This window comes from Bordetella muralis, from assembly GCF_054781015.1.
The window spans coordinates 742,657-800,327 of record NZ_BAAGVF010000008.1 but is presented as its reverse complement, the minus strand read 5'-3'; the positions used below and the strand labels follow the sequence as shown (position 1 = coordinate 800,327).

50 protein-coding genes (2 of these 50 only partly in view) are annotated in these 57,671 nt (G+C 59.1%); 30 read left to right on the top strand and 20 right to left on the bottom strand.

All coding sequences use genetic code 11. The annotated features are described in order from the left end of the window. The 3 genes in view from mreD to rodA are tightly spaced (at most 24 nt apart) and all read left to right on the top strand, a layout consistent with a single transcriptional unit that may run on beyond the window. Window positions 1-389, top strand: partial view of a rod shape-determining protein MreD gene (gene mreD, locus ACYVIT_RS21400; RefSeq protein ID WP_415804494.1) — the 3' portion only. 178 nt of this gene lie to the left of the window's left edge; only the last 389 of its 567 coding nucleotides appear in the window; its start codon lies beyond the left edge, outside the window; it ends in the stop codon at window positions 387-389. Window positions 390-413: 24 nt separating this feature from the next. Then, a complete protein-coding gene (mrdA, locus tag ACYVIT_RS21395; protein ID WP_415804493.1) occupies window positions 414-2,621 on the top strand; it encodes a penicillin-binding protein 2 in 2,208 nt (735 codons plus the stop codon). After that, window positions 2,618-3,754, top strand: a complete 1,137-nt coding sequence (gene rodA, locus ACYVIT_RS21390) for a rod shape-determining protein RodA (protein ID WP_415804492.1) — start codon at window positions 2,618-2,620, stop codon at window positions 3,752-3,754. The genes mrdA and rodA overlap by 4 nt, the downstream gene beginning before the upstream one ends. Before the next feature lie 8 nt (window positions 3,755-3,762). Here the strand turns inward: rodA and ACYVIT_RS21385 are convergent, their stop codons facing one another. The 7 genes from ACYVIT_RS21385 to ACYVIT_RS21355 all read right to left on the bottom strand — a co-directional run bounded on the left by ACYVIT_RS21385 (window position 3,763) and on the right by ACYVIT_RS21355 (window position 11,872). Further along, a complete protein-coding gene (locus ACYVIT_RS21385; RefSeq protein ID WP_415804491.1) occupies window positions 3,763-4,551 on the bottom strand; it encodes a heme ABC transporter ATP-binding protein in 789 nt (262 codons plus the stop codon). Continuing rightward, a complete protein-coding gene (locus tag ACYVIT_RS21380) occupies window positions 4,551-5,489 on the bottom strand; it encodes a FecCD family ABC transporter permease (RefSeq protein WP_415804827.1) in 939 nt (312 codons plus the stop codon). Before ACYVIT_RS21380 ends, ACYVIT_RS21385 begins: the two co-directional genes overlap by 1 nt. Window positions 5,490-5,562: 73 nt before the next feature. Next, window positions 5,563-6,426 (bottom strand): heme/hemin ABC transporter substrate-binding protein, encoded by an 864-nt coding sequence (locus tag ACYVIT_RS21375; protein WP_415804490.1) that lies wholly within the window; start codon window positions 6,424-6,426, stop codon window positions 5,563-5,565. A gap of 129 nt (window positions 6,427-6,555) precedes the next feature. Beyond that, window positions 6,556-7,608, bottom strand: coding sequence for a hemin-degrading factor (locus ACYVIT_RS21370; protein WP_415804489.1), 1,053 nt, complete (start codon window positions 7,606-7,608; stop codon window positions 6,556-6,558). Window positions 7,609-7,677: 69 nt separating this feature from the next. Then, a complete protein-coding gene (locus ACYVIT_RS21365) occupies window positions 7,678-10,278 on the bottom strand; it encodes a TonB-dependent receptor (RefSeq protein WP_415804488.1) in 2,601 nt (866 codons plus the stop codon). A 116-nt stretch (window positions 10,279-10,394) separates the two neighbouring features. After that, window positions 10,395-11,384, bottom strand: a complete 990-nt coding sequence (locus ACYVIT_RS21360) for a FecR domain-containing protein (RefSeq protein ID WP_415804487.1) — start codon at window positions 11,382-11,384, stop codon at window positions 10,395-10,397. Beyond that, complete coding sequence (locus ACYVIT_RS21355) at window positions 11,363-11,872, bottom strand: sigma-70 family RNA polymerase sigma factor (protein ID WP_415804486.1); 510 nt, start codon at window positions 11,870-11,872, stop codon at window positions 11,363-11,365. Before ACYVIT_RS21355 ends, ACYVIT_RS21360 begins: the two co-directional genes overlap by 22 nt. 144 nt (window positions 11,873-12,016) lie before the next feature. Between ACYVIT_RS21355 and ACYVIT_RS21350 the strand changes: the two genes are divergently transcribed. Then, window positions 12,017-12,934: a LysR family transcriptional regulator gene (locus ACYVIT_RS21350; RefSeq protein ID WP_094823620.1), complete on the top strand. Its 918-nt coding sequence runs from the start codon at window positions 12,017-12,019 to the stop codon at window positions 12,932-12,934. On the opposite strand, the gene ACYVIT_RS21345 is transcribed toward ACYVIT_RS21350, so the two are convergent. From ACYVIT_RS21345 to ACYVIT_RS21325, 5 genes are all read right to left on the bottom strand, one after another. Next, window positions 12,935-13,921 carry a Bug family tripartite tricarboxylate transporter substrate binding protein gene (locus ACYVIT_RS21345; RefSeq protein ID WP_460478287.1) on the bottom strand — a complete coding sequence of 329 codons (987 nt, stop codon included), beginning with the start codon at window positions 13,919-13,921 and terminating at the stop codon, window positions 12,935-12,937. A gap of 147 nt (window positions 13,922-14,068) precedes the next feature. Beyond that, a complete protein-coding gene (locus ACYVIT_RS21340; protein ID WP_415804485.1) occupies window positions 14,069-15,160 on the bottom strand; it encodes a tartrate dehydrogenase in 1,092 nt (363 codons plus the stop codon). 124 nt (window positions 15,161-15,284) lie between these two features. Beyond that, on the bottom strand, window positions 15,285-16,535 hold the full coding sequence (kynU, locus tag ACYVIT_RS21335) for a kynureninase (RefSeq protein WP_415804484.1): 1,251 nt from the start codon (window positions 16,533-16,535) through the stop codon (window positions 15,285-15,287). Window positions 16,536-16,561: 26 nt separating this feature from the next. After that, window positions 16,562-17,905: an ATP-binding protein gene (locus tag ACYVIT_RS21330; RefSeq protein ID WP_415804483.1), complete on the bottom strand. Its 1,344-nt coding sequence runs from the start codon at window positions 17,903-17,905 to the stop codon at window positions 16,562-16,564. A 3-nt stretch (window positions 17,906-17,908) separates the two neighbouring features. Beyond that, window positions 17,909-18,643: a response regulator gene (locus ACYVIT_RS21325; protein ID WP_415804482.1), complete on the bottom strand. Its 735-nt coding sequence runs from the start codon at window positions 18,641-18,643 to the stop codon at window positions 17,909-17,911. A gap of 248 nt (window positions 18,644-18,891) precedes the next feature. Here ACYVIT_RS21325 and ACYVIT_RS21320 point away from each other — a divergent pair, with 248 nt between their 5' ends. The 3 genes from ACYVIT_RS21320 to ACYVIT_RS21310 all read left to right on the top strand — a co-directional run bounded on the left by ACYVIT_RS21320 (window position 18,892) and on the right by ACYVIT_RS21310 (window position 20,853). Then, a complete protein-coding gene (locus ACYVIT_RS21320; RefSeq protein WP_415804481.1) occupies window positions 18,892-19,581 on the top strand; it encodes a cytochrome c biogenesis CcdA family protein in 690 nt (229 codons plus the stop codon). A 109-nt stretch (window positions 19,582-19,690) separates the two neighbouring features. Further along, window positions 19,691-20,209 (top strand): thioredoxin family protein, encoded by a 519-nt coding sequence (locus ACYVIT_RS21315; protein ID WP_415804480.1) that lies wholly within the window; start codon window positions 19,691-19,693, stop codon window positions 20,207-20,209. A 266-nt stretch (window positions 20,210-20,475) separates the two neighbouring features. Beyond that, window positions 20,476-20,853 (top strand): DUF4148 domain-containing protein, encoded by a 378-nt coding sequence (locus ACYVIT_RS21310; protein ID WP_415804479.1) that lies wholly within the window; start codon window positions 20,476-20,478, stop codon window positions 20,851-20,853. Window positions 20,854-20,975: 122 nt separating this feature from the next. Here ACYVIT_RS21310 and ACYVIT_RS21305 read toward each other — a convergent pair whose 3' ends face one another. From ACYVIT_RS21305 to ACYVIT_RS21290, 4 genes are all read right to left on the bottom strand, one after another. Further along, window positions 20,976-21,257, bottom strand: coding sequence for a peptidylprolyl isomerase (locus ACYVIT_RS21305; RefSeq protein WP_094823610.1), 282 nt, complete (start codon window positions 21,255-21,257; stop codon window positions 20,976-20,978). 57 nt (window positions 21,258-21,314) lie between these two features. After that, window positions 21,315-23,681, bottom strand: coding sequence for a TonB-dependent siderophore receptor (locus ACYVIT_RS21300; RefSeq protein WP_415804478.1), 2,367 nt, complete (start codon window positions 23,679-23,681; stop codon window positions 21,315-21,317). Between the two features lie 296 nt (window positions 23,682-23,977). Next, entirely contained in the window at window positions 23,978-24,949 is a 972-nt protein-coding gene (locus ACYVIT_RS21295; RefSeq protein ID WP_415804477.1) for a FecR family protein, read from the bottom strand. A gap of 105 nt (window positions 24,950-25,054) precedes the next feature. Beyond that, window positions 25,055-25,615, bottom strand: coding sequence for a sigma-70 family RNA polymerase sigma factor (locus ACYVIT_RS21290; protein WP_415804476.1), 561 nt, complete (start codon window positions 25,613-25,615; stop codon window positions 25,055-25,057). 406 nt (window positions 25,616-26,021) lie between these two features. Between ACYVIT_RS21290 and ACYVIT_RS21285 the strand changes: the two genes are divergently transcribed. Genes ACYVIT_RS21285 through ACYVIT_RS21260 form a run of 6 tightly spaced genes read left to right on the top strand, consistent with a single transcriptional unit; the run spans window position 26,022 to window position 30,934 of the window. Next, entirely contained in the window at window positions 26,022-26,693 is a 672-nt protein-coding gene (locus ACYVIT_RS21285; protein ID WP_415804475.1) for an RraA family protein, read from the top strand. An 8-nt stretch (window positions 26,694-26,701) separates the two neighbouring features. Continuing rightward, window positions 26,702-27,928 (top strand): aminotransferase class I/II-fold pyridoxal phosphate-dependent enzyme, encoded by a 1,227-nt coding sequence (locus tag ACYVIT_RS21280; RefSeq protein WP_415804474.1) that lies wholly within the window; start codon window positions 26,702-26,704, stop codon window positions 27,926-27,928. A gap of 18 nt (window positions 27,929-27,946) precedes the next feature. Continuing rightward, window positions 27,947-28,777, top strand: coding sequence for an ABC transporter substrate-binding protein (locus tag ACYVIT_RS21275; RefSeq protein ID WP_415804473.1), 831 nt, complete (start codon window positions 27,947-27,949; stop codon window positions 28,775-28,777). Window positions 28,778-28,798: 21 nt separating this feature from the next. Further along, window positions 28,799-29,503 carry an amino acid ABC transporter permease gene (locus ACYVIT_RS21270; protein WP_415804472.1) on the top strand — a complete coding sequence of 235 codons (705 nt, stop codon included), beginning with the start codon at window positions 28,799-28,801 and terminating at the stop codon, window positions 29,501-29,503. A gap of 7 nt (window positions 29,504-29,510) precedes the next feature. After that, window positions 29,511-30,203, top strand: a complete 693-nt coding sequence (locus ACYVIT_RS21265; RefSeq protein WP_415804471.1) for an amino acid ABC transporter permease — start codon at window positions 29,511-29,513, stop codon at window positions 30,201-30,203. An 8-nt stretch (window positions 30,204-30,211) separates the two neighbouring features. Next, window positions 30,212-30,934 (top strand): amino acid ABC transporter ATP-binding protein, encoded by a 723-nt coding sequence (locus tag ACYVIT_RS21260; protein ID WP_415804470.1) that lies wholly within the window; start codon window positions 30,212-30,214, stop codon window positions 30,932-30,934. A gap of 65 nt (window positions 30,935-30,999) precedes the next feature. On the opposite strand, the gene ACYVIT_RS21255 is transcribed toward ACYVIT_RS21260, so the two are convergent. From ACYVIT_RS21255 to ACYVIT_RS21245, 3 genes are read right to left on the bottom strand one after another with little or no spacing between them, the layout of a single operon-like run. Continuing rightward, window positions 31,000-31,905: a LysR family transcriptional regulator gene (locus tag ACYVIT_RS21255; protein WP_415804469.1), complete on the bottom strand. Its 906-nt coding sequence runs from the start codon at window positions 31,903-31,905 to the stop codon at window positions 31,000-31,002. A 9-nt stretch (window positions 31,906-31,914) separates the two neighbouring features. Continuing rightward, window positions 31,915-32,886, bottom strand: coding sequence for a Bug family tripartite tricarboxylate transporter substrate binding protein (locus ACYVIT_RS21250; protein WP_415804468.1), 972 nt, complete (start codon window positions 32,884-32,886; stop codon window positions 31,915-31,917). An 8-nt stretch (window positions 32,887-32,894) separates the two neighbouring features. After that, window positions 32,895-33,821, bottom strand: coding sequence for a LysR family transcriptional regulator (locus ACYVIT_RS21245; protein ID WP_415804467.1), 927 nt, complete (start codon window positions 33,819-33,821; stop codon window positions 32,895-32,897). 191 nt (window positions 33,822-34,012) lie between these two features. On the opposite strand from ACYVIT_RS21245, the gene ACYVIT_RS21240 reads away from it, so the two are divergent. The 16 genes from ACYVIT_RS21240 to ACYVIT_RS21165 all read left to right on the top strand — a co-directional run bounded on the left by ACYVIT_RS21240 (window position 34,013) and on the right by ACYVIT_RS21165 (window position 56,104). Next, window positions 34,013-34,990 carry a tripartite tricarboxylate transporter substrate binding protein gene (locus ACYVIT_RS21240; RefSeq protein ID WP_415804466.1) on the top strand — a complete coding sequence of 326 codons (978 nt, stop codon included), beginning with the start codon at window positions 34,013-34,015 and terminating at the stop codon, window positions 34,988-34,990. A gap of 194 nt (window positions 34,991-35,184) precedes the next feature. Beyond that, window positions 35,185-36,684 (top strand): aldehyde dehydrogenase family protein, encoded by a 1,500-nt coding sequence (locus tag ACYVIT_RS21235; protein ID WP_415804465.1) that lies wholly within the window; start codon window positions 35,185-35,187, stop codon window positions 36,682-36,684. A gap of 61 nt (window positions 36,685-36,745) precedes the next feature. Continuing rightward, a complete protein-coding gene (locus tag ACYVIT_RS21230; RefSeq protein ID WP_415804464.1) occupies window positions 36,746-37,720 on the top strand; it encodes a Bug family tripartite tricarboxylate transporter substrate binding protein in 975 nt (324 codons plus the stop codon). Window positions 37,721-37,756: 36 nt separating this feature from the next. Continuing rightward, window positions 37,757-40,732 carry a xanthine dehydrogenase family protein molybdopterin-binding subunit gene (locus ACYVIT_RS21225; protein WP_415804463.1) on the top strand — a complete coding sequence of 992 codons (2,976 nt, stop codon included), beginning with the start codon at window positions 37,757-37,759 and terminating at the stop codon, window positions 40,730-40,732. Beyond that, window positions 40,729-41,577 carry an FAD binding domain-containing protein gene (locus ACYVIT_RS21220; protein WP_415804462.1) on the top strand — a complete coding sequence of 283 codons (849 nt, stop codon included), beginning with the start codon at window positions 40,729-40,731 and terminating at the stop codon, window positions 41,575-41,577. The genes ACYVIT_RS21225 and ACYVIT_RS21220 overlap by 4 nt, the downstream gene beginning before the upstream one ends. Next, entirely contained in the window at window positions 41,574-42,086 is a 513-nt protein-coding gene (locus ACYVIT_RS21215) for a (2Fe-2S)-binding protein (protein WP_415804461.1), read from the top strand. Before ACYVIT_RS21220 ends, ACYVIT_RS21215 begins: the two co-directional genes overlap by 4 nt. Before the next feature lie 2 nt (window positions 42,087-42,088). Further along, window positions 42,089-43,636, top strand: coding sequence for an AMP-binding protein (locus tag ACYVIT_RS21210; RefSeq protein ID WP_415804459.1), 1,548 nt, complete (start codon window positions 42,089-42,091; stop codon window positions 43,634-43,636). A 42-nt stretch (window positions 43,637-43,678) separates the two neighbouring features. Continuing rightward, entirely contained in the window at window positions 43,679-45,121 is a 1,443-nt protein-coding gene (locus ACYVIT_RS21205) for a UbiD family decarboxylase (RefSeq protein ID WP_415804458.1), read from the top strand. Then, complete coding sequence (locus tag ACYVIT_RS21200) at window positions 45,118-45,726, top strand: UbiX family flavin prenyltransferase (protein ID WP_415804457.1); 609 nt, start codon at window positions 45,118-45,120, stop codon at window positions 45,724-45,726. The genes ACYVIT_RS21205 and ACYVIT_RS21200 overlap by 4 nt, the downstream gene beginning before the upstream one ends. 69 nt (window positions 45,727-45,795) lie before the next feature. Beyond that, window positions 45,796-46,602, top strand: coding sequence for an enoyl-CoA hydratase/isomerase family protein (locus tag ACYVIT_RS21195; RefSeq protein WP_415804456.1), 807 nt, complete (start codon window positions 45,796-45,798; stop codon window positions 46,600-46,602). 27 nt (window positions 46,603-46,629) lie between these two features. Next, window positions 46,630-48,306, top strand: a complete 1,677-nt coding sequence (locus ACYVIT_RS21190; protein WP_415804826.1) for a GMC family oxidoreductase — start codon at window positions 46,630-46,632, stop codon at window positions 48,304-48,306. 55 nt (window positions 48,307-48,361) lie between these two features. Beyond that, window positions 48,362-49,744 (top strand): MFS transporter, encoded by a 1,383-nt coding sequence (locus tag ACYVIT_RS21185; protein WP_415804455.1) that lies wholly within the window; start codon window positions 48,362-48,364, stop codon window positions 49,742-49,744. A gap of 1 nt (window position 49,745) precedes the next feature. Then, window positions 49,746-50,966 (top strand): alpha-hydroxy acid oxidase, encoded by a 1,221-nt coding sequence (locus tag ACYVIT_RS21180; RefSeq protein ID WP_415804454.1) that lies wholly within the window; start codon window positions 49,746-49,748, stop codon window positions 50,964-50,966. Window positions 50,967-50,984: 18 nt separating this feature from the next. After that, on the top strand, window positions 50,985-52,670 hold the full coding sequence (locus ACYVIT_RS21175) for a thiamine pyrophosphate-binding protein (protein WP_415804453.1): 1,686 nt from the start codon (window positions 50,985-50,987) through the stop codon (window positions 52,668-52,670). Between the two features lie 330 nt (window positions 52,671-53,000). Beyond that, window positions 53,001-55,334, top strand: coding sequence for a catecholate siderophore receptor Fiu (locus tag ACYVIT_RS21170; RefSeq protein WP_415804452.1), 2,334 nt, complete (start codon window positions 53,001-53,003; stop codon window positions 55,332-55,334). Window positions 55,335-55,423: 89 nt separating this feature from the next. After that, window positions 55,424-56,104 (top strand): Fe2+-dependent dioxygenase, encoded by a 681-nt coding sequence (locus ACYVIT_RS21165; protein ID WP_094823587.1) that lies wholly within the window; start codon window positions 55,424-55,426, stop codon window positions 56,102-56,104. Here ACYVIT_RS21165 and ACYVIT_RS21160 read toward each other — a convergent pair. Beyond that, window positions 56,071-56,979, bottom strand: a complete 909-nt coding sequence (locus ACYVIT_RS21160) for a LysR substrate-binding domain-containing protein (protein WP_415804451.1) — start codon at window positions 56,977-56,979, stop codon at window positions 56,071-56,073. The two genes, ACYVIT_RS21165 and ACYVIT_RS21160, sit on opposite strands and share 34 nt — an antisense overlap. A 129-nt stretch (window positions 56,980-57,108) precedes the next feature. Here ACYVIT_RS21160 and ACYVIT_RS21155 point away from each other — a divergent pair, with 129 nt between their 5' ends. Next, window positions 57,109-57,671, top strand: the 5' portion of a protein-coding gene (locus ACYVIT_RS21155) for an HpcH/HpaI aldolase/citrate lyase family protein (RefSeq protein WP_415804450.1). It continues 307 nt past the right edge of the window; 563 of the gene's 870 nt are visible here — the first part of the coding sequence; it begins with the start codon at window positions 57,109-57,111; its stop codon lies off the right edge, out of view.

The window sequence follows — 57,671 nt, the reverse complement described above, 5'->3', positions numbered from 1 at the left end:
TGGTGCTGGTCCTGGCCTTTTGGTGCGTGAACGAGCCGCGCCGGGTCGGGCTGGTCGCGGCATTCTGCTTTGGATTGCTGATGGATGTGCACGATGTCAGTGTGCTGGGCGCGCATGCGTTGTCATATACCATGGTGGCGTATGGGGCGGTGGCGCTGCATCGCCGGCTGCGGCATTTTGACTTGTGGAGCCAGGGCATACACATGTTGCCCGTGTTCTTTGTCGCGCGCTTGGTGCAACAACTGGTGTTGGCGTGGTTGGCCGGTCGATGGTCCGGCTGGGATTGGGGACTGAGTGTCTTGTTGACGGCGGCGCTGTGGCCGTTGATAGGTTTCGTGCTGCATTTGCCGCAGCGAGGCACTGACGACGTTGAGTCCTCGTCGGTCTAGCGCCGGGTTGGATAGCGGCGCGCCATGTTTGAATTCAAAAAAATCGGCCAACAGCAAAAGCAGCGCTTTGGGCTGCGCGCCTGGGTGGGCGGTTTGTTTGCGCTGGCGTGCTTTTGCGTGCTGGCTGGGCGTTTCTGGTTTTTGCAAGTAGACCGCTACGAGGGCCTGTCCGAACGAGCCGATCGTAATCGTATTGCCGTGGTTCCCATTGCTCCACGCCGGGGAGAGATCCTGGATCGCAATGGCGTCGTGATGGCGCGCAATTACCGAACCTACACGCTAGAGGTCGTGCCGGCCCAGGTCGGCGATATGGATGCCATGCTGGCACGCTTGACGCCTGTGGTGTACGTCAGCCCAGGCGATCAGCGTCGATTCAAACGCCGGGTGCAGGAGTCGGGGCGGTACGCCAGTCTGATACTGCGCAACAACTTGAACGATACCGAGGCATCCTGGTTCGCTGCTCACGCTTTCGAGTTTCCCGGCGTCGAGTTGCGTGCTCGTTGGGTGCGCGAGTATCCCCAGGGCGCCACGGCGGGACATGTGGTGGGTTATATCGGCCGCATTGCCGAAAACGATATCGAGGCGTTGGAAAGCGCGGGCGAGCTGGGTAACTACCGCGGCACCGATGTGATCGGTAAAAAGGGTATCGAGAAAAGCTGGGAAAAGGCGCTGCACGGGCAGACCGGGATCGAAGAGGTCGAGGTCAATGCCAGCGGGCGTCCTGTGCGGACGTTGCAGCGTACTGATCCGGTGCCCGGCGTGGACGTCATGCTGTCCATCGATCTGGGCTTGCAGCGTGTGGCCGAAGAGGCTTTTGGAAATCACCGTGGGGCGTTGGTTGCCATCGATCCCAACACGGGCGAGGTCCTGGCGTTTGTCTCTAAACCTGCGTTCGATCCGAATCTGTTCATCGACGGCATCGACGTAGAAAACTGGCGCTTGTTGAACGAGTCGCCGGATCATCCGCTGATCAATCGGCCCTTGTACGGTACTTATCCGATTGGCTCGACCTATAAGCCTTTTGTGGCGTTGGCGGCGCTGGAGCTGGGTGTGCGCGACGCCAAGACGCGTATTCCCGATCCAGGCTACTTCGAATTCGGAGGCCAGCGTTTTCGGAACGCTGGGGGTGCGGCGTATGGCATGACCGATATGCACAGGGCTATCGTCGTGTCCTCAGACACGTATTTCTATTCGCTGGGCCCGGAAATAGGGGTGAACCGGTTGCATGACTTTGCCAAGCAGTTTGGGTTCGGACAGATTACTGGTATTGACCTGGATGGCGAACGCAGGGGCGTGTTGCCCTCGACCGAGTGGAAACGCCAGGCATATAAGGACCGGAGGCAACAGCAATGGTACGCGGGAGAGACGATTTCGGTGGCGGTGGGGCAGGGGTATAACTCGTTCACATTGTTGCAGTTGGCACAGGGGACATCGACCTTGGCCAACGATGGTGCTTATCGGAAACCGCATTTGGTACATGCTACGCGCGACACGCATACTGGCGTCGTGACGCCAACGCCGTCGACACCGGAATATCGCATTCCGCTAAAGCAAGAGAATGTCGATCTCATCAAGAGCGCGATGGTCGGCGTGGTGCGGTCGGGGACGGCACGGCGCGCCTTTGCCGGCGCGGCATACCAGGCAGCTGGCAAAACTGGAACGGCGCAGGTGTTCAGCCTGCGCGGGGCTCAATACCGCGCGCATGAGCTGGATGAGCGTTTACGCGATCATGCGTTGTTCATGGGTTTTGCGCCGGCCGATAAACCGCGTATTGCCGTGGCGCTGCTGGTGGAAAACGCTGGCTGGGGAGCGAGTATGGCGGCTCCTATTGCGCGTACGGTGTTCGATTATTGGCTATCGCGACCCGCCACGCCTACGGCTGGCTCGCGCATCACCTTGCCGCCAGATGTGCCGCCGTTATCTGTCCCGGCTCAAAGCGATACTCCCGTTCCTACGGGGGTGTCGGCCCCTGTAGTGCCTGGCGCGACGAGCCCAGACGATCTCGTGGAGCCGCCGCCCGGGGTAGTGCTGGATGACGCGCCACAGGACGAGCCGTTGCCTCCGCTCATTCCTGGTTCGGATACGCCTCCCCCAAGCATGAGGCCTCGATCTGCACCCAAAGTGGCGCCCGCCCAGCAAGCCCCGAGGGCGACGCAGCGCCCCTCTACTGCGCCCGCGCGGTCCGATTTGAACGACTTGTTTGAATCGTCTGGATTCGGAGTGAAGCCATGAAACGTCTGGGCGCTATCCTGGTCCGCGTCTTTCTCGCCTTTGACTGGCCATTGCTGATCATTCTGGCTTTGTTTGCCGCGTTGGGTCTGACGGTGATGCATTCGGCGGTGGGCAGTACCGATTGGCGTTTTGCCGATCAGTCGCGCAATTTTCTCATTGCGTTCTGCGCGATGTGGGCGGTGGCCTTGGTGCCGCCGCATATGCTGATGCGTCTGGCATTGCCGTTTTACATTGTGGGCGTTGCACTGTTGCTGGGGGTGGAGTTTTTTGGTGAAACCAGCAAGGGCGCCACGCGTTGGCTGAACCTGGGCATTACCCGTATTCAACCGTCTGAAATGATGAAAATCGCTGTGCCGCTCATGTTGGCATGGTATTTCCAACGGCATGACGGCGATGTGCGTATCCGCGACTTTGTTGTCGCTGCGGCGATGCTGGCCGCGCCCTTTGGCCTGATTGTGTTGCAGCCCGATTTGGGAACGGCGTTGTTGGTGTTTGGCGCGGGGTTTTTCGTCATTTATTTCGCCGGGTTGTCCTTTAAATTGCTTGCCCCGATTGCGATTGTCGGTATCTTGGGGATAGGGACGCTGATCTATTACGAAGACACGCTATGTGAACCCGGTGTGGACTGGGTGGTCTTGCACGACTATCAGAAGCAGCGGGTGTGTACTTTGCTCAACCCCAGTTCTGATCCATTGGGCAAGGGGTTTCATACGATTCAGTCGATGATCGCCGTGGGCTCCGGGGGACTCTATGGCAAGGGGTATATGCAGGGGACGCAGACTCACCTGGACTTTATCCCAGAGCGTACGACGGACTTTATTTTTGCGGTGTATGCCGAGGAATTCGGACTGTATGGGGGCGTGGCGATGCTGCTGTTGTACGCCTTGCTCATCGCTCGAGGATTGACGATTGCAGTGCGGGCCACGACGCAGTTCGGTCGTTTGATGGCGGGGGCGTTGACGATGATGGTGTTTATCTATGTGTTCGTCAACGTGGGGATGGTGACGGGGATTTTGCCTGTAGTGGGAGTGCCGCTGCCGTTCATGAGCTATGGGGGGACGGCGTTGTTGACGATGGGGATTGCTTGCGGGATTTTGATGAGTGTGTCGCGGTATCGGGGGGATAAGACCTAGCGGCCTGTCTAGTGCGGCAATACCAGGATGCGGTCAGGCATGGTGGGGTGGGGCAGGATGTCGGCTTCGATGTCGTAGACGGTTCGCAGGTTGTCGCGGGTCAGTACGTCTTTTGGGGGGCCGTTGGCGATGACGGTGCCGTTGCCCAGCATGATGAGTTGATCGCACCAGCGGGCAGCCAGGTTGATGTCGTGGACGATGACCAGGACGCCCAGGCCATGGGTATGGGCGAGGTCGGCGGTGGTGCGCAGCAGTTCGATCTGATGTTTGGGATCCAGGCTGGAGATGGGCTCATCCAGCAAGAGATAACGCGAGAGGTTGAGGTCATGCTGGGCCTGGCATTGGGCCAGGACGCGGGCGAACTGCACGCGTTGTTGTTCGCCGCCGGACAGATCGGGATAACGGCGTTGGACCAGGTGGGGGACGCCGGCCAGCGCGAGCGAGGATGCCGTCAGTTCCTCGACTTCGACGGGGTCGAGTTCGGGGAAGGGATAAGCGCCCATGGCGACGACTTCTTGTACGCCCAGATCAAATGTCAGCGAGGGCTTTTGCGGCAGGACTGCGCGTTGCCGGGCCTGGCGTCGCGGAGGGATGCGAGTCAGCGGTGTTCCGTCTAATTCGATATGGCCACGGGTCGGAGAAAGCTCGCCGGCGAGGGCCGCGAGCAGCGTGGATTTGCCGGCGCCATTGGCGCCCAGCAACCCCAGCACCTGGCCGGGCTCGATGCTAAGCGAGACGTTGGACAGAATGCGTGTCGAACCACGCGATACATCTAGGTCTATCGTACGCAGGCTCATTAGAATCGCCGTCCTCGTGCGAGCAGCCATAGAAAAAACGGTCCGCCGACCAAGCTGGTGACTAGACCTATGGGCAGTTCAGCCGGAATCACGACAATGCGGGCCAGCCAATCGGCCAGCGTGAGCGCCAGGGCGCCAGTCAGCATCGAGGCAGGCAGCAGCCAACGATGATCGGCACCCAAGGTCATGCGTACGAGATGAGGCACGACGAGTCCGACAAAACCGATGCCGCCTGTGGCGGCCACGAGTGGACCCACGATGAGTGCAGTGGCCATGACGAGTTTGTAGCGCACAGTGACGAGGGCGAAGCCGAGATGCTGGGCTTCGCGTTCCCCCAGCAATAGGGCGTTCATGGCGCGCCACTGGCGCATCAGCCAGAAGGACCACACGAGTGTCCACGGCGCCAGAAAGGCCAACAATGACCAACTGGCGCCCGCCAGGCTGCCCATGTTCCAGAACGTCAGGTCACGCAGTTGCGCATCGGAGGCCATGTAGGTAAGCAGCCCGATCAAACTGCCGGCGACGGTGTTGATGGCGATACCTGCCAACAACAGGCCGGCGACGCCCGGCACGCGTCGCCCGACAGCATAGGCCGCTGCCGTGGCCAACAGGCTGCCTGCAAAGGCGGCAGGTGCGGTGACCATGAAGCCGCCCGCGGTCAGCACGATGGCGGCCACAGCGCCCAGTGCGCCGCCGGCGGAGATTCCGACCAAGCCGGGCTCGGCGAGCGGATTGCGAAACAGGGCCTGCATCGCTGCACCGGAAATCGCCAGCGCCGCGCCCGCCACGGCGGCAAACAAGACGCGTGGTAATCGAATGTCCAGCAGCACGTTGCGCCATAACGTGTCGTTAGGCTGCGAGGCGTCGGAGGTCAGTACGCGCAACGCGTCTGCCAAGGGGATGTGGACAGCGCCGCTCAAGGCGGCGAGCAGGGCCACTGAGAGCGCGGCAATACCGAGTCCGATCAGAACGGTGGGAGGATGCGCCCGCCTGGTCGGCGGTGCCAGGCGGTCAGCCTTGGCGAGCGACACAAGCGGTCTCCTTGAGTGTGCGTATGGCTTGCGGCAGCCGCGGCCCTGTGCCTAGTGCAAGCAAGTCATCCATGACGACGATGCAGTGATTTGTTGCTGCAGGCGTGGCGGCGATGCCCGGCGTTGTGCGGAATTTTTCCATGCCGCCCGCTGCCTCCAGCGACATGCGGGGGACCACGATGACTTGAGGCGCCAGCGCACCGAGTGCTTCGGCTGAGATGGGTTTGTAGCCTTGTTGATCGGCGAGTACATTGACCAGGCCGGAGAGCTCCAGCACGAGTGCGGCTGCTGTGTCGCTGCCCGCACCTAGAGGCGTGCCCGTGCGGTTCATCAGCAGCACGGCGCGCGCGTGCGACTCGGGCAAGGCTTGCGCGTCGCTTAACGCGGTTGCGACGGATGTGGCCAGTTGCTTGCCGCGCTCCGGGACGCCCAGGGCTTTGCCGATCTGCAGAATGCGATCGTTGAGTGATTGCACGCTGGGTTTGTCAGAGATGATTTCAAGGGGAACGCCGACTTCCTTCAGACGCGCGAGCGCCGTAGGGGGACCCGATTGTTCAGACGCCAGCACCAGGTCCGGATTCAAGGCAAGTACGCCTTCGACGGGCACGGCACGGTAATACCCGACGCGCGGTAACTTGGTCGCCGCCTCGGGATACAAACTCGATTGATCGTCGCCGACGAGACGATCTCCTTGATCCAGGGCATAGACGATTTCGGTGACCGTGCCGCCCAATGTGACAACGCGTTGAGCGGCAGAAGGGGGATCATTCGCCGCTTGTGCGGCGCTGGTGACCCAGACTGCAGCGATTGCAGCGGCGATCGTCTTGGCTAGACTGGCGGCCATGGTGCTTCCTTGATGAGGCGTCGTGTTTCCGTACGGCGGATAAAGGGTCGACTGATCAGAGCGTGTTGGTACTTAAGCTTAGCCGTTCTTGGCGGTACTGAGTACGCGACGCCCTGATCATGGAGGGCGTTACGCGGCTAACGGCTCGGCGCAAAGGCTGCTCAATAGACTGCGCCATTCGGCAAGCTCCGGTTTGCCGGGCTTGCGTTCACCAAAGAACTGCACGATGAGATCCCCATTGGCGTTGTAGACCTCGAGCGATGTGACCCAGCCATCGCTGGTGGGTTTGCTGACGACCCAGGCCGAGTCGATAGCATCGGTGTTCAGATGCAGGTTGAATCGCGGATCGAGCACGTTGAACCAGGGCCCCGTGCGCAACAGCTTGGCGACCGGACCGGTGTGGATCTGAATCATGCCGGGGTTGCCTACAAAACACATGATGGATAGGCTGGACTGCGCTGCAGCCTCCAACATGCGTTCGGGAGTCGTGGTCTCGACCTGTTGCGCCAGATCGAATCCTGCGGCCTTCAGTGCAGCCAGGCGGGACACCTTGAATTTACGCAGCAGAGGAAAGAACTCATGTGTGTCCTGCATGGCCAGCCAGGCGGTGCGCAGCGCGTCAGGATCACTGACGATGTCGGACTCGTCTTTGGCCGCATAAGGTTTGGTCTGCGGCCAGACAGGCTCGCCTGCGAAGCGTGCGACAAGCGCGTCATAGGCGGCGACGTCCGTGGTATCTGTGCGATAGACCTTATGCACGGCAACGCCTGCACAGTCAAAGAATTGCAGGCTATGCCGGCCGTCCTGTTCAACGGCCCAGGCAGAGTCCCAGGTGCTGAAGAACACGCGCAAATCGATGTCAGGTCCCAGCACGAGGCCGACCGGGCCTTCTGCCTGGATGGACTCGTAGCGTCCGTGGCGTTCATGGACACACCAGTCGTTGCGCGTCAACGCCATGACTTCGCCCAACGATCCCAGTTCGCGGAATATCGCTTGCGGGGACGTGGCGCCGGTCAGTGCGGTGGCGCGCAGCCCGTTGCATTCGGCAGCGACCCATTGGGCTTCGGATACGTTCAGTGCTTGAGCGAGATTGCGCGCGCGTTGGCCCGGCTGTTCGGCGACCAGGGCATCGTTACGAGCGCGCAATTCGGCGGCCAACTGGGTGAAAGAAGTGTTGCTCATGGATGACTCCTCTGTCCGGGTACGGCGGGCGACCCATAGTCCCGGGCCGCCGCTCGGCAGGCCCGTGGTTCAGTATTGATAGGTTAATGACACGCGCACACTGCGCCCAGGTTCGGTGTACCAGTCTACCGGATGGGGCAAGGCAGATGGTCCAGCCGTGGGAACGTTGATGGCTTCCCAGTATTTTTTGTCGAACAGGTTGAATACCCCTGCACGGACTTGCAGCCCCTTGACGGCGGCTGGTTTCCAGTAAGCCATCAGGTCCACGACGCCATAGCCGGGAGCACGGAAATCAGGATTGGGTGCATCGGTGGTCGCGTCGGGATATTCGACTTTGTTGCGTTGTGCGGATAGCGTCCACACGGCGCTCGCACCCCATTCGCTTCGGTCGTAGCCCAGGCCCAGAATCGCTTTGAAAGGCGGTACCGAATTCAGATACTGGCCAGTGCTTTGGTCTTTGCCGACAGTCCAGGCCAATGATCCCCAAGTGCGCCAGTTCGGGGTGAAACGCCAATGTGCCGAGGCCTCGGCACCATAGATACGCACTCGGGCGCGGTTGGCAGCTGTTGTGACACCCAGCGGATACTGTCCATTCCAACTGTCTTGCCATTGCGGATCGCCGGCCGTCACCGGTATCTGGGTATCGATGAAGTTTTGATAGCGCGTGTCAAAGAACGACAAAGCCCCGCCGAGATCCTCGTTGCCCAGGCGAGCGCCCAATTCCCAGCCCCGGCTGGATTCAGGCTTCAAATCAGGATTGCCCGCACGCAGATATGTGCCTGGTGCGCCGTAGTTCGTATATAGCTCGGTGGCGCTGGGGGCGCGATAGCCGTACGCATATTGCGCGTAAAACGTGACTTGCTCTTGTGCTTTCCAGGTTCCCAACAAGCTTGGCGAAAACCTGCCGCCGCTCGACGAAGGCGGCAGTGAACCGGCATTGGGGTTGCTGTCGTAGCTGCCGGTGTTTTGTGGTTTTTGCTCGTAATGATCGTACCGGATCGAAGGCGTCAGCGTGTAGCGGCCCTGGGCAAACGCAAACTCATCCTTTGCCCATAGCGCCCATTGGCTGCCTTTGACGCGTGGCATGTCCGCCTGATTGGTGTGCAGCATGTCGCAGGAACGTGGGCCGAAAGGCGCGGGCAGTCCCGCCGGAATATCAGGGCAGTTGTCGTAGCCGTCCGAATATTGCTCGGTGCGATTGCCCATCCATTCGGCGCCCACGGTCACGGTCTGCGATACCGATCCCTCGATTCGCCGTGTGGCTTCGCCGCTGAAACCGAACAGCGTTTCCTGAATCGAGTTGTCCCGCCCATAAGCTCCGGTGGGATAACCGTACATGAACGGGTCGCCAGGGATAATCGACGCGCGCGTATCCCTGGTGCGCTCGCCATCCAGCCCCTGATCGAGCCGCAGGCGCTGCCAATACACGACGGCCTTGGCACTGTCGATCAGACCGCCTGCGCTTGGTGCCTGGTACTCGTAGTCCACGGAAACGCGTTCACGTTTGATCGTTTCGCTGGCTGTGTTTTCGCCAATTTGGTAGCTGGTGCCCGGGCCCTGCAGATATTTGCTGTCGGTGTCCGAGTCATAGTGAAAGTATTCGCCCGTCAAACCGAAGCGGTGGCCGCCTTCTATGCGCTGCTGCAGTTTCAGCATGACGCTGCGTTGCGTGTAGTCCTCGGGATCAGCTTTGTCACGGCCGTCGCCGTAGCCGCCGTGGTCGGCGCGGTTATCCAGCTCATGGCCTTTGCGGATACCTGCTTGCAATAACCAGGTGGTGTTCTCGGCCAGCCGGGCCGCCAAAGCAGCATTGGCGGCCCGGCTGTTGTCCGCCGAGTCGTAGTCGCCTTTGACCAGTGCGCCAAAGTTGCGCCCGTCTTGCAGCAGATCGTCGGGATTGAGCGTGCGTAACTCCGCCGAGCCTCCTAGCGCACCCGATCCGACAGAGGCAGAGTCCGTACTGCGCACGATATCCAGACTCGATAGCGAATTGAAGTCGACCGCATTCAAGCCGCCCTTCACCCCGCGCGCGCCGTCGTCCAGCCACGGCAGGCGGATGCCATCGATGCGCGTCAGGACGCGATTGCCGTCCATGCCGCGAATATTGATGCTGTTGTTCTGGCGGTTGAAATTGACACCGGCGTCCATGCGTTTGCCTACGTCCTCCCAACTGCGTACTTGCAGGTTATCCATGTCCTGGCGCGTATTGGTGCTGACCCAGGCCGGATCGGATCGCAAGGCATCGGCTTGTACCGTCACGGGCGTGAGTTGCGAGACAGTGTCTTGGGGTTGCAATACGAATGCCCCGTTGCCGTGTTCGCGGGCGGCGAGTCCCGTACCCGCCAGGAGGCGACGCAGGGCTTCGTCAACAGGGTAGGCGCCCTGCAGGCCGGTACTTTGGCGGCCCTGGACCGTTTGAGGTTGGAACAGCACGGTGATCCCGGCCTGCTCGGCAAAATGCGATAGCGCCGCGCTCAGCTCGCCCGCGGGGACTTGATATACCCGTTGCTGCGCTACCGTTCCGGCCGATTGCGCCCAGGCTGGGGGGCAAAGCGCCAGACCACCAGCGATAGTCACCCCCAACAGTGCACGGCTGATGGCGCACGCCAACGTGGTTCCTCGGGAAGAAAAACGGATATCGGGCAAAGCGGGCGCGTGCAGTGTGTCCATGGGGTTCCTTTCGGACAGGGTCTTTGGATACAGGCCATGACAGCCTTTGCCTTCCATGACCCTGCACGACACAAAACCGGACATCGATCACCCACATTAAGTGCAACAAAATAAAACTACGCCTGTGTGGCTGCCGGTCCGAGCGTGACCCAGTACGAGGTCCGGTAGTTCACCTGCACGGGCAACAGGGCCGGCAGGGCTTGCAACACCGCATCGGTGTTGCTCAACTGAAAAGTCCCGGAAATCCGCAGTGCGGCAACAGCCGGATCGCAACGTATGATGCCGGACCGATAGCGAGCCAATTCCGCAGCAAACACATCCAATCGCATCGCATCCGCGTGCAAGGTGCCTCGCAGCCAATCCGGGTCGCGCGTATCCGAGGTTTGCCGCGAGTAGACCGTATCGGCGTCGAACGCCGCTTGTTGTGCTGCGTTCAAGCGGACACGATGTGTGGCAGCCCTGGCCGGCGAGACTTCCACCTGACCGGTAGTGACGTTGACCAGGCACCGCTGGGCATCGAGCCGGACGGCAAAATGCGCCGCGGCATCGGCGTGGATGGCGCCCATCCGGGTTTCGATGCGCAGCGCAGGGCTGCGTTGCGGCGAGGCTTGCACGTAGATTTCTCCATCGCGCAGCCATAGTGCATGGTCCGTGTCGGTGAATGCTTCGTCGATTGCTGTCGCGGTATTGAGCCAGACCCGCGATCCATCGGCCAGCAAGATCTCGCGCCGTTCGCCCACTGCCGTGCGATGGTCGGCCCGCCAGCGCACGACGGGCGCCGCATTCCATGTTGACCAAGCCACAGGCGAGGCCACCAGCAGGGCCACGAGCGTCTTGAGTGCGGCTCGGCGCGATTTCGCTGCCGGCCGATCCAGTGTTGCCATGCCCACTTCAGCGGGGATCAAGCCAAATGTGCGACTTAATGCCTGCGCGCGTTGCCAGGCGCGTTCGTGCTCGGTGTTGTCAGCGCGCCATCGGTCGCACGCGCGCACATCTGCTGCCGTGGCGTGGCCAGAGCCCAGCCGCATCAGCCAACGCGCTGCTTCGCGCGCGACACCGCGATCCAGCGGAGCCTCGGCAGGAGTCACGAGCTCGCGAGCAGACATTGTTCGTATCCTTGCACGATGTAGCGCTGTACCGTGCGTACCGATACCTGCAGACGCTGTGCGATCTCCTCGTAGGGCAAGTGTTCCAACTGCGCCAGCAAAAATGCCTGGCGAGCGCGTGCCGGCAAGGTATTTAGCGCCGCATCGATCTCGTGCAGTGCTTCGAGGATCAGCAATTGCTGTTCGGGCGAGGGGGCCAGCGCCGCCGGCATCGCAGCCAGCGCCTCTTGATAGGCCCGTTCCAGCGACTGACGCCGATAATGATTCAGCACCAGACGTTTGGCGATAGTGGTCAGGTAGGCGCGCGGCTCGCGCACCATGGTCAACTCGGCGCGGTGCCGCAGCACGCGGACGAACGTATCCTGGACCAGATCTGCTGCATCGCAGGCGTTGCCGACTTTGCGGCGCAACCAGCCGTCGAGCCACCCATGGTGGTCGCGGTATAGACCGTGAACGGCGTCTTGTGAGGCGGGCAGGGAACGCAGCATTAATGAATGTTAATGTAAATGAGAAATAATCTCATTTTAAATAAATCGGCTGGAGATGCAACCGGTTGCCGCGGACCGAACATGAAAGGCGCCGCTCGCACTGGGCTACTATGGACTCCGACTTTTCAATGAGGTGTCACGTCGATGGGGCAGTCCCAAGAGCTGCAGTTGTTGGTCGAACTGGTCCGTGCGGGCAGTCTGTCGGCGGCGGCACGCGAACTGGGCGTGACCACCGCCGCTGTCAGCAAACGTCTGGCTCAGATCGAAGACCGCCTCGGCGTGCGCCTGCTCAACCGCAATACCCGGCGTCTCAGCCCGACGGCCGAGGGTGAGCTGTATCTGGAAAACGCGCGACGCATTCTGCGTGACATCGATCATCTGGATCAATTGATCGCCAGCCGGCAGGCGCAGCCGCGAGGATTATTAAAGGTGAACGCACCGCTGGGATTCGGACGCAGCTATATTGCGCCGGCCATCGTGCTGTTTGCGCGCCGCTATCCCGAGGTCGAGGTGCAGTTGCAACTCACTGACACGCCGGGCGATTTTGTACAGGACGCGTTTGATGTCGCGATACGCTTTGGCGATATCCCCGATGGGCGTCTGATTGCCCGCCCTATTGCGCCGAACCGTCGTCTGGTCTGTGCATCGCCCGAGTATCTGGAAAAACATGGTCGTCCGCAGGTACCGCAGGATCTGGCGCGCCATCAATGCATCGTGCTGCGTCAGAACGATGATACCTATGGCCTTTGGCGCTTTACGCGGGGTACCTATGGCGAAACGATCAAGGTCCGCGGTGCGCTGAGCAGTAACGATGGAGAGGTCACATTGACCTGGGGCCTGGCCGGCCTGGGGATTTTGCAGCGCGCCGAATGGGATCTGGCGCGCCATCTGCGTGCTGGCAGACTGGAATTGCTGCTACAAGATTACGCCCTGCCGCCCGCCGATATTCACGCCGTTTTTCCCGAACGTCATCACCTGTCGGCCAAGGTGCGCGTGTTTATCGATTTCCTGGTGGAATATTTCCGGGACAGGCGTAAAACCGGCAAGGGCGACTCTTGGTAATCAGTTGACCACGACGTTTGCTTGCTTGACGAGTTTGGCGTAGTCGGTGGTATCGGTCTTGATGCGTTCGGCCATTTGCACACTGCTATCGCCTATCGGCACGGCGCCGATCTCCGCCATTTTCTTGCCGAAATCCGGCGACTGGATGATCTTGACCATGTCGGCATTCAGGCGCGCGACGATGTCGGGCGGTGTGGTGGCAGGAGCCAGGACGCCAAACCAGGTGCCCATATTGAAGCCTTTCAAGCCGGCCTCCTGCATCGTCGGGACATCGGGCAATGCTGCGGAACGTTTATCGGTCGTGACAGCCAATGCCCGCAGTTTGCCTGACTTGATGTGAGGCAATACAGGAGTAATCGTATCGAACGACATGTCGATCTGGCCGCCCAGCAGATCCGTCGTCAACGGACCGCTGCCCTTGTAGGGCACGTGTAGCAGCGAGACGCCGCCGATCTCCTGAAACTGCGCGCCGATCAGATGCTGTCCGGTGCCGACGCCATTCGAACCAAAGGTCAATTTGCCGGGCGTCTTGCGGGCCAGGGCCAACAGTTCCTGCACATTCTGGGCGGGCACCTTGGGGTTGACGACCAGTATGTTCGGCACCAACGCTACCGTGGTGACGGGTGCAAAGCTTTTCTGAAAATCGTACTGCAGGTTGTTGTAGACGCTGGTCGCAATCGTGTGGTGGACTGCGCCCATCAATAGGGTATAGCCGTCGGGGGCGGCTTTGGCCACGTAATCGGCGCCCAGCGTGGCGCCGGCGCCGGGCTTGTTTTCGACGATAACGGGCTGGCCCAGACTCTTGGCCAACTCTTGACCGAGGGTACGCGCCAGCACATCCGTGGTGCCGCCAGCCGGGAAGGGCACGATCAAGTTCACAGGGCGCGTGGGATAGCTTTGTGCCGTCGCACCGCTTGTCAGCGTGATGCCGGCTGCGCATAGCACGCCGGTCAGCGCGAAGCGCAGACCATGCTTTGCAGGTTTCATGATGTCTCCTCGTTGTGGTTGCCGATCTGTGGTGATCGATTTTTTTAGGCGCACAGTTGTGCTGCTATGCATATGTCGCGATTGCTCGTGCGCAGGCAACTGCACATAGTGCCGCGACCGGTAGCCGGTCACGGCATTTCGCTCGTATTACGCAGCTTGGGCTTGTGCTGATGCCTGCTTCAGGTGGTGGCACACCGCTTCAGTGACTTGTGCCGTCGTGGCTTTGCCACCCAGATCACCCGTATGCAGTGCGGGATTGGCAGTCACGTGTTCCACGGCCTTCATGACACGCTGGGCTGCCTGATGTTCGCCAAGATGTTCCAGCAGCATCACCACGGACCAGAACGTGCCGATCGGGTTCGCCAGGCCTTTGCCCATGATGTCGAAAGCCGAACCGTGAATTGGTTCGAACATCGACGGGTAACGGCGTTCAGGGTCGATGTTGCCGGTCGGCGCAATCCCGAGGCTGCCGGCCAATGCAGCGGCCAGGTCACTCAGAATATCTGCGTGCAGGTTGGTCGCGACAATCGTGTCCAGCGTCGCGGGCCGATTCACCATGCGGGCGGTCGCAGCATCGACCAGCTCTTTATCCCAATGCACGTCGGGAAACTCGCGGCTGACTTCAACGGCAATTTCGTCCCACATCACCATGGCATGGCGTTGCGCGTTGGACTTGGTGATCACCGTCAGTTGTTTACGCGGACGAGATTGCGCCAGACGAAAGGCGAAACGCAGAATGCGTTCGACACCGGCGCGCGTCATCATGGACACGTCGGTGGCGGCTTCGATGGGTTGGCCCTGGTGCACGCGGCCGCCGACACCCGAGTACTCGCCCTCCGAGTTCTCGCGCACAATCACCCAATCGAGTTGTTCGGGCGTGCAGCGTTTCAGCGGCCCGTCGATCCCGGGCAGAATGCGCGTGGGGCGCACATTGGCATACTGATCCAGGCCCTGGCAGATCTTTAGGCGCAGACCCCATAGCGTAATGTGATCGGGGATGTCCGGGTCTCCCGCCGAGCCAAACAAAATAGCGTCTTGGCCGCGCAAGTCATCAAGCCCATCGGCAGGCATCATGACGCCATGTTTGCGGTAGTAATCACCGCCCCAATCGAAATTCTGAAACGCAAAGGCAAACGAGCCGTCTGACTCGGCCAATGCCTGCATGACCTGTTGGCCGGCCGGGATGACTTCTTTGCCGATGCCGTCGCCGGGAATGGTTGCAATACGGTATGTTTTCACGTGCCTGACTCCTGCCGGCGCCGATCGCCAGCGTGTGTCAGGCACTGTACCTATCGCCGCACCGTATGGGTGCAAGGGCGATTCAAAGCATTATTAACTTCAGGTTAACGATGCACCGCACTCATCAAGTCACCGCGCCGCGCCGCGAAAACTGGGGCTCTTTCCAGATCTCGCTATCGAGTATATCCGTCAAGATCTCTACCGCATCCCAGACATCGGTGTAGCCGAAGTAGAGTGGCGTGAAGCCAAAACGCAGGACCTCGGGCTCTCGATAATCACCGATGACTCCGCGGGCAATCAACGCCTGCATCACAGCATAGCCATGCGGATGGCGCAGGCTGACATGACTGCCGCGATGGGCATGCTCGCGAGGCGTGACCAGGGTCAGCGGGTGGCGGGCGCAGCGGCTTTCCACGAGGGCAATAAACAGATCGGTGAGCGCCAGCGATTTTTTGCGTACCTCGTTCATGTCTGCCTGCAGAGAAATGTCCAGGCCGCATTCGACCAACGACAGCGACACTATCGGCTGTGTACCGCACAGGTAGCGGCGGATGCCGCCTGCGGGCTCATAATCGACGGCCATATCAAACGGCCGCTGGTGTCCCCACCATCCTGATAGAGGCTGCCAGAAATGATCGGTATGGTGCGGCGCCACCCAAATAAACGCCGGCGCGCCCGGGCCGCCGTTCAAATACTTATAGGTGCAGCCCACGGCGAAATCGGCATTGGCGCCGGTCAGGTCCACCGGCACGGCGCCCGCTGCATGGGCCAGATCCCAGATGGTCAACGCGCCGTGCGCATGCGCCTGCGCCGTGACCTCTGTCATGTCATACATATGGCCCGTACGATAATTCACGTGCGACAGCAGCAATACGGCGACGGAATCGTCCAGCGCCTGCTCCAACGACAGATCCTCATCCACCAACCGCATCTCGTAGCCTTGTTGCAGCAGATCGATCATGCCCTGGATCATGTACAGATCGGTCGGAAAATTATCGCGTTCCGACACGATGACTTTGCGCTGTGGTGCGGCGTGCCGTTGAATGCGGATTGCGGCTGCCAGCGACTTGAACAGATTCAACGAGGTGGTATCCGTGACCACAACCTGGCCTGTGCCGGCGCCGATCAACCGGCCCAGCTTGTCGCCCAGCCGCGAGGGCAACTCGAACCAGGCCGCATCGTTCCAGCTGCGGATCAGCCCTTGGCCCCATTCCTGCCGGATGACTTCGGCACTGCGTGCCACCGCGGCTTTGGGCAGCACACCTAGCGAATTGCCGTCCATGTAAAGCACGCCCGCCGGTATGTCAAACTGCGCTTTCAGCGGGGCGAGCGGGTCTTGATGATCGGCTTGCAGGCATGCTTCACGGGTATGCATAGAAACTCCTTTATCGTCCATGAATACTACACTGCCTGATCGGCAGAAAGCGGTATTCGGACCTCGGCCGACAGCCCCCCGCCGTCGCGGTTGCTCAGCACCAATTTGCCTCCCAGTGCTGTGGCCAGTTGCTGTCCGATCGCCAGCCCCAGTCCTGTGCCGCCGGTGTCGCGGTTGCGCGAGCCCTCGACGCGGTAAAACGGCTGCAGTACGGCGCCGAGTTCGGCAGGGGGGATACCTGGGCCATGGTCCAGTACGAAAATGGACACGCCCTGCGTTCCGTGGTTCTGTACAGCGACTTCGGCTGCACCGGCGAATTTCAGCGCATTATCGATCAAATTGCCCAGGATGCGCCGCAATGCGTGCGGACGAGTCTGTATCAACCCGAACGACAGATCAGTCGAGCTCGACAACATTACCTCGCGGCCCGTGTCCTGGTAATCACATACCAAGCTGTCCAGAAAGTCGTGCAAATCGATGCGAGCGGGTTTTTCCTGAGTGCCGTGCGCGCTGCGCGCGTACTCGATGCCTTCGCGCACCAGCCGCTCGACTTCCCCGAGGTCTTGTGTCAGCTTGGTTTTATCCGTCGATTCGTCCATGAATTCCGCTCGCAGCTTCATCCGGGTAATCGGTGTCTGCAGGTCATGCGAAATCGCGCCCAGCAATTGCATGCGCTCTTTTAGATAGCTGGCGATACGTTCCTGCATCGCGTTGAACGCGGCAGAGGCTTGCGCGACCTCGGCGGGACCATGTTCGTCCAGCGGAGGGCTCGTGTTGTTGGGGTCCAGCGTGTCGGCGGCTTTTGCCAGCTGCGTCAACGGGCGAACGGCCAGGCGTACTGCCAACCAGGCACAGAGCACCAGCAGCACCAATTGCACGCACAGCACGATGGGTAGCCATACGGCCAAGGGTGGCATGGTCAAATGGATGTCCAGCACCACGGGATGGCCGTCCTGCAGCGTGATGCGAGCCTGAATATGACGGTCGTTGCCCGCCATGGCATGCACGGCGACGGGATACCGGCCGCGCAACGTGTATTCAATGGACTGGGCCGCCGTGCGCGCTGCCGCCAGGCGCAGCGGCTGGTCGGCGTCGCCGGGGCCCAATAGATACTGGCGATGTCCGCTGGACAGGCGCGCCAACCAGCCGGCACGTTCGTCAGCAGGCAGGCGGTTGAGGATATCGACAGCAATCGAGACATCGCGCTCCAGATCGTCCAGCATCATCGATTTGGTCGCGTCGTAGCGTTCATAAAACAGCAACGCAAACGACAAGGTGTGAGCCAGCACCAAACCCACCAGAAAGATCAGGAATAAGCGCGCGACCAGCGTTCGCGGCCAAAGGCGTAACGGAAATCGAGGGCGCGGCATTTTTTATTCTTCCTGGACCTCGACTGCGGCCGAGAACACATACCCCTCGCTGCGTACCGTCTTGATGTACATCGGTTCGCGAGCGTCTTCGCGCAGACGCTGGCGTACGCGGCTGACCAGCAGATCGATCGATCTGCCAAACATGTCGGCATCGCGTCCCTGTGTCAGGTTCAGTAATTGATCGCGATTCAGGACGCGTTGTGGATGATCCAGAAACACGCGCAGCAGCCGGTATTCGGCGCCGCTCAACGATACGATCGTATCTTCTTCGTCCAGCAGGTGGCGGGCGGTCGTGTCCAGCCGCCATGCGCCAAATCTGATCTGACGCCCGGGCTCGGTGACTTGAAAATTCGGGGGCAACATGCGGGTACGGCGCAAGATGGCCTTGATGCGCGCCAGGAGCTCTCGGGCGACGAAAGGCTTGACGAGATAATCATCAGCACCCATTTCCAGCCCTATCACGCGGTCCATATCGTCACTGCGGGCGGTCAACAGCAATATCGGGATTTTGCGATGCTTGCCGCTGCGTAATTCGCGGCATAGCACCAGGCCATCGTCGCCGGGCATCATGATATCCAGCACGATCAGATCGACTTTCGTGCTTTCCAGCAGCGACTTCATGTGCCTGCCATCCGCGGCCAAGGTCACCTCCAGCCCATTCTTGCGCAAGAAATTGCCTGCGAGCTCGCGAATTTCTCTATCGTCGTCGACGATCATGATGTGGTCGATTTGGTCCATTCTTAGATGCCTTATGCCGTATATAGCAGGATGGGGATCGGTATGAAGCGGAGTTGCAGGGTGAGGCGAGGCAGTTTCCTCCCGATCAGAAGTGTAGTCAAAGTACGGCTCAATGAAACCCGTTCATGTGTCGTACTGTATATAGAGCTGGACCCGATACAAGAACTTAGAAAATGACGGTGCCGGCGGCACAGACCAGATACCTGGCACGGGCGAAATGGCGTTTCCTGACAACGGAAACACACACCATGAATGCTATCAACGCTCCCATTGCGCTACTGGCTGGCGTTCTGACGATTGCTTCGCCCTGCGTATTGCCTCTTTTACCCATTTTGCTGGGTAGTTCTGTCGAACGCTCCAACCGCCTGCGCCCCTTGTTCATTGTTGCCGGTTTCGTGTGCGCGTTCGCCGGGTTGGGTATCGCGCTCAGCCTGCTGTCCAACTTGAATGAAACCGTCCACGAGGCGGTGCGTTCTATCTCGATCGTGTTGCTGGTGCTGTTTGGCCTGGCCCGCATCTGGCCGCGCCCGTATGACTGGCTGATCGCTCGTATTGGCGGACCGATACAGCGCATCGCAATGTTGTCGGGAAAGGCTGACAACGGTAATTCAGGCGGGTTCCTGCTGGGGATTTCGCTGGGTGCCGTATGGACACCATGTGCAGGTCCAGTGTTGGCGTCAATCCTGGTGCTGGCTGCCAAGGCCCAGAACCTGGGGCAATCCAGTGCGTTGTTGCTCTTTTATGCCGTCGGCGCGGGTATTCCCATGCTCGCCATTGCGTACGGCGGCAAGGCTATCGCCTCGCGTGTGGGCTGGGTGACTCGGCATACCCATCGTCTGCAGCAAGGGTTCGGTGTGCTGTTGGTGCTAACCGCATTGGCCATTCATTTCCAGTACGACGTTTTGTTTTACGCCTGGTTGACAGGGCTGTTTCACTGACCTTCGCCCGATCTGATCACATCCCGTCTTTTCTGTTCGTGCTGGTTCTCTCTGACGCGATTCTATTTACTTCGCCAGCACTTTTTTGCTTGTTAATAAGGAGCTCATCATGTTCAAAGTGTTGAAATCATTCGCTGCAGCGTCGGTATTGTTGGTATCAGCCGTACACGCGGCGCCACAACCTGCACCGGTCCCCGCGCCGGAGTTTACGGGTATTGAAAAGTGGCTCAACAGCGTTCCTCTCACGATGCAGTCCCTGCGTGGCAAAGTGGTGCTCGTCGATTTCTGGACCTATACCTGCATCAACTGCATTCGCACACTGCCTTATGTGACTGACTGGTATCAGAAATACAAAGATCAGGGATTGGTCGTCGTTGGCGTGCATACCCCTGAGTTTCCATTCGAGCGTTCCACCACGAATGTGACAAAGGCGCTGGATCGATTCGGCATCAAGTACCCCGTTGCGCAAGACAATGGCTATGCGACCTGGGACGCCTACCGAAATCAATACTGGCCTGCGGCATATTTGATCGATAAGCAAGGGAACATCGTGTATCGCCACTTTGGCGAAGGGCAATACCAGGAAACCGAGGCTGAAATACAGCGCCTGTTGGCCCAGCCGGGTTGATGCTGCTCGTACTTGCGACCGCTTTTTTCCGATACGTATCGGCTGGTCGGCATCCAGATTTGTCTCCCACTGTATCTAACCGTTCTACAGATACCTTGGGTACTAAAACCCCCGTCCACACGACATATCCGGGATACGCGACGGTCTTTTAATAACACTCATGGACAGACGGCACACGGCAGGAACCACAACACATGCCTTGCCGACTATTCAAAGCGTGCTGCGTCGTTCATTCATCCATTAATTACTTTTTATCGAGGCTTACTATGAAAACCCAATTCGCCATCTTTGCCATCGCTTTGTCCACTTTGTCGGCTGGTACTGCCGCACACGCCGCAGAGGAAACCTATGTGCCGCCGAGTTTCTCGACATTGTCGCGTGCTGAAGTCACGGCCGATCTGGCAGCTGCGAAGGCTGCGGGCAATGTGCAGCCGGGCGACCAGACCTATATTCCGGTGTCACCATCGACGCTCTCTCGTGCCGAGGTCAAGGCGGACTTGGCAGCATGGAAGCAAGCCGGTTTGTCGAGTGAATGGCGCGGCAATGCGACGCCCGATATCTTCAGCACAGCATATAGAACCAAGCTGGCTATTTACGAGCACTCGGTGGCCGCACACGCGGGCCGTATCGCTTCCGTCTCGTGATGTCTTCTGAGATGTTCAGGGATTCAGCGCCGTCTGAAAACATTGGTCTGGCCGCGAATCCTGGGTTGTCAGCATATTGCTGCAGGTCGGTGGGGGAACTCCGCTCACCGACCCTGTAGTGATTAATCCTGGCGATCAGTCACTTCGACCAGGTGGTACCCGAATTGGGTCTTGACCGGGCCTTGCACCACGTTCAACGGGGCGCTGAAGACGACTTGGTCGAATTCGCGCACCATTTGACCCGGGCGGAACGTGCCCAGGTTGCCGCCGTCGCGGCTGGACGGGCAGCTGGAGTTTTCACGGGCGACTTGGGCGAAATCGGCACCGCCTTCGATAGCGGCCTTCAGTTCGTTGCATTTGGCTTCGGTGGACACCAGGATGTGGCGTGCGCTGGCTTGGGCCATGGAGTGCTCCTTTAAAAAAAATGACTACCAGCCAGATGATACTCGCTCATGTGTGACCTACCAGCGATAGGTCGTACTCAATGTAACCAGACGTCCCGTGCCGTACGAGCAAGACCCACACTCGGTGCACTGGCTGAAATATTCCTTGTCGGTCAGGTTGCTGGCGTTCAGTGCCACGCGCCAGTGGCGATTTTCCCAGGCCACCATGGCGTCAAACAGCGTGACAGATGGCGTTCTGGGCACATAGGAGCCGTCGTTGGGCTCGTCGACAAAGCCGCTGGCGTAATGCACGCCAGCGCCGGCGGTAAAACCGTCCAGATTCCCGATCGCGAACTTATACGTTCCCCAGAATGCGGCCTGCCTCTTCGGCACCCCTGTCAATTCCCGGTCGACATTCAAATACGTAAAACTGGCGTTGATGTCCAATTTCGGGGTGATCGAGCCCACCCATTCCAGCTCCAGCCCGGTGTTCCGGGTCTTGCCGCGCTGTGCAACCTCCGTCTGGGAAATTTCCACAGTACGGTTGGTCTCGCGCAGCTCAAATATGGCCGCCGATGCGCGCCAGTCTTGCTCTGGAGGTTGATACTTGAGGCCTGCCTCCCACTGTTTGCCGCGCAGCGGGCGCAGCCGTTGGCCGTAATCCGTATTGGCCTGAGGTTGGAACGACTCGGCATAACTGACATAGGGCAACAGGCCAGGCACGATTTCGTACATCAGGCCCACTCGCACCGTATTGGCTCGATCATTGCGGTCTTCGGCTCCGTCTTCCCAGTTGGTGGATTCATCATGCCGCCAACCCGCCAGCAGGATCCATTGCCGCCACCGCATTTCGTCTTGAATATAGACGCCTAGCTGCTTGACCCCGTTGGCGGCAGTGGGCTCCAGATCCGGCCGCGTATAGCCGCTGTTGTAGATGGGATTGAAGACATCGATTGGGGGAACACCGCCGCCATCGGCCAGGCCGTAGTCATCGATGCCCGAGCCCCTGACGCGATAGCGCATGATATCCAGTCCCACCAGCAACTGATGATCCACGGCGCCAGTCGAGAATTTACCCAACAGGTTCTGATCGGCGGCAAAGATGCGGGTATGTTTTTTCCAGAAATAGGCGGCGCGATTCAGCACGCGTTCTTCGGGATCCAGGTACGGCGCATAGACGTCAAAGGCTCCATAATCGGTCTTGTTGTCAGTCCATCTCGTGTTCTGGCGAAACGTCCATTGCTCGTTAAACGCATGGCGAAACGACCAGCCGGCTTGCCAACTGTCGGCATCGAAATAGTCTAAATCCGGCTCACCCACGAACGTATGCCGGGAAATCTTTCCATTGGGGTTCGACAGGATCGTGCCATTCCAGGGCAGCGTGCTGCCTGAATCACCGTTGGCCCGGTCCTTTTGCCACTTGAATCGTAACGTCAGCTCGGTGTTGGCGCTGGGGGCCCACGTCAGTGAGGGAGCAACTACCTGCCTGTCGTCCTGGCCGTAGTCGAGCTGCGTGCCGCTTTCCCGGCCCAACGCCACCAGCCGATAGAGCAGGGTGCCGTCTTCATTCAATGGCCCGGTCAGGTCCGCCTGGATTTGTTTTTTATTGTGATTTCCGACCTGAACACCGACTTCGCGTTGGGCTTCGGCCTGGGGCTGTTTACTCACGTTGTTGATCAGACCGCCCGTGCCGCCTTGGCCATACAGCATCGAGGCCGGTCCGCGCAGGACTTCCATGCGTTCCATCAGATAGGGCTCGACGCGTGCCGTGCTGTTCCAGTAGTTCACCCGGTCTTTCAGGCCATCCAGGTAGATGTCTTCAATCTCGACCCCACGTGCCTGCACTGCATCCAGCCGGGAACTCGTGCCATACATCGACGTGCGTACGCCCGCTGTATAGGTCAACGCCTGATCCAAGGAGCTCGATCCTGTGTCGCGGATCTGTTCGGCAGAGACGACCGAAATCGACTGAGGGGTTTCCACAATCGGCGTGTCGGTCTTTGTGGCCGTTTCGCTATTTCGTGCCATATAACCGATCACGGGGCCGGTACCGCTTTCAGTGCGGCCTGTGATCGTGACAGTGGGAAGCTCACTCACACTGGAGGCCGGCAGGGCCTTGAGTATGTAGCGGTTATTGGCATCCGGCGTCGCCTGCAGGCCCGTGCCGGACAGCACATTCGCCAAGCCTTGCGAGACCGTATAGTTGCCTTGCAGACCGGCACTGTTTTTTCCATCGGCCAGCTCGATCGAGCCCGCGAGGTAAATGCCCGATTCACTGGCAAAGCGGGTCAACACGGTGCGCAGCGGGCCGGCGGGGATGTTGTAGCGGCGCTGCGCAGGCGCCGTGACAGCCGCCGCCTGTGCGATGGCGCTGTCGGCAGCATGGGCGTATCCCGGCATCCCGGCAGCCGTCGCGATGACAGCGGTGAGGGCGCCCAGCTCCATCCAGACCGCCCAGGACCTGCGGATAAATCGATTCTGCTGCGGCCGTTTTGTGCCGAGGCCCAGAGGGGCCGATCGGATCGAGCGGCATTGCGGGCGGCGGAGAACATGCGACGAGCGCCAAGGCATGAGAATTCCTCTTCACAAAGTGGGTGCAACAGGGGCCTTGTCTGTGCGAACACCTGTCGCGACCTGAGACGTGCGGCCCTCTCTATCTCTAAATCAATCGAGAGGGCGAAAAGCGGAACTCACACGGTCAAAAAAGTCAGGGGCTGTTTTGTGCCGGGATAACCAAACGCTCAGCGGGATTGAGCAGGGGCCGGCGTCGCGTCGCGGCTACTGATTGAAATCCACCACGGCAGCGGTTTACGTACCTGTAGCGATGCGACGTCCGCCAGCATGGCCAGCGTGCCATCCACGTCACGCAACGGAAATGTCCCGAATACGCGGCGCTGTGCGACGGCCGGATCCAGTGCGATATGTCCTGTGTAATAACGATTGAGTTCGTGCACCACGGCCGCCAGCGACAAGTCCCAGGCAATCAACTCCCCGCGGCTCCATGCCTCTCGCGCAGGGTCGGCCTCTGTGGCATCGGCAATGCGATTCGGACTGAACCTCGTCTGTTTCCCCGCAGCAATAACGGTTGTCGCGTTGTTCGCGGCGGTTCGGATTTCGACCGCGCCGTCGTAGACAGCCAGAAAGGTCTGCTCGGGCTCGCGCCGGACCGTGAAGCGTGTGCCCAGCGCGCGCAATTGCCCTTGCGGCGTCTCGACCACAAACGGACGAGCGTCTCCGTGGGCCGTCGATACCAGGACTTCGCCGGCGATCAACGTGAGCTTGCGCAAACTCGCCGACATATCGGCGTTGACCGCACTGCCCGCATTGAGCCAGATGCGTGAGCCGTCGGCCAACTGGATTTCGCGGATGTCTCCGGTGCCGGTGCGGTAGTCTGCGGTCCAGGCCGAGAGAACCCCAACGATCGGAGTATGTGTCCAGCCGATCAGGCCCAGCCCCGCCACGGTGCCGAGTCCTGCCAATACGCGTCGGCGGGATCGCTCGCGGGTGTGCACATCGTGGACCTTGGAGGCCAATAGTTTCGGATCAGACGTGTCCTGCAAAGGAGTCAGCACGCGTTGGCTCACCGCTTCCACATAGGCCCAGGCGTGCCGATGCTGCAAGCTGGCGGCCAGCCAAGCCTGCCAACGGGCACGGTCAGCCGCGCGAGCTTCGCCGGAAATCAGCAGGGCATACCAGTGTGCAGCTTGTTCCATCGCCTCGTGCGAAGGCCCATTCTCTTCACGGCGACTGCCCGGTGGCACGGAGTTGATGGAGGACATTGCGGGCATGGGGTTATGGCAGGTCTAGGAGCACGCGCATCACACAGCGGGTGCGGTTCGCAGTTCAGCCGCCGTCTGGACCGCGTGGGCCTGCATACAGCGCAGCATGGCCTGCGCGACGTACTTGCGCACCATGCGCGAGGACACGCCGAGTTCGCTGCCCACCTCCGATGCCGTCATCCCGCACACGGTCGACAGCAGGAAAGCCTGGGTAGCCTTGGCGGACAGGCCTTGCAACAGCGTTGCGATCTCGTGCAGCGCCTCCAGCACAATCGCTTGCCGTTCGGCCGAGGGCGCGACATCCTGGGGCTGCGCAGCCAGCGTATCGAGCCACGCTTGTTCGATTTCCCTTCGGCGCCACAGATTGATGCACATGCCTTGCGCCATGGACCGCAAATAGGCGCGGGCCTCCAGCGGACTATGAAATCCCCGTGGTGCGGGCTTCATGATCAATCGTAAAAAGGCCTCGTGTGCCATGTCGGCCGCGTCGGCGGCGTTGCCCAGGCGCCGTTGCAGCCACGTCCTGAGCCAGGAGTGGTGCTCGGCGTACAGCGTATCCACCGATGGTGGCGAAACGTAAGGGAGGGACGCGGCACTCACGGGCGGATTCCGGGGGGTAAATTGCCAAGTTGGGGATAAAGGAACTGATGATATTAATAGAAATCGTTCTTATCTTGAATTCGGGCTGACCCGTGGTATGGGCAAAGGTATTGAACCGAGTCGTGTAACGGTCGATATGTGGTTAAAGCGCTCGCAGCACGCTAGGGGATTTCCCGCATCGAGGAGCCAAAATGGTGCGGTGCCGCACGATCAGGCGCTCAGTTAGCGCGGTTTTTACAAAACGATATAAGCCATTGTCATAAAACAATAAAACGCCCACATCCGTAGGTTTGAGGGCAGTGTATGGTGGGTAATATTCTTAAAAGGAATGAAAACATAGGCGTTTAATTCCCTTTTGGCGTGTCCATGTTTTTTGCATGATCCAGGCTTCTGGAGACCGAACCCCATGCAAAACGCTTCGCCATTTACCCTCAATGCCGCCGCTCCGGTGCTTAGCGCCGAGTTGGCAAATGCCTTGCACTCCATTGTGACCCCGCACCTGAGCGACAACATGCATCGCCAGAGCGGGGTTGTCGGTTTGAACCGCTATAACCGCAGCGGCAAGCTGGTCGGCAGTGCGCTGACGGTCAAGACCCGCCCCGGCGACAACCTGTTCATCTACAAAGCCATGACCTTGATCCAACCGGGTCACGTGCTGGTCGTTGATGCCGGTGGCGATCTGACCAACGCCTGCGTGGGCGAAATCATGAAGCGTTATCTGCAGCAGCGTGGCTGCGTTGGTCTGATCGTCGATGGCGCGATTCGCGACGTGGCGGCCTTCGAGAATGATTCATTCCCGTGTTACGCCCGTGGTCACGTGCACCGTGGCCCATACAAAGACGGCCCCGGCGAAGTCAACGTGCCGGTCACCATCGGCGGGCAGGTCATCCAGCCTGGCGACGTGATCGTGGCCGACGAAGACGGCATCGTGTCGTTCCCGGTCGCTCAGGCTGACGCCTTGGTAGAGAAAGCCCGCGCTCACGCTGCAAAAGAAGAGCGCATCATGGCCGAGATCGACAGCGGCGCCGAGCGCCAAAGCTGGTTGCACGCCGTATTGGAATCCAAGAACCTCCTGTAAATCGCATCATGACTGCCAGCAACACGAATCAAGCCGCTTCTTTCCTCGCGCAACGCATGAGCGCGATCAAGCCATCGCCCAGCATGGCGGCCAAACGCAAGGTCGATCAGCTGCGCGCCGAAGGCCGGGAAATCGTCGACTTCACCATCGGCGAGCCAGATCTGAAGACGCCTGCGCATATCGCACAGGCCGGTATTGCCGCGATCAAAAGCGGCGAAGTGAAATACACCTCGTCCGCCGGTATCCGCGAACTGCTGGTAGCTATCCAGCAAAAATTTCAACGTGAAAACAAGCTGTCCTTCGAGCTGGATCAACTGGTCGTCGGCACCGGCGCCAAGCAGCTGATTTTCTCGGCGTTGCAGGCAACATTGAACGCGGGCGACGAGGTCATCATCCCCACGCCGTACTGGGTGTCATATCCGGACATGGTGTTGTTGAACGACGGCAAGCCGGTCATCTTGCCCACGACCGAAGCACAGGACTTCAAGGTCACGCCCGAGGCCCTCGAGGCCGCGATCACGCCGCGTACCAAATGGCTGTTGCTCAATGCCCCGAACAACCCGTCAGGCGCGATCTACACCGAAGCCGAGTTGAAAGCCTTGCTGGCTGTGATCGAACGCCATCCGCAAGTCCTGCTGATGGTCGACGAGATCTATGAGCACTTCTGCTACGACGGCCACTACATTTCGCCGCTGGCCGTGAATCCCGACCTGGCATCTCGCGTCATGTTGGTCAACGGCGTTTCCAAGGCTTACGCCATGACCGGCTGGCGCATTGGCTATGCAGCTGCCCCTGCCTGGTTGGTGAAAGCGATCTCGACACTGATCTCGCAATCCACCTCGTGCGCCAGCCAGATTTGCCAAGTGGCTGCTGCCACGGCATTGACCGCAGACCAGCAATGCGTGGCCGATACCGTGGCCATCTACAAAGAGCGCCGCGATACGATCGTCAGCCTGCTCAATGGCATCGAATCGATGAGCTGCCCCAATCCAGCCGGCGCATTCTATGTGTTTCCCAACATCCAGGGCTTCATCGGCAGGAAAACACCCGATGGTAAAACCATCACCAACGACCTGGAGTTTGTGCATTACCTGCTGGACGCCGCTGGCGTTGCCGTGCTGGACGGTACCGCTTATGGCAACCCCGGCTACCTGCGTATGAGTTTCGCCACCGATCTGGAGACCATCAAGCTCGGCTGCGAAAAACTGGCGCAAGCTTGCCGCCAACTTCAATAACACTCAAGGAAGGAAATCATGGTCTTCAAGAATATTCTGAAGTGCCTGCCCCTGGTGGCTTGCCTGGGCATGGCAAACGTCGCGCACGCCGACGCGCTGTCCGATATCAAAGCGCGCGGTACCCTGGTGTGCGGCACGCTCGGCACCTCTGAGCCTTTTAGTTTCCAGGATCCCAAGACCCGTCAGGTCGTGGGCTACGAGGTCGATCTGTGCAACAAGATCGCCGATGACTTGGGCGTCAAGCTCGAAGTCAAAATGATTTCCGTGGCAGCGCGGATTCCCGAGCTGGCCGGCGGCCGTGTCGACCTGGTGGCAGCCAATCTGGGTTGGACTCCCGAGCGCGCGCAGCAGATCGACTACAGCTACCAGCACTACGTCAGCCCGCAGAAAATCCTGATTCGTCGCGATGACGCCGGTACGTTCAAAACGAATGGCGACTTGGCGGGCAAGCGCGTGAGCGCCGTTGCAGGCTCATCCTCGGAGTCGGGTGCGAAACGTCTGATCCCGGATGTCACCACCGTGACGTTCAAGGATCCTCCGACCGCCTTTGTGGCCCTGCAACAGCGCAAGGTCTCCGGCTTTGTCGGCTCGGAACTCATGCTGTTGAAGTTCAAGCAAGAAGCAGAAACTTCGCCCGTCAAACTCGACATCATCGAAGAGCCGTTGTTCGTCGAGCCGTGGGGTATCGGGATGCGTAAAGGCGAAGACGGACTGCGCAATGAAGTGAACAAGGTCCTCACCAAGCTGGAGACTTCCGGCGAGCTGCAAACCATTTTCGACCGTTGGTTTGGCCCGGACACCAAGTTCCCGACCAAGCGCGTGTTCAAAGTCGAAGAAATCAAAGGTTGATACCGGCAGGGCGGGTAGCTTATGAACTACACATTGGATTTCGGTGCGTTACTCAGTAACGGCTACCCGACGTTGATCTTGGGTGGATTGCTCACCACCCTGAAAATGACCTTGTTTGCCTGGGTGTTGGCGTTCGCGCTGGGCAGCGTGCTTGCCGTATTGCGCATGCTCAACATCCGGGTCTTGAATTATCTGGTCATCCTGTATGTGGCCTTTCATCGCAACGTGCCGATGTTGGTCCACATCTTGTTGTGGTATTTCGGTGTGGCGTCCCTCATGCCGGTCGCGGCGGACGACGTGATCAATTTCGTGGGCGGCGAGTTCTTTTACGCCACGATAGCGGTGGGACTCGTGACTGCGGCCTACGTCAGCGAGGACCTGCGCAGCGCCATTCGCGCCATTCCGCGCGGCCAGATGGAGGCCTCGCGCAGTCTGGGGCTGAGCTATCTGCGCACCATGCGCAAGGTCATCTTGCCCCAGGCTTTCAAGATCTCTATCCCGCCACTGACGAACCAGACCCTGCTGTTGTTCAAGAACACCAGCCTGGCGATGGCCATCGGCTTGATCGAGTTGACGGGTGCGGGTCGCGAAATCGAATCCGCGACGTTCAAGACATTCGAAATCTACACTGTCGTGACGGTGTTGTATCTGGTGATCTCGCTACTGCTGATGCTGGCGGGAGCCTATCTCTCAAAACGGGTCGCATACGTGACCAAGACCCGGTAAGGCCGTCATGCTCGAGATACTTTCCGATAACTGGTTATTGTTGCTGGTGGGCCAATGGCCCAACGGCCCGATGGGCGGACTCGTCGCAACGATAGGCTTGGCGTTGGTGAGTCTGGCATTGGCGTTCCCTCTAGGCGTGTTGCTGGCACTGGGCCGCATCAGCTCGCACAAAATATTCTATTGGCCCGCTACGGCGGTGGTGTATCTGGTGCGCGGCTTGCCGCTCATCATGTTCATTTTCTGGGCCTATTTTTTCCTGCCGCTGGCCATCGGCACCTCCGTCAGCGGTGTGGTGACCATGGCTGCCGCATTGATTCTGTACGAGGGCGCGTACCTGTCCGAGATCATCCGCAGCGGCATCCAAGCGTTGCCTGCAGGCCAAATGGAAGCCGGCCGCTCGCTCGGATTGAGCCACATGCAGACCATGCGCAAGATCATCTTGCCCCAGGCGCTGTACAACACCATTCCCAGCATGCTCAGCCAGTTCATTTCTACGGTGAAAGAAACCTCGCTGGGTTTCGTCATCAGCGTGCATGAGCTGACCTTTGCTGCCTCGCAGGTCAACAATATTCTGCTGACCAAGCCGTTTGAAGTCTTTGCGCTGTTGGCGTTGACCTATTTCGTGCTGAACCTGATTCTTACCGGCGCCGTCAAACTCATTGAGATCCGCATGAGCGGAACCCGGCCCGTCGCAGCCTAGGCTTACCCATGATCGAATTCAAGAACGTCAGTAAATGGTATGGCGAGTATCTCGCTCTGGACAACATCAATGCCCAAGTGCAAAAAGGCGAGGTCCTGGTGGTGTGCGGCCCCTCCGGGTCGGGTAAGTCCACGCTGATCCGCACCGTCAATCGCCTGGAGCCAATACAGAAAGGCAACATCGTTGTCGATGGCGTCGACGTCTACAACTGTGGATCAATCGACGATATGCGCAGCCATATTGGTTTCGTCTTCCAGCAGTTCAATTTATTCCCGCATATGAATGTGCTGGAAAACCTGATGATGGCGCCCGTGTTGCTCAAGCGGCTGAACAAGAACCAGGCTCGCGAACATGCAGTAGCCTTGCTCGAGCGTGTAGGCATGGGCCACAAGGCCGATGCCTATCCTGGCCAGCTATCGGGTGGCCAGCAACAGCGTGTCGCGATTGCCCGCGCCCTGGCCATGAAGCCGCGCATCATGCTGTTTGACGAGCCTACCAGCGCCTTGGACCCGGAAATGGTCAATGAAGTCCTGCTGGTCATGAAATCGCTCGCCGCCGAAGGCATGACCATGGTGTGCGTGACTCATGAAATGAACTTCGCGCGCGAGGTCGCCGACACGGTCTGGTTCATGGACGCAGGCCGCATCGTCGAACAAGCACCGCCCAAGCAGTTCTTTGAGCAACCGCAGACTGATCGCGCACGCAAGTTCCTATCCGATATCAAGCATTGAGCCTAGGGGCCCAGCACCGAGCGTCAAAGCTTCGATATCAAACCGTTGGTGCCAACGGCCTGGCGTTACGCGCTGAGCCCGCCATACGGCTGAGAAAAATCGCACACCTCGCGCGCGATGCGCGCGATTTCCTGATAGAACATGGTGTTCGACTGTTTGGCATACATGGCGCAGTACAGCGACGAAGGCATGGCCTTCGTCGTGCGGGCGACTACCAGTTTGCGGCTCGCAAACAGCTCTGAAAAATAGTCCTCTGGCATGCAGGCCACGCCGAACCCGGCCACCGCCATCCCTACCATCGCCTGCAGGCTGTTGATGGTGAACAGATTCGACTGCGGCGTATACGGGGCAAACCACTCGTCATAAATCGCATTCAGACCCGAATCCGGGTCCTGGCGAATAATGTTCAGCCGGGACAGATCCTCTGGGGTATAGACCTTGGTCGGGGAAATCACATCCGGACTGCCTGCCCACGAAAAATTCACCTGTGCGATCGGCTCGGCCTCCAGAAACGGATTGCGTAATTCCCGATGCAGGATCGCCATGTCCAATTGCCCTTGCAGCAAGCTCTGCTGCAATTGCCAGGCCAAGCCGATTTTCGGCAATACGACCAGTTCAGGAAACAGCGTTCGCAATTCCGTCATCAGCTTGGGCAGCCAGGTCATCGCCGTGATTTCCGTAATGCCCAAACGCAGCGAGCCCGAGAAAGGCTTGAAGCCTTTCATCTTGAGCAGCATCTGATCGCGCCGTCCCAGCAGGTCCGCCGCCATATCCAGCAGCTCTTCGCCCATGCGCGTCAGCGTGGCCTTTTGGCCGCTGCGGTCAAAGATCTGGATACCGAAATTCGTCTCCAGTTCCTGAATCCGCTTGGTGATCGCCGATTGGGTGGTATTGAGCCGCTCTGCCGCATTGGCAAAGCCGCCCAGCTGCACCACCCAATACAGGGCTTCGATCTGCTTGAAGGTCAGCATGGCAGAGCGTCAGTCAACCGACGCACCCGATTTCTTGACGGCATTGCCCCATTTCGCGACCTCCTGGTCGACAAAGCGTTTACCCTCATCGGGGGTGTAGACCAACGGCTGCCCGCCTCGATCAGCCAAGGCTTTTTGCATCTCGGGCGACTGTAGAATCGCGTTGATTTTTTGGTTGAGGTACGTCACCACATCGGCAGGCGTCTGTGCGGGGGCAAACACCATGGCCCAACCCACCGCCTCAAATCCCGGCAAACCCGATTCCGCAACGGTGGGCACATCGGGCAACTGCGGCACACGTTTGCTCGTCGTGACGGCAAGCGCCACGGCAGCATGCGAACTGATGTGCGGCAACGCAGCCGTGACGGAGTCCACCATCAACGGGACATGATTGCCCAGAAAGTCTGCTTGCGCGGGACCACTGCCTTTGTAGGGAATGTGGCGTATCTCGACGCCGGCGTCGGCTTTGAACATTTCAGCCGAGAGGTGCTGCGTGCCGCCAATCCCTGCGCTGGCATACGCCAATTCGTTCGGTTTGGCCTTGGCTTTTTCTATCAATTGCGGCAACGAAGTGATGCCGCTATTGGGATTGGCCAAAAATACCAGAGGCACGGTAAAGATGCCGCCTACCGGCGTGAAGTCTTTCTGCAGCGAGTAGCCTGGGTTGCTATATAGCGTCTGGTTCACTGCAGCAGCGCTGCCGCCGACGACCAGCGTGTAGCCATCGGGCTCGGCGCGATGTACGAACTGCATACCGATGTTGCTGCCGGCACCTGCCTTGTTCTCGACCACGACTGGCTGGCCGACTTCTTTAGCCAACTGCTCGGCTACCATGCGGGCAAAAATATCGGTCGCCTGGCCCGGAGGAAAGGGCACGACGAGGTTGATGGGCCGTTCAGGATAGGCTGCATGGGCCGCTCCAGCGGCCGAGAGAATGATGCCTGCCATCAACGCGGCAAAGCGGGGGAATCGCTGCGACATAAAAAAACCTATTTCTTAGAGGATGTAGTGGATTGCTGGGATGTGTCCAACCGGCGCATATGTTCAGATAATAAAGCCACAAACGCAGAAGCCTCGGCGCTCAACGCGCGGCGCGGATGAGTGACGCGAGCGATTTGGCGAATGAGCCGCGGTGAAACCACCTCATGGCATTTCAGCCGGCCCCGTTGCTCCCGATTGCTGATCGCGACGCGGGGCAGTAGCGTAACAAATCGGGTGCGCTCTACAAGCTTGATGATGGACACAATGGAGTCGAATTCGAAGACGGGCGTCAGATCGATGTCCTCTGCCTGGGCGAAGCTCTCCAGAATCAGCCGCAGCCCATGTTTGCGCGTCGGCAAGGCCAGGTCTAATGCAATGACGTCGCGTAACGGCACGCTAGCCGGCAAGTGCTGGTGATAGTCGGCCCCCGTCACCAATACCATGTCCTCGTCGACAACATGTTCCAGGTTCAGCGCCAGCGGGCGACGGGGCTTGTTGATGAATGCGGCGTCCAGCTCGCCGCCGGCGACGCGGTCTGCCAGCGTAGCGCTATAGCCGTCAGTCACCGTCAGGGTGACCTTGGGATGCTGCGTCGTGAACTCTTCTACGGCATCCGACAACACGCCTTGAGCCACAGAGGCGATGATGCCGATGTTGACGTGCCCATGCAGCTCGCCGTCCTTGCGCAGGACTTGTTCACGAGCGTGCGTGAAATCACGCAAGATCGGTAAAAAAAGCCGGTACATCTGGCGCGCGGCCGAAGTCGGTTGCATGCCTTGTTGGCTGCGCTCGAACAGCTGTTGCCCCAGCTCGTCCTCCAAGCGCGCGATTTGCATGCTCAACGCCGGTTGCACAATGTTGAGCCGGCGTGCTGCGCGCGTGACGGAGCCTTCTTCAAAGAGGCAGATGAAATATTGAATTTGCCGGAATTCCATAGGGTCCCCAAAACATGGCGTGCTCAAGCACTGCGCAAAACTCAGATGTCTATTTCATCATAAATAGTGATTATTGTGATCATTAAAAATTAATTGACCTGATATATGCCCATTTCTAGACTCTCCGCACAAATAAGGCAGGCGGGGCTCCACGGCGCTGCCGCGCGCATTCTTTTAACGGAGGGGGGCACATGTTTCGAGAACTCAAACGTATCGCAGCCATCATGGCGGCTGCTGGGATGATGGTTTGCGGCGCAACTGCGCAGGCGCATGACTATCCGCAAAAACCTATCCATATCGTCGTGCCTTATCCGCCAGGCGGGTTCAATGACACACTGGGCCGCGTGGTAGCCAGCAAGCTGAGTGCGGCCTGGGGGCAGCCGGTAGTCGTAGACAATAAACCCGGAGCAGGAACCATCATTGGCACCTCGATCGTGGCCAAGGCCGCGCCGGATGGCTATACCTTGCTGGTGGCGCAGTTTCCCTTTGCCGCCAACCCGGCGTTGTATCGGTCCTTGCCCTATGACACGGCCAAGGATTTCGCGCCAGTGATCCTGGCAGGGCAATCTCCCATGCTGTTGGCCGTGCATGCCGACTCATCCTTGAAGAGCGTCGGCGCAGTGGTGGATGCCGCGCGTGCCCGCCCACGCCAGATCAATTATGGGTCCTCGGGCAGCGGATCTTCGAATCATTTGGCCATGGCATTGTTCGAGCGCATGGCTTCGGTGGAAATGACCCAGATTCCCTACAAAGGCAGTACCCCAATGTTGACGGATCTGGCGGGCGGCCAGGTAGAACTGGCATTCGATGCGTTCCCGCACGTTTTGCCGTTCATTCAGTCAGGCAAGGTGCGCGCCATCGCCATTGCTGACGAGCATCGGTCACCGTTGATGCCAGATCTGCCCACCGTCGCTGAGGCCGGCGTTCCCGGGTATCACGTTTCGTCCTGGCATGGCTTTGTCGCGCCTGCGGGGACTCCCGAACCGATTCTGCAGAAACTCAATACCCAGATTAACGCCATCCTGGCGACAGAAGAGGTCAAGAAAATATTTCGGGAGCAGGGCGTCGTCCCCACAGGAGGCAGCTCGGCGGATTTTGCTGCTTTCATCACGGCGCAAATGGACAAGTGGCGTCAGGTCGTCGTGGACGCTGCGATTCCTCTGCAATGAGAGCCTTGTCTTTTGTCCATGCCCCCGATCGCACTGATGGGGGTACATGCTGCCGGAATCATCAATGGCAGTTTGGTTATCACCATATATGATGAACTTAATAATTAAATATTAATTGACCTGATATTTACCGATATCTAGACTGCCCTCCTGACAAAACGAGGTTCACAAACCCGTACTTGATGGAGGCAGCAATGGCGCAACCCGCACACGAATCACAGGCCCGTAGCCAGCAGCAGACCAAGCAAGCGCTGAATCTGATCGCAGGCCGTTGGGCGACGGCAGAGGGCGGGCGTGTAGGGGTCAGGCACGATCCTGCTACCGGTGCTGTCGCCGGGTACTACGCCGACAGTGACGCCCAGGACGCGCAAACGGCTATTGCGGCGGCACACCAGGCTTTTTATGGCACCGCATGGGCGCAGAGCCCGCGCCGCCGTCAGATGGCAATGTTGCGTTGGGCCGATCAGTTGGAATCGCAATCGGAATCGCTGGCACAGTTACTGACCCTGGAAAATGGCAAGGTCCTGGCGCAGTCGCGCGGTGAAATCGCAGCGGCGATTTCCGAGATCCGTTACTACGCTGGACTGACCCGCCACATCCCGGGTCATGTCTTTGAAGTCGAGCCGGGCGCTTTCGCGACGCTGTTAAAAGAGCCGGCTGGCGTTGCTGGTCTGATCATTCCGTGGAATGCACCTGCGGTATTGCTTATCCGCGCCTTGACTCCCGCCATGGCGGCGGGCTGCACGGTGGTCATCAAGTCTGCATGGCAAACGGCGCGCTTGAGCGCGGCCTTGATTGCGCCCTTGGTGGGCGACCCTGATGTCCCTGCAGGCGTGGTGAATCTACTGACAGAAAGCGGGAACGAGGTGGCTCAAGCGCTGGTGTCCTCATCCGATGTGGATGTGATCAGCTTTACGGGGTCTAACGCGGTAGGACAGCGCATTATGGCTGCTGCCGCGCCAACCATGAAAAAGCTCTCGCTGGAGTTGGGCGGCAAATCATGCTGTGTGGTGTTCGATGATGTCGATGTGAAATGGGCTGCGCCGCGCTTGGCTGCGGCAGCCACCATCATCTCGGGCCAGCAGTGCACCGCTGCGCGGCGAGTGCTGGTGCATGCCTCGCGTTACGAGGAAATGAAGCTCGCGCTGCGTGATGCTCTGGCCGTACTGAAAGTCGGGCCGGGCGACGCGCCGGGTTCCCAGATCGGGCCGCTGATCGACCCCAACGCATTGCAGCAAGTGCAAGCAGGCATCGATGCCGCTCAGCAAACCGCAGACGAGGTGGTGCTGGCGGGGCATCGGTTGCAGGGGGAGCTCGCCCCGGGCTGCTTTATGTCGCCTTCGTTGGTTGCTCATCGAGATACCAATGCCTTTTTCGTGCAGGAAGAGATCTTCGGTCCCTTGCTGGTGCTGGAGCGATTCGAGGATGAGGCCGAGGCTGTCGCGCGTGCCAATCACACCGACTATGGCCTGTCGGCCAGCGTGTGGACACATGATGGTGCGCGTTCAATGCGTGTGGCTCGAGCACTACGCAATGGCACCGTGTGGATCAATGATCACAACAAACTGTTTGCAGAGGCCGAGACTGGCGGCTATCGACGCAGTGGCATTGGCCGTCTGCACGGCTTTGATGCGTTGATCGACTTCATGGAAATCAAGCATATCTACCAAGAAGCGGGCGTCGTAGGGCAATAACGCCACCCGCAGTTCACACATTAAGAAGAGGGCGAAAAAGCCCGCACCACGGAGACTATTCATGATTAAAACGATAGGGCGGTATGCCGCGGCAGCAATACTGGGACTGGCGGCTGGACATGCCACAGCGGTCGAGGCCGCCTATCCCGAAAAAGCCGTACGGATCATCGTGCCGTACACGCCAGGCGGTTTCAACGACACGATGGCGCGTCTGTTTTCAAAGAAACTGCAAGAGGCGCTGGGGCAACCCTTTATCGTCGAAAACAAACCCGGAGCAGGCACGATCGTCGGCACCGAGCAAGGCGCTCGCGCCGCACCGGACGGCTATACCCTGACCGTCGTCGGTTTTCCTCTGGTCGCGAATACGTTCTTGTACAAAAAGCTGCCCTACGATGGGCAGAAAGATTTCTCTCCCATTATCGTCGGCGCCCAGACACCTAATTTTCTGGTGGTAAAGGCGGATTCACCGATGCAAACACTGGCCGATTTTGTCAAACAGGCGCAACAGAAGCCGGGCCAGATGAATTACGCCACAGCAGGGATCGGCACCTCAAATCATCTGACCATGGCGTACTTCGAAGAGGTCGCCAAGATCTCGGCCATGCATGTGCCCTACAAAGGCAGTTCGCAGATGGTGACCGCACTGCTTGGCGGTGAGGTCGACGTTATGTTCGACAACGCGCCCAGCGCTTTGCCGCAAATGAGAGCCGGCAAAGAACGAGCCCTGGCCGTGACCAGCGATAACCGTTCACCGCTCGCGCCCGACATCCCCACCGTGGCCGAGCAAGGCTATCCCGGCTTTGGCGTATCCGTCTGGTACGGCCTGGCCGCCCCGGCAGGCACACCTGCGCCCATTGTCGAACGCTTGAACGAGGTCTTGAATCAAGCTTTGAAATCGCCGGAGGTCAAAAAAATCTTCGCGGATCAGGGCGTTGAGCCGGTCGGTGGCTCGGTGCAGAGTTTCCACGATTTTTACGCTCAGCAACTGAAGACCTGGGGCGCTGTCATCGAACGCGCCGGGATCAAGGCAGAGTGACACATATGGAACATCTCTACGCTTGGTAGCAACAATATGGACGCAAGCAATCAATCGACGCTGGACGCGACACGTAAGCATGTCGGAACGCGGCGGCAACGGGTAGAGGACCAGGCCATACTGACCGGACGTGGTCAGTATGGCGACGATGCCGCGTTACGCCCGGGCACCCTGCATGCCGCCATCGTGCGTTCGCCACATGCTCATGCGAAATTGACCGGTATCGACAGTACGCGAGCCCTGGCCTTACCGGGTGTACGTGCAGTGTTGACCGGACCGGACCTCGCGGCGTGGTCACGCCCATTTGTCGTCGGGGTCAAACAACCGATGGAGCAATGGTCGCTCGCCATTGACCATGTACGTTACGTGGGCGAACCCGTCGCCGTTGTGATAGCGGAAAACAGGTACCTCGCAGAAGACGGCGTGGATCTGATCCAGGTCGCTTATGAGCCGTTAGGCGCAGCCGTCTCGATTGATGATGCCATTGCGGACGATGCGCCAGTCCTGCACGAAAAGGTCGGCAGCAATATCGTGAGCGATCGCTCCTTTCATTATGGCGATCCGGAAGCCGCCTTTGCCGCTGCGGCACATCGAATCGGGTTGACGGTACGTTATCCTCGCAATTCCTGCACGCCTATCGAGTGTGCAGTGGTGGTCGCCGAGTACCTGTCGGTGCAGGACGGCTACGACGTGCAGTCCAATTTCATGGGGCCATTCTCGCTGCATACCGTAATGGCGTTGGCCCTCAAAGTCCCCGGCAATCGGCTGCGGCATCGCACCTTCGCGGATTCGGGAGGCAGCTTTGGTGTGAAGCAGGCCGTGTTTCCGTACGCGGTGTTGATGTGCCTGGCGTCACGCAAGGCAGGCGCACCGGTAAAGTGGGTCGAAGACAGGCTGGAACATTTGGCGGCCGCAACCTCGGCGACCGGGCGCTTGGCGCATATCGAGGCAGCCGTCGATGCAGATGGCCGCATTACCGCACTGTCCTTCGATCAATTCGATGATTGCGGCGGTTATCTGCGAGCGCCCGAGCCCGCTACGTTCTATCGCATGCATGGCTGTCTCACGGGCGCCTACGATATTCGCAACCTGGCCGTGCGTAACCGCGTGGTGCTGACCAACAAGACGCCCGCAGGCCTGGTGCGCGGTTTCGGCGGCCCGCAGGTGTATTTCGCGCTTGAACGCCTGATGCAGCGTATCGCGCAGCAGCTGAGTATCGACCCACTGGAACTGTATCGCCGGAACTTCATTGCGGCAGATGCTTTTCCCTATAGGGCCGCGGCTGGTGCCTTGATCGATTCGGGGAACTATCAGGGAGCGCTCGATTTGGTCCGCAACGAAGGCGGACTGGATCAATTGCTGGCGCGTCGTGATGAAGTACGCGCTCGTGGCGGGTTGTACGGTATCGGCTACGCGGCGATCGTCGAGCCATCGATCTCCAATATGGGCTATATCACGACGGTGATGCCGCGCGAGGCTCGTGAGAAGGCCGGACCCAAGAACGGCGCCATTGCCGCAGCGACGGTGGCGGTGGATCCCCTGGGGGGCGTCAGCGTGGTGATCGCATCGGCACCGGCAGGACAGGGACACAAAACTGTGTGTGCGCAGATCGTCGCCGATGTGCTGGGTGTCGACCCAGATAACGTCACCGTCAATATCGAGTTCGATACCCAGAAAGACGGTTGGTCCGTAGCGGCGGGGAACTATTCCAGTCGTTTTGCAGGGGCGGTTGCCGGCACCGTGCATCTGGCAGCGTGCAGGTTGCGCGACAAGCTGGCGAGCATCGCTGCGTCGCAACTCGGCTGCCAGACCGACGAGATTATCTTCGCCGAAGGGAAAATCGCGCCGCGCAATCGTCCCGAAGCGGCTCAGCCGTTTACCCGTCTGGCCGCCAATCCGCACTGGGCCCCGGCGCTGCTACCCGAGGGGGTTGAACCAGGTTTGCGCGAGACCGTGTTCTGGACGCCGCCGCAGCTGACTGCGCCAGATGATCAAGACCGCGTCAATACCTCTGCCGCTTACGGTTTCGCTTTTGACGTATGTGCAGTTGAAGTCGACCGCGTCACCGGGCGCGTACATATTGACCGCTACATCACCACGCATGACGCCGGCCGTATCCTCAATCCTGCACTGGCAGACGGCCAGATCCGCGGTGCATTTGCTCAAGGCCTGGGCGCAGCACTGATGGAAGAGTTCCGCTACGGTCAGGACGGCAGCTTCCAGTCCGGAACCTTTGCGGATTATCTCGTGCCCACGACCTGCGAAGTTCCAGAGCCAGTGATATTGCACATGGAAACGCCCAGTCCTTTCACCCCGCTGGGCGCAAAAGGCTTGGGCGAGGGCAACAACATGAGTACGCCAGTCTGTGTCGCCAATGCCGTAGCCGATGCGCTGGGCGTCAGTGATGTGACCTTGCCGCTGACGCCCTCTAAAGTCATGGCATTGATGGGTATGGCAGACCCGCCGCCCTCCGCTGGGTCGCAGGCAATACCCAAGGCATCAGCGAAAGGCGGTAAATCCCTGTCGGCCAGTGGCGAAGTGAGATTGGCGGCAACACCCGAAGCCGTCTACGCCGTGTTGATGGATCCGGCAGCGTTGGCCAAAGTTATCCCCGGCTGCAATGCTCTGACTCCGAACGGTGATAACCGCTATCGCGCAGATGTCACCGTGGGCGTGGGAATGATCAAAGCGCGTTATGCCGCCGAGGTCGCCTTGTCCGATCTGAACCCGCCGCATAGCCTGCGTCTGTCCGGGACGGGTATCTCCAGCGTGGGCACGGCCAAGGGCAGCGGCCTGGTGACGTTGGCCGTCGACGGCGCCGGCACCTTGCTGAGTTACGACTACGAAGCTGAAGTCTCAGGCAAAGTCGCCGCAGTGGGCGGACGGATGTTGGAGGGCGCGGCCCGCATCGTGCTGCGCCAACTTTTCGATCAATTGGGTCGGCAGGCCGCTGGCGAGACCAAGCCCTCCTGGTGGCGACGGTTGCTCGACCGTTGGGAACGCAAATCATGAAGCCGCAAGCCTTTGATTACATACGCGCTGACAGTGCACAAGATGCCGTCGATGTCTTGGCCGAACTGGGCTCCGATGGTCGCATTCTGGCCGGCGGCCAATCGTTGATGGCCGTGTTGAACATGCGCTTGGCCCAGCCGGGAGCGTTGATCGATATTTCCCGCGCCGCCGATCTGGACTATGTCAAAGCGGAAAACGGTTGGTTGACAGTAGGCGCTGCCGCGACGCAGGCAAAGGTGGAGTGGCGTGCGAATCTGCATAACGAAGTACCCATGTTGGCGCAGGCAATCCCTTTCATCTCGCATTTCCAGATTCGCAATCGCGGCACAGTCTGTGGATCTGTTGCGCATGCCGATCCCAGCGCGGAACTGCCATTGGTGTTGGCCGCTTTGGGAGGCGAGGTGCTGTTACGCACGCGCCGCAAGCAGCGCGTGCTGCCCGCGGAGGAGTTTTTCCAGGGCATGTTGATGACTGCGCGGGCCGCCGATGAAATTGTCGAGGCAGTGCGCTATCCCATGGCGCGGCCAGACACACGCTATGCCTTTGACGAGTTCTCTTCGCGACATGGCGATTTCGCCATCGTTTCCGTCGCGGCGGTAGCCGACGATAAGCAGTTGACACTGGCGGTCGGTGGCGTCGCCGACAGGCCTGCCGTGCGGCGATGGCCCAGGCTGAAGGGATCCGATCTGGAAACCGCTCTGAATGACTTTGCCTGGCAACTGGATGCGCAGGACGATGCACACGCGTCCGCGATATTCCGCCGTCATTTGGTACGCACGCTGGGCGCACGTGTATTGCAGAAAGTTGCCGGCAGTGACCACGAGATGATCGGGGGAAATTCATGAAACGATTAAGCCGCGAAGAGACCCACGTCGTGTCGTTCATTTTGAATGGCCAGCCACGCCGCGCAGCCTGCGAGCCGCGGACCTTGCTGTCCGACCATCTGCGCCATGGATTGGGGGCGACGGGCACGCACGTAGGCTGCGAGCACGGCGTATGTGGGGCTTGCACGGTGCTCATTGATGGGGTGGCCGGGCGTGCATGCATGACATTGGCGGTGCAGGCCGAAGGCCGCTGCATCGACACGGTCGAGGGGCTGGCCAATGACGAACGGGATCTGAATGATCTGCAGCGCGCATTTCGCCGGAATCACGCTCTGCAATGTGGTTTCTGTACCGCAGGGATCCTGATGTCCTGCCAGGATTACTTGAAACGCAATCCCGACCCGACCGAGCAAGAGGTGCGCGACATGCTGTCGGGGCATCTATGCCGGTGCACGGGCTACACGAATATCGTCAAGGCGGTCCTGGAAACGGCGGCCGAACGACGCGAAGCCTCACTGAAAGCGGAGTGAACATGCTGGATCTTGGAAGGACCTTTTTACAAAGCGTCGAGCGTAGTCCTGGCGCGTTGGCTGTCGCCGATGGGGACAGAGTATGCAGCTATGCTCAATGGCACGATGATATTGCTGCGCTGGTCGCAGGCCTGAAGGGAATGGGTTTGGGCCCAGGGGATCGCGTCCTGGTTGTGCTGCAGAATCGCTATGAGATGGCTACGCTGCATTGGGCTTGCCAATTTCTCGGCGTGGTGGTGACACCGCTGAATTGGCGCGCCAAAGAAGACGAGGTCGTCTATTGCATTCAGGATGCAGATGTCCGCGCGGTATTCTTCGAGCCAATCAGCGCCGAGGCTGTCGTGCCGGCCGCCGCTCAATGTAACGTGCAGACCGTGGCTGTCGGCGCCGTAGCGGCAGACTGCATTCGTTTCGCCTCTCTGATCGAGGAGCATCGGGGCGCGGCATTAGTGCCAGAGGCGAACGCGGACGACTTTTCTCTGATGCTGTACACATCAGGTACGACTGGAAAGCCCAAGGGTGTGCCCCGTCGTCACCGCCACGAGCGTGCCGCAGCGTTGGCTCATGTCGCACAGAATCTATATGGCCGTGGTGAACGCACATTGGGTGTCATGCCGCTGTATCACACCATGGGTGTGCGTTCGCTGCTGGCCATGGCACTGGTGGATGGGCTATTCGTGTGCATGCCGAAATTTGACCCGGCCTTGACCTTGCAGGCGATTGAACAACATCGTCTGAGTTGTTTGTATTTGGTTCCCACGCTGTATCACGACATGTTGACCTGCCTGGAGCAGCGCCGGACCGACGTTTCGTCCGTCAGCAAACTGGGCTTTGCTGGTGCGCCGATGCACGACGCGTTGCTTCAGCGCCTGAACCGTGTTTTCGAGCCGAAGCTGTTCGTCAATCACTACGGTTCCTCCGAGGTTTACACCTTTGCCGTCGATGCCGATGCGACGCGCAAACCGGGCAGTGCCGGCAAGGCCGGCATCAATACCCGGCTACGCGTGATTGCCTTGGGTGCCGACGACCCGGATAAGCTCGCTGCCCCCGGAGAGGAGGGCCAGATCATTGCGGATCTCGCCGGCGACGAGGCCTTCGAGGGCTACTGGAACCGCCCCGACGCCGATGCCAAATCCATACGCAATGGATGGTATCGCACAGGCGACACGGGCTACATCGATAACGACGGCGACCTGTTCGTCACGGGACGCGTGGACGACATGATCATCAGCGGCGGGGAAAACATCTCTCCCGTCGATATCGAGTCGGTGCTGTCTTTGCATCCGGCGGTTGACGAAGTGGCTGTGGCGGGCATGCCAGACGAGCGTTGGGGACAGCGCGTCGTGGCCTTCGTCAAGCGTAAAACTTCCGTAGAGGCTACGGAATTGGACGCTCATTGCCGCCGCTCCGATCTGCTCAATTTCAAGCGGCCGCGTGAGTATGTGTTCGTCAATGAAATTCCAAAGTCGCCTGTGGGAAAAGTGTTGCGCCGCAAGCTGACCGCGGGTGAGTACGTGGCCGATGCCGCTGCCGAGTCCGGATCCAAATAATCGGCGGCCGATCCCGCCCATGACAACGTCGAATTGAATATCATGATTTCTGAAGCTCGCAAAACCGTACACACCGACCTGCGTGGCTGGCTCAGCCACTTGTCCGCCACAGACCGGCTGGCCGTTATAAAGCCGGGGGCTGCTCTTGAACATGAACTCGTGGCGATCGCCAAGCTCCTGGACGGCCGGCGGGCGGCCTATTTTCCGCAACCAGATGGTCACAGCGTTCCCGTCGTCTCCGGTTTTATGGCGCGCCGTTCATGGATTGCAGAGGCCATGGGCGTGGCGGAGTCCGAGCTGTTGGCCACCTTCCGCAGGGCTGCCGAGCAGCCCTTGCCCAGTCAGTTGGTGTCGCAGGCGGAGGCTCCGTGCCAACAGGTTGTGCACCAGCAGCCTGATGTGCGTGCAGTGTTGCCCGTTCCCACCCACAGCGAACACGACAACGGCCCATACATCACGGCGGGTATGGTGATTGCGCGCAATCCCGCGACAGGCGTTCAAAACGTGTCCATCAACCGTATCCAGGTGCATGGCAAAGATCGCATGGCGATCCTGATGCTGCCACGTCATCTGTATGCCTTTTACAGAGAGGCGCAGCGGCGTGGAGAGGATCTGCCGATTGCGATCGTCATCGGAGCCGATCCTTTGACGTTGTTGGCTTCGCAGGCAATTACGCAGATTGATTACGACGAGTTGGAAATCGCCGGCGCGTTGCATGGCCGTCCGTTGCGTGTGGCGCAGTGCTTGACCAACGATGTGCATGTGCCCGCGGATGCGGAAATCGTCATCGAAGGCCGCATTCTATGTGACGAGCGCGAGATGGAGGGGCCATTCGGCGAGTTCCCTCGTTACTACAGTGCACGCGAACAGCGCGAGGTCATCGCCGTCGATGCGATCACCCATAGGCAGGCGCCGATATTCCATACCATCGTACCGGCAGAAATGGAGCACTTGTTGCTGGGTTCCATTCCGCGTGAAGCCACATTACTCGCCCATCTGCAGCGCAGTTTCCCGAACGTCCTGGACGTCCATCTGTCGATAGGCGGAGTGGGGCGTTATCACCTCTACGTCAAATTGCGCAAAACGCATGAGGGACAGCCAAAAAATGTCATCTTGTGTGCCTTTGGTGCCCACTATGACATCAAACAAGTGATCGTTGTGGACGAGGATGTCGAGGTCCACGATCCCCAGCAAGTCGAATGGGCCGTGGCAACACGTTTTCAGGCGGACCGCGATATGGTGATGATCAGCGGCGCGCAAGGTTCCGCGCTGGATCCTTCGACCACGGTGAGCGCCGGAGATGGAGTGGCGCCCGTGCACGAACAGGGCCTGAGCGCAAAACTCGGCCTGGACGCCACCCGGCCCGTGACCTATCACGAGCACACCTTCACTCGAGTGCGCGTGCCTGGCGAAGACTCGATAGACCTCGCTACCTGGATTGAGTCAGGACGGCGTGTCGATTTCACTTCGTTGACCCAATCATGACTGAGTCTATTCGCAGACGTCTAGTCGTTGCCATTACCGGCGCCAGCGGCGCCATCTATGGCGTGCGCATCTTGCAGGAGTTACGTCGTCACCCGGAATGGGAAAGCCATCTGGTGATGTCCAGTTCGGGGGCGCTGACTGCTGCGCAGGAACTGTCGATGAAGCGTTCCGAGATAGAAAGCCTGGCCGACGTGGTGCATAGCGTCAAGGACATTGGTGCGTCAATATCCAGCGGATCGTTTGCCACCGACGGCATGGTGATTGCACCTTGCTCGATGAAGACGCTGGCCTCCGTCGCACTGGGAATGGCAGACAACCTGGTCAGCCGCGCCGCGGACGTCGCCCTCAAGGAGCGGCGCCGCGTGGTGTTGCTGGCACGCGAGACGCCGTTGAATCTGGCGCATCTGCGCAACATGACCAGTGTCACCGAAATGGGAGCGATCGTTTGCCCTCCCGTTCCGGCTTTCTATAACCAACCAAAGTCCCTGGACGATGTGGTGAATCACACCGTGGGACGTGTGCTGGATCTCTTCGGTATCAAGCACTCCCATCTGCTAGAGCGCTGGGATGGACTTCGCAAACCCTTAGTAAACCAGGAAGCCTGACATCTTTGCGATCGAGGGCCTGTTTCGATCAATGTATTACGGAATTCATTTCGAAGGAGTTTTACCGCCATGACAACTTTGCGACATCCCGCTCATGACCTGTTGGCAAATATCGACGGTTTTCGCGTAGAGATCAACGAAGAAAAACAGCGCGCCGACATCATCTTGAACCGACCTCCATTGAATGTCATCTCCATGCCGCAACGTGACCAACTGCGCGTGGTCTTTGAGGCATTGGACGACGACGAGCGAGTCCGGGTCATCGTTTTACGTGCCGAGGGTGAACACTTTTCCAGCGGCGGCGACATCAAGGGATTTCTCGAGGCTTCCCCGGAACACGTATCGAAGTTGGCCTGGAACATTGCCGCGCCAGCACGTTGTAGCAAACCCGTGATCGTCGCGAATCGCGGCTATTGCTTTGGTGTCGGTTTCGAAATCTCGCTGGCGTGCGATTTCCGTATCGCCAGTGAGACAACACTATATGCCTTGCCGGAGCAAAAGCTGGGCCAGATTCCGGGCTCGGGCGGATCGGCACGTTTGCAGAAAATGGTCGGCATTACGCGCACCAAAGACGTGGTCATGCGTTCTCGCCGTATCAGCGGGCAGCAAGCCTACGATTGGGGATTGGCGACCGAGGTGGTGCCCGATAATGAACTCGAGGCTGCGACCGACAAGCTAGTGGCCGAGTTGGTGGCGTTTTCTCCCATCGCTCAACGCACGGCGAAAAAACTGCTCAATGACACTGAGGATGCATCATTATCGGCGTCGATCGAGCTGGAGGGCCACTGCTATAGCCGTCTGCGCAGCTCGGACGATTTCCGTGAGGGTGTCGAGGCGTTCCATGGCAAGCGTGCTCCGAAGTTTCGCGGCAGCTGAGTCAGGGGAATCCAGATGGACACCGTCATGGGGGCGTTCGATTATGTGATTGTGGGCGGTGGATCGGCCGGCTGTGTATTGGCTCGCCGGTTATCAGAGCGCTCCGATTGCCGTGTCGCCTTGATCGAAGCCGGCGAGGATACGCCACCCGGGGCCGAGCCGGCTGAGATTCTGGACAGCTATCCCATGCCGGTGTTCTGCGGCGACCGTTGGATCTGGCCCGAGTTGACCGCTGCCGCGACTCGCAATGCAGCGCGTCGAGTCTATGAACAAGGGCGCGTGATGGGAGGCGGCTCCAGCATCAACGTCCAATCAGCCAATCGCGGCTTGCCGCGAGATTACGACGGCTGGGCGCAAGACGGTGCGCAAGGATGGGGGTGGGACGACGTGCTTCCCTATTTTCGCAAACTGGAGCGCGACCTCGATTTTCCCGATCATCCTCTGCATGGCGGTGACGGCCCCATTGCGATACGTCGCATATCGCCTGCTCAGTGGCCGCCATTTTGCGACGCTTTTGCCAAAGGCTTGCGCAGTCAGGGCCTGCCGCTGATGCAAGATCAGAATGCGGAATTCGGGGATGGATTTTTTCCAGGTGCGTTTTCCAATGAAGATGACCGGCGTGTCTCGGCAGCCACTGGTTATCTGGACGAGGCCACGCGGCGCCGTTCTAATTTGCGGATATATGCCAAGACCCGAGTTCTGCGTTTGTTGATGGAGGGCGTCCGGGTCAGTGGCGTCGTCGCGCGGGATGCTGCAGGACAACGTTTTACCGTGCGGGCACGCGAGGTAATTGTCTGCGCCGGTGCGTTGCAATCGCCGGTCTTGTTGATGCATGCGGGTATCGGCGATGCTGAGAGTCTGGCGCGCCTGGGTATTTCCAGCACGGTGCATCTACCCGGGGTCGGTCGGCAATTACAGGATCATCCCTCACTGACGTTCTGCCATTTTCTTGCTCCGCAATTTCGTGTGCCACTGACACGCCGGCGCGCCAGCATGATGGCTGCACGCGTGAGTTCAGGCGTTGCCGATTGCGAGGACGCCGATCTTTACTTATCCAGTGCAACGCGAGCCGCCTGGCATGCGCTCGGCAATCGCCTGGGCTTGTTTTTTCTATGGTGCAACCGGCCCTATTCGCGTGGGCAGCTCTCACTGACGTCGCCCGATCCCCATGTGCCTCCCCGAGTCGATCTGAATCTGTTGGACGATCCCCGCGATGTAGCGCGCTTGATTCAGGGGGTGCGCTTGCTGGCCAACACGGTTCGGGCCAGCGGCCTGGGGCAGGACGAACGCGATTTCTTTCCCGCCGCTTTTTCGCCGCGCGTCAAAGCGCTCAGCCGTTATACCCCGGCCAATGAGCGCCTGACCCGTGTGTTAGGCCTCGCGCTCGATGCTCCTGCACCGTTGCGCCGGGCTCTGATCAGCCGTTCGTTCAACGGCGGACGCAAGATGTCGGATCTGCTGGGCAATGAGCAGGAATTGACCGCTTTCATCCGCCGCCAGGTGTTCGGTGTGTGGCATGCCAGCGGCACGTGCCGCATGGGGTTAGCTACTGACGCTCGCGCCGTGACCGATAACCAAGGCCGAGTACATGGCACGCAGGGGCTACGCGTCGTCGATGCGTCATTGATGCCGCATTTGCCGTCGGCCAATACAAATATTCCAACCATCATGATCGCCGAGAAGATCGCCGACGCCATCCGCTGATCGGCATAGAAAAATTCTCGTCGCTACGAATCAAATCATCCAAAGGAGCAAAAAAATGTCGACAAGCGTGCAGCAGTCTGCATCGCAGAGCGAGGCAGGCAACAACAGGCAGGTGGCGGGAGCCGTGGTTGCCTCTTGCATGGGATGGGCCCTCGACCTGTTTGACCTTTTCGTGTTGTTGTATGTGGCACCGGTAGTGGGACGCTTGTTCTTCCCCTCGGAGCACGCCATGCTGTCTTTGGCTGCCGTGTATGCCTCTTTTGCGGTGACATTATTGATGCGGCCATTGGGCTCGGCGTGGTTCGGTTCTTACGCCGATCGAAAGGGGCGCAAAGGCGCCATGATCGTGGCCGTGGTGGGCGTCGGTTTTTCCACCGCTGCATTCGGCCTGTTGCCCACGGTGGCGCAGGTGGGTCTATTGGCACCGGTGTTGTTCATTGTGTTGCGCTTGGTGCAGGGCGTCTTTGTCGGTGGCGTGGTCGCATCGACGCATACGATCGGTACGGAGTCGGTTTCGCCTCGCTATCGCGGAGCGGTGTCAGGGTTGGTCGGCGGCGGCGGCGCAGGTATTGGCGCGTTATTGGCGTCTCTCGTCTATATGGCGATGTCGCACATCTTTCCGGGAGATCAGTTTGATGTCTGGGGATGGCGCTGCATGTTCTTTACGGGCATCATCAGTTCGGTATTGGGCCTGTTTATTTTCAACCGCCTCGAGGAATCTCCGTTGTGGAAAAAGGTTGCGGCCGAGAAAGCGGCACGCGCGCAGCAGGCTCGTCACGACGTAACGGCAGGCACTGTGCGATCCCCCGTGCGCACGCTGTTTTCCGGTGAATACCGTTCGGTGCTGTTCGTCAATTTGCTGCTGACCATTGGTGGCGGCAGCGGTTATTACCTCACCTCGGGCTATTTGCCGACTTTTCTCAAAGTCGTCAATCAGGCGCCCAGCGATGTTGCCGCCAACATCCTGATGGCATGCTCTGCAATCGTTGTCGTGGTGTCGATCATTGTGGGTCATTTGAGCACGTTTATAGGTCGCAAGCGTGCGTTCCTGGCCGTGGGCGTATTGCAGATCTTTGGTTTGCCTGCCTTATATTCCGCGATGCAAACCGCGCAAACGCCCATGGCGCTTGGGATCTACGCAGTGCTATTGGCTGGTTTGGGTTGTGCCAGTTTTGCGCCTATCCTGATTTTCCTCAATGAACGCTTCCCGACGTCGATTCGCGCTACCGGTACGGGTCTGTCGTGGAATATCGGTTTTGCGATAGGCGGCATGATGCCGACATTCGTGTCGCTGGTGGCGGCCACGCCTGCTGATTTGCCCTCGACCCTTGGCATATTCGCTGGCGCCATCAGCGTATTGTTTGTCTTGGGTGCTTTGATCATTCCGGAGACCGTCGGTCGGCTGGAACAAACAGCGCCTGCCCAGGCAGAGGCCTGACATGTGGTGCAGGCCCAGCGCGTTGTCAATTGCGGATCTGCAGCGTGCCGCCCAACGGCGCCTGCCGCCCAGTATCTATGGCTATGTACATGGCGGCAGCGAAGATCAAACCGCCATGCGGGCGAATCGCGAGGCATTTTCTCGTTGGCGGTTTCTGCCACGGCCGCTGGTCAATGTGTCGCAGCGGCAATTGGGCGTCACATTGTTTGGCCGGCAATACAATGCCCCTCTGGGGATCAGTCCCATGGGCGTTGCCGGCCTGTGCGCCTTCGAGGGCGACGTGGCTTTGGCTCGTGCGTCGTATGAAGCGGGGATTCCGTTCGTATTGAGTGCGGCGTCCACCACTCCATTGGAAAAGGTGGCTCAAGCGAATCCGGACATGTGGTATCAAGGCTATTTACCTGCCGATAAGCACGTCATCGAGCCATTGTTGCGTAGAGTGTGGAATGCCGGTGTCAAGGTGCTGGTGGTAACGGTAGATGTACCCATAGCCTCGGCGCGTGAGAACGAATTACGCAATGGCTTCAGCATTCCACTCAAGCTATCGCCACGCTTGATTTGTGGCGGCATGATTCGGCCGCGCTGGTTGATGTCGACCTTTGCGCAGACCTTGCTAAAGCGCGGCATGCCGCATTTCGAGAATTTCACCGCACAGCGTGGCGGTCCCATCATCGCCGCAGCCAAGGGCGATCACAGAGCCGGCCGTGCTGCGATGACCTGGAATGACATTGCTTGGATCCGGGACCGTTGGCCGGGCACGCTGTTGGTAAAGGGAATCTTGCGTGTACAGGATGCGCAACATGCTCATGCGTTGGGCTTGGACGGAATATTCGTATCCAACCATGGAGGGCGCCAGTTGGATGGTGCTGTTGCTCCTTTGGATGCGTTGCCGGAAATCGTGGCCGCCGCATCGGGGCTGACTGTCTTGCTAGATAGTGGCGTGCGGCGTGGCACCGATGTGCTAAAGGCGATGGCGCTGGGCGCCGATGCCGTTTTCATTGGCCGTGCTGCCATGTATGGATTGGCAGCCGGCGGGCAGAGCGGCGTTGCTCAGGCACTGGCCTTGTTGACCCGAGAAATTGATGTAGACCTTGCGTTGTTGGGGTGTCCCGATATCGCCGATTTGAGCCCTGCCTATTTAAGCCGTGCTGACCTGCCTGTGAGCGCCGGGCTGAACCAACTGAATGCATTGATGCCTGCCGTGCCCGCGGCGGTTTTTTAATACTTCTCGGAGCAATGAATGAATGTTCCCGCCAACACAACCGTATCCCGTACGGGTGGGCAAGTTTTGGTTGATAGTCTGCGGATTCACGGCGTAGACACGGCGTTTTGTGTGCCAGGGGAAAGCTTCCTCGCCGCAATCGATGCGTTCTATGAACGCCAGGACGTGATGCAATTGGTCGTTTGCCGCCAGGAAGGGGGCGCTGCCCATATGGCAGAGGCCTATGGAAAACTCACTGGCCGCCCCGGCATCTGCTTTGTGACGCGCGGACCGGGGGCGACCAATGCCAGTATAGGTATTCACACTGCCCGGCAGGATTCCACGCCGTTGATCGTCTTTGTCGGGCAGGTAGCGCGAGATTGTTTCGGACGCGAGGCGTGGCAGGAAATCGACTATCGCCACATGTTCGGCCACATTGCCAAATGGGTCGAGCAGATCGACGACCCGCGCCGTATTCCGGAATACATCAGCCGAGCCTTTCATATCGCCATGTCGGGACGGCCGGGGCCCGTGGTGTTGGCGTTGCCCGAGGACATGTTGGCCGAACAGGTCATGGTGGCGGACGCGCCCGCCTATCGTTTGGCACAGGCGGCTCCTTCTGCGCAAGCGATGACCGAGCTTACTGTCATGCTGATGCATGCTCAGCGTCCTCTGGTGCTGTTAGGTGGCGGCGGCTGGACGGCAGAGGCCAGCGCGCACGTCGCCGCGTTTGCTCAGACTTTTCAACTGCCTGTCGCTTGCGCGTTTCGCCGCCAGGATCTGATCGACAATTGTCACGATCGTTATATTGGCGAAGCCGGCCTGGGCATGGATCCCAAGCTGGCCAAGCGCATCGCCGATGCGGACCTGGTGCTTGCCATCGGTCCGAGATTGGGCGAGACCACGACAAACGGCTATGCCTTGTTTGAGGTGCCACGGCCGCGCCAGCGGCTTATCCATGTCCATGCCGATGCCGAGGAACTGGGCCGCGTCTATCAAGCAGATCTGGCCATCAATTCCTGCATGGAGCCTTTTGCCATGCAATTGGCGCAGTTGCCTGCGCCTGCTGATTGCAACTGGTCATCCTGGGCGGAGGACGCTCGCGCGGATTATCTGCGCAATCTCGAGCCTACACCCATGCCGGGCGACGTGAACCTGGCAGAAGCCGTCAAGTATCTGCGCGATACCTTGCCGGCAGATAGCATCATTACAAACGGTGCAGGCAACTACACCCTCTGGGTGCAACGTTTTTACCAGTATCGCGGCATACGCACCCAACTGGCTCCTACCAGTGGCACGATGGGCTACGGGGTGCCGGCGGCCATCGCGGCCAAGCTGTGTCACCCGGAGCGCACGGTAGTGTGCTTTGCCGGGGACGGGTGCTTTCTCATGAATGGCCAAGAGATGGCGACAGCGGTGCAGTATGGCCTGAACGTGATCTTTATCGTGGTCAATAACGCCATGTACGGCAGCATTCGCATGCACCAGGAACGTCACTACCCGGGTAGGGTGTGCGCCACTGATCTGCATAATCCGGATTTCGTGACCTTGGCGCGTGCCTACGGCGCGGCAGGCGAGCGGGTCGAGCGCACCGAGGATTTCGCCGCGACTTTTGAGCGCGCACGAACGGCGGGGCAGCCGGCGCTGATCGAGCTGTGCATCAGTCAGGATGCCATTTCACCTCGTACGACTCTGACGGCTTTGCGGGCTCAGTCGCAAAAGTAGCAGCCCTACGAGGGCTTTCGTCTGGCAAATTAGCGCTCGAAAAGCCCTCGGCCTGTCGCCTTTTTCAGGGCATGTATGTCAATGCATGTCGACGGTTCATTTTGAAATCGTCGAATATGACTTCTATTTAGGCGGCGTTTAATAAAAATGGCGAATTTAAAGCAACTTTTAGCGATATTTTGTCTGCGTCACCGTATTACAACATTTCAGCTGCTGTTCAGATTAATGTAAATCATTTTTATTTAGCATTCGATTCTCTGTTCTATGTAATTCGTAGTAACGACCGCGCCATCAGGCACGGACGGGTCGTCTATTCCCACGAGAAGCCGAATGCAATACATAAAAAACCGAAAATGCGCTCCGGTGCGTCCGCTGAGCCAGGGCTCGCTAGCGGGCAGCGCTGCTGCCTCAGTTCTGGCGACGCTCATGTTGAGCCAACCGGGCGCCGCCATGGCCCAGACCGCGGGGTCTGACGTCAAGACGCTGTCGCCTGTGAAAGTCATTGGCGAGGACACCAATTCCTACAAAGCCAACAAGCTCGAGTCCGCAAAGTTCACTCAACCACTGGTTGATACGACGCAGACAGTGCAGGTGGTGACCGAGCAGATGATGAAGGACCAGCAGGCCACGACGCTGACTGAGGCCATGCGTAATGTGGCGGGCGCAGGTACGTTCTACGCGGGGGAGAACGGTAATACCTCGACGGGCGATGCGATTTATCTACGTGGATTTGATACGTCTAATAGCATCTACGTCGATGGCATTCGCGATATTTCCAGCACGACTCGAGATATGTTCAATACCGAGGCCGTCGAGGTGATCAAGGGGCCGTCCGGTTCGGACTATGGCCGTAGCGCGCCCAGCGGCTCGATCAACCTGGTCAGCAAGCAGCCTCGATTGGATAACAGCTTTGATGCGAGCATTGGCATCGGTAGCGCACGGTACAAGCGAGGGACGATCGACTGGAATCAAGCAATTGGCGAGACGTCTGCGTTCCGTTTGAACGTCATGGGCTTAGATACCGATGTTGCTGGCCGTGACGAAGTCCAGAACAAGCGCTGGGGTATCGCGCCTTCGCTTGCCTTCGGTCTGGGCACGGACACTCGCGTATATATAGATTTCCTGCACGTCAAACAAAACAATGTGCCTGATGGTGGTGTTGTGACAATAGGCTTGCCCGGCTATCACTCACCGGGTGGCGCAATGTCATTTTTGGAGGGGGCCGACAAGGTAGATACGAATAATTTCTACGGTACCCAGTCGGATCACGATGACGCGACGACAGATATGGCAACGTTGCGTTTGGAGCACGACATTAATGACAACGTGACGGTGCGCAATGTGACGCGTTGGTCGCGTACCAAGCAGAACTATCTGTTGACTTCCTTTATGGCGGGCGGCGCGAGCGGTACGCCGGCCACGCCTAACGTAATTGGCGATCCGAATGATCCCTCTACCTGGGAGATGTATCGGTCGGCGAACCTGAAGAATTCCAACAATCGTATTTGGACCAATCAAACTAACCTAACCGCCAAATTTAGTACGGGCTCGTTCAAGCACGATCTGAGCACGGGTTTCGAGTTTACAAGTGAAATGCAGGACAATTTCGGAATGACGTCTCCGACGTATCCGAAGGTCAATATTTATCATCCGGATAACAGCATTCACGCCGAAGGTATTCACAATAACGGCGCAGATGCTCACGGCAAGACTGACACATTTGCCGTCTATGCTTTTGATACCGTCGAGTTGACTGATAAGTGGCAAATCAATGGCGGTATCCGTCTAGATCACTACCGTACGAAATACGATAGCGCTACCGCATGCGGCGGCTCGGGCCGCAACGCGGTGGCGTGCAACGGTGCCCCGACGGGTACGCCCATTACGACGGTCGATGAGCGTATTTCCGGCAACCTCGTGAATTGGAAACTCGGTGCTCTGTATCGCGTCGCGCCTAACGGCAACGTCTATGTGAACTATGGTGTATCGCAGCAGCCTCCCGGTGGATCGAATTTCCAGCTGGCTGCCGAAGGCAGCGGCAATAGCGCCAACCGCGTGGACTTCGCACCGCAAAAAGCCAAGACAGCCGAGCTGGGGACCAAATGGGAACTCTTTGATCGTCAACTGCTGCTCAGTGCTGCCTTGTTCCGCACCGAAGTCGACAACGAAGTCCAGCAAGACGTCGATGGCACCTACAGCCAGACCGCCAAGAAACGTGTGCAGGGCCTGGAGCTGGGCGCCAGCGGTCAGATCACGGACAACTGGTCGGTGAGCGCGGGCTACACGATTCAGAACGCGACAGTCGAAGACGGTCCCTCTGTGACCAACAACGGCTCCAACAACCTGACCTACACGCCGAAGCACGCGTTTTCGATGTGGAGCACGTATCGTTTGCCCGGCGGCTTTACCTTGGGCGGCGGCGCGCGCTATATCGGCAGCATGGAGCGCGGCTCCGACGGCGCCGTGGGCACGCCGGAATACGTTCGTTCGTATTGGGTCTTTGACGCCATGGCGGGCTATGAGGTCAACAAGAACCTGGACTTCCAGTTCAACGTCTACAATCTCTTTAACAAAGAGTACGTTGCTGCGATCAACAAGAGCGGCTACCGCTATTTCCCTGGCGCGCCTCGTACCGTATTGCTGACGGCCAACATTCATTTCTGATTCGCGCAGACGGATGTTGAACGCCGCCGCGGCGGGTGGACTACAGTCCTGCCTGTCACGGCGGTTATTGCATTTTTAGCGGAACATTCATCATGCTGCATATACCCCAGATCCTGACACAAGACGAGGTTCGAGACATGCGCCGCCGTCTGGACGCGGCTGAATGGGTAGATGGCCGCGCCACCGTCGGCAGCCAAGGCGCGAACGTCAAACGCAATCGCCAACTGGCCGAATCGTCAGATCTGGCCCGGGAACTGGGCGAGACCGTATTGCGAGCCTTGGCCCGCAACCCGCTGTACTTTGCGGCCGCGTTGCCTCTGCGTACCGTTCCGCCGTTGTTCAATCGTTACGAGTCTGCAGAAACCTACGGTTTTCACGTCGATGGCGCCGTGCGCAGTTTCCCGGCGGCACCGGGTTGGTTACGCACGGACTTGTCGGCAACGCTGTTTCTCTGCGATCCCGACGACTATGAGGGTGGCGAACTCGTCGTGAAAGATCTGTATGGCGAGCATCTCGTCAAACTGCCCGCCGGCGACATGATCCTGTATCCCGCCAACAGTCTGCATTGCGTCACCCCCGTGACGCAGGGCGCACGCGTGGCGTCGTTCTTCTGGATTCAGAGCATGATCCGCGAACATAACCGGCGGCAGATGCTGTTCGAGCTCGATCAGACCATTCAGCAACTGCGTGCTCAGTTAGGGGAAACCGAGCAGACGCTGTCGCTGACGAATTGCTATCACAATTTGTTGAGAGAATGGACTGAGCTTTGAGCATCCCGCTGGTAGACCCGCACCGCGGCGTCGAGAAAGGCTTCTATCAAACGCAGGCGCGGTGATGACCGGAGCCAGATCAATCCAAATCGGCGCGGTTTACATGGCGTTTTCAACGGAACGCTGACAACGTTCAGGCCGTTTTGCCATTGATGCCACGCGCTAGGTACGATCGACACGCCTAGGTCTTTGTGTACCAGGCGAGTGATGGCCTCCGTCGAGGCGAGTTCGAATCGCTCTTTGGGGACGATGCTGTTCTGGCGCAGATAAGTCTCGATCTGTTGGCCTGCCCAGCTTTCCCGGTGATAGCGTATGAATGGCTCCCGCTCAAGCAACAGGTGCGGGTCGGCACCCTCATGCTTGCGGGAGGCAATCAGGACGAAAGGCTCATCGCAAAGCAAATGCCACCCCATGACCTTTGATGGCGTAAATGATGGCTCGATGGCGATCGCAGCATCCAACGTGCCTCGTTCGACCTGTGTGTGAAAGTCGGGGGACTGCCCGGACATGATCCGTACTCGGATCTCGGGATATTGGCTGTTCAGCGCTTCGAGAATGTCGGGGATTTTGCCTGCCAGGACAGTATTGCCTGTTCCCAGGCTGAGCTCGCCCCTGAGTTCGTCAGTATTGGCCAACGCCGCCAGCGAGTCGACTTCGTCGATGATTTTCTGCGAGGCGTCCAGAATCCGGTGAGCAGCCTGTGTGAGATGCACGACTTTGCCTGCGCGGCGTACCAACTCGACACCCAGATCGCCCTCTAATGTGCGTATCTGCTGGGCAATGGCGCCATGGGTCAGATTCAATCGTCGAGCGGCCTCCGCCATGGAGCCGTAGCGATGAACAGCCAACAGCGTATGTAATAGTTTGGTGTTCATCCGTTGCGCAAAGGCTCGGTTGGGCGAAGAGGGAAAAGATAGGATAGCTATCTTTTGATCATGCTTGCAAGCGCCCTAAAACCATCTATGTCCCGATAGCATGAATGCTCATGGATATGAGAGGGACCTATGCGCAGCAAGTTATTTGTACCGGCTTCCCGGCCTGAGCTATTCGCCAAGGCGCTCAAGAGCGCGGCGGACGCGATCTGTTTTGATCTCGAGGATGCTGTACTGGAAAGCAAGAAAGCGTACGCGCGGGAATGCCTGGCGAATTTCTTCAGTACCGATGAATTCCACTCGCTGCGTCACGAAGGCAGAAAAAGCATCATCGTTCGTGTCAACGCGCTTGAAACTGGCCATACTGAAAACGACCTCATTGTTTCCTGCGTGGCTGGGGTCGATATCCTCAACATTCCCAAAACCGATACGGTCGAGGACGTGCTTCGTTTTACTGCCATGTTGGACGCACGAACCCAACAGACGGCCCGAGAAGGCGGGAAACTCGATATCCGTGTCCTGGCAAACATCGAAACCCCTAGGGCGCTCTTGAATGCGGCCGAAATCGCAGCGGCTCATCAACAGGTCTGGGGACTTCAGTTGGGGCTGGGAGATTTATTCGAGCCCTTGGGCATCGCCCGCGAAGACGCCCAGAATGTGCACACGGTGATGATGCAGATGCGCATCGCGGCGGG

Bases quoted from the DNA above. Each gene is read 5' to 3' on its own strand.
- mrdA (WP_415804493.1), top strand. From the start codon at position 414: ATGTTTGAATTCAAAAAAATCGGCCAACAGCAAAAGCAGCGCTTTGGG.
- rodA (WP_415804492.1), top strand. From the start codon at position 2,618: ATGAAACGTCTGGGCGCTATCCTGGTCCGCGTCTTTCTCGCCTTTGAC.
- ACYVIT_RS21385 (WP_415804491.1), bottom strand. From the start codon at position 4,551: ATGAGCCTGCGTACGATAGACCTAGATGTATCGCGTGGTTCGACACGC.
- ACYVIT_RS21375 (WP_415804490.1), bottom strand. From the start codon at position 6,426: ATGGCCGCCAGTCTAGCCAAGACGATCGCCGCTGCAATCGCTGCAGTC.
- ACYVIT_RS21370 (WP_415804489.1), bottom strand. From the start codon at position 7,608: ATGAGCAACACTTCTTTCACCCAGTTGGCCGCCGAATTGCGCGCTCGT.
- ACYVIT_RS21365 (WP_415804488.1), bottom strand. From the start codon at position 10,278: ATGGACACACTGCACGCGCCCGCTTTGCCCGATATCCGTTTTTCTTCC.
- ACYVIT_RS21360 (WP_415804487.1), bottom strand. From the start codon at position 11,384: ATGTCTGCTCGCGAGCTCGTGACTCCTGCCGAGGCTCCGCTGGATCGC.
- ACYVIT_RS21355 (WP_415804486.1), bottom strand. From the start codon at position 11,872: ATGCTGCGTTCCCTGCCCGCCTCACAAGACGCCGTTCACGGTCTATAC.
- ACYVIT_RS21350 (WP_094823620.1), top strand. From the start codon at position 12,017: ATGGGGCAGTCCCAAGAGCTGCAGTTGTTGGTCGAACTGGTCCGTGCG.
- ACYVIT_RS21345 (WP_460478287.1), bottom strand. From the start codon at position 13,921: ATGAAACCTGCAAAGCATGGTCTGCGCTTCGCGCTGACCGGCGTGCTA.
- kynU (WP_415804484.1), bottom strand. From the start codon at position 16,535: ATGCATACCCGTGAAGCATGCCTGCAAGCCGATCATCAAGACCCGCTC.
- ACYVIT_RS21330 (WP_415804483.1), bottom strand. From the start codon at position 17,905: ATGCCGCGCCCTCGATTTCCGTTACGCCTTTGGCCGCGAACGCTGGTC.
- ACYVIT_RS21325 (WP_415804482.1), bottom strand. From the start codon at position 18,643: ATGGACCAAATCGACCACATCATGATCGTCGACGACGATAGAGAAATT.
- ACYVIT_RS21320 (WP_415804481.1), top strand. From the start codon at position 18,892: ATGAATGCTATCAACGCTCCCATTGCGCTACTGGCTGGCGTTCTGACG.
- ACYVIT_RS21315 (WP_415804480.1), top strand. From the start codon at position 19,691: ATGTTCAAAGTGTTGAAATCATTCGCTGCAGCGTCGGTATTGTTGGTA.
- ACYVIT_RS21310 (WP_415804479.1), top strand. From the start codon at position 20,476: ATGAAAACCCAATTCGCCATCTTTGCCATCGCTTTGTCCACTTTGTCG.
- ACYVIT_RS21305 (WP_094823610.1), bottom strand. From the start codon at position 21,257: ATGGCCCAAGCCAGCGCACGCCACATCCTGGTGTCCACCGAAGCCAAA.
- ACYVIT_RS21300 (WP_415804478.1), bottom strand. From the start codon at position 23,681: ATGGAGCTGGGCGCCCTCACCGCTGTCATCGCGACGGCTGCCGGGATG.
- ACYVIT_RS21295 (WP_415804477.1), bottom strand. From the start codon at position 24,949: ATGGAACAAGCTGCACACTGGTATGCCCTGCTGATTTCCGGCGAAGCT.
- ACYVIT_RS21285 (WP_415804475.1), top strand. From the start codon at position 26,022: ATGCAAAACGCTTCGCCATTTACCCTCAATGCCGCCGCTCCGGTGCTT.
- ACYVIT_RS21280 (WP_415804474.1), top strand. From the start codon at position 26,702: ATGACTGCCAGCAACACGAATCAAGCCGCTTCTTTCCTCGCGCAACGC.
- ACYVIT_RS21275 (WP_415804473.1), top strand. From the start codon at position 27,947: ATGGTCTTCAAGAATATTCTGAAGTGCCTGCCCCTGGTGGCTTGCCTG.
- ACYVIT_RS21270 (WP_415804472.1), top strand. From the start codon at position 28,799: ATGAACTACACATTGGATTTCGGTGCGTTACTCAGTAACGGCTACCCG.
- ACYVIT_RS21265 (WP_415804471.1), top strand. From the start codon at position 29,511: ATGCTCGAGATACTTTCCGATAACTGGTTATTGTTGCTGGTGGGCCAA.
- ACYVIT_RS21260 (WP_415804470.1), top strand. From the start codon at position 30,212: ATGATCGAATTCAAGAACGTCAGTAAATGGTATGGCGAGTATCTCGCT.
- ACYVIT_RS21255 (WP_415804469.1), bottom strand. From the start codon at position 31,905: ATGCTGACCTTCAAGCAGATCGAAGCCCTGTATTGGGTGGTGCAGCTG.
- ACYVIT_RS21250 (WP_415804468.1), bottom strand. From the start codon at position 32,886: ATGTCGCAGCGATTCCCCCGCTTTGCCGCGTTGATGGCAGGCATCATT.
- ACYVIT_RS21245 (WP_415804467.1), bottom strand. From the start codon at position 33,821: ATGGAATTCCGGCAAATTCAATATTTCATCTGCCTCTTTGAAGAAGGC.
- ACYVIT_RS21240 (WP_415804466.1), top strand. From the start codon at position 34,013: ATGTTTCGAGAACTCAAACGTATCGCAGCCATCATGGCGGCTGCTGGG.
- ACYVIT_RS21235 (WP_415804465.1), top strand. From the start codon at position 35,185: ATGGCGCAACCCGCACACGAATCACAGGCCCGTAGCCAGCAGCAGACC.
- ACYVIT_RS21230 (WP_415804464.1), top strand. From the start codon at position 36,746: ATGATTAAAACGATAGGGCGGTATGCCGCGGCAGCAATACTGGGACTG.
- ACYVIT_RS21225 (WP_415804463.1), top strand. From the start codon at position 37,757: ATGGACGCAAGCAATCAATCGACGCTGGACGCGACACGTAAGCATGTC.
- ACYVIT_RS21220 (WP_415804462.1), top strand. From the start codon at position 40,729: ATGAAGCCGCAAGCCTTTGATTACATACGCGCTGACAGTGCACAAGAT.
- ACYVIT_RS21215 (WP_415804461.1), top strand. From the start codon at position 41,574: ATGAAACGATTAAGCCGCGAAGAGACCCACGTCGTGTCGTTCATTTTG.
- ACYVIT_RS21210 (WP_415804459.1), top strand. From the start codon at position 42,089: ATGCTGGATCTTGGAAGGACCTTTTTACAAAGCGTCGAGCGTAGTCCT.
- ACYVIT_RS21205 (WP_415804458.1), top strand. From the start codon at position 43,679: ATGATTTCTGAAGCTCGCAAAACCGTACACACCGACCTGCGTGGCTGG.
- ACYVIT_RS21200 (WP_415804457.1), top strand. From the start codon at position 45,118: ATGACTGAGTCTATTCGCAGACGTCTAGTCGTTGCCATTACCGGCGCC.
- ACYVIT_RS21195 (WP_415804456.1), top strand. From the start codon at position 45,796: ATGACAACTTTGCGACATCCCGCTCATGACCTGTTGGCAAATATCGAC.
- ACYVIT_RS21190 (WP_415804826.1), top strand. From the start codon at position 46,630: ATGGGGGCGTTCGATTATGTGATTGTGGGCGGTGGATCGGCCGGCTGT.
- ACYVIT_RS21185 (WP_415804455.1), top strand. From the start codon at position 48,362: ATGTCGACAAGCGTGCAGCAGTCTGCATCGCAGAGCGAGGCAGGCAAC.
- ACYVIT_RS21180 (WP_415804454.1), top strand. From the start codon at position 49,746: ATGTGGTGCAGGCCCAGCGCGTTGTCAATTGCGGATCTGCAGCGTGCC.
- ACYVIT_RS21175 (WP_415804453.1), top strand. From the start codon at position 50,985: ATGAATGTTCCCGCCAACACAACCGTATCCCGTACGGGTGGGCAAGTT.
- ACYVIT_RS21170 (WP_415804452.1), top strand. From the start codon at position 53,001: ATGCAATACATAAAAAACCGAAAATGCGCTCCGGTGCGTCCGCTGAGC.
- ACYVIT_RS21160 (WP_415804451.1), bottom strand. From the start codon at position 56,979: ATGAACACCAAACTATTACATACGCTGTTGGCTGTTCATCGCTACGGC.